The sequence below is a fragment of the Streptosporangium sandarakinum genome (assembly GCF_013409935.1).
Lineage (GTDB): Bacteria > Actinomycetota > Actinomycetes > Streptosporangiales > Streptosporangiaceae > Streptosporangium > Streptosporangium nondiastaticum.
On the sequence record NZ_JACCCO010000001.1, the window covers coordinates 1,592,185 to 1,649,855 of the forward strand.

The 57,671-nt window shown below is 73.8% G+C and carries 48 protein-coding genes and 1 pseudogene (2 of these 49 only partly in view); 26 read left to right on the forward strand and 23 right to left on the reverse strand.

What is annotated here, in order from left to right; genetic code table 11:
* Positions 1-92: the beginning of a ribosome maturation factor RimP gene (rimP, locus tag HDA43_RS07035; protein ID WP_179818899.1), read on the reverse strand. Its footprint begins 409 nt before the window's first position; 92 of the gene's 501 nt are visible here — the first part of the coding sequence; the start codon lies at positions 90-92; its stop codon lies off the left edge, out of view.
* A 189-nt stretch (positions 93-281) separates the two neighbouring features.
* On the opposite strand from rimP, the gene HDA43_RS07040 reads away from it, so the two are divergent.
* The 4 genes from HDA43_RS07040 to HDA43_RS07055 all read left to right on the forward strand — a co-directional run bounded on the left by HDA43_RS07040 (position 282) and on the right by HDA43_RS07055 (position 2,053).
* Positions 282-809, forward strand: coding sequence for a hypothetical protein (locus HDA43_RS07040; RefSeq protein ID WP_179818902.1), 528 nt, complete (start codon positions 282-284; stop codon positions 807-809).
* Positions 806-1,339: a ferritin-like domain-containing protein gene (locus HDA43_RS07045; RefSeq protein ID WP_179818903.1), complete on the forward strand. Its 534-nt coding sequence runs from the start codon at positions 806-808 to the stop codon at positions 1,337-1,339. Before HDA43_RS07040 ends, HDA43_RS07045 begins: the two co-directional genes overlap by 4 nt.
* A gap of 169 nt (positions 1,340-1,508) precedes the next feature.
* On the forward strand, positions 1,509-1,697 hold the full coding sequence (locus HDA43_RS07050; protein WP_179818904.1) for a DUF4236 domain-containing protein: 189 nt from the start codon (positions 1,509-1,511) through the stop codon (positions 1,695-1,697).
* Between the two features lie 158 nt (positions 1,698-1,855).
* Positions 1,856-2,053: a CDGSH iron-sulfur domain-containing protein gene (locus tag HDA43_RS07055; protein WP_312873067.1), complete on the forward strand. Its 198-nt coding sequence runs from the start codon at positions 1,856-1,858 to the stop codon at positions 2,051-2,053.
* Between the two features lie 1,148 nt (positions 2,054-3,201).
* On the opposite strand, the gene HDA43_RS07065 is transcribed toward HDA43_RS07055, so the two are convergent.
* The 4 genes from HDA43_RS07065 to HDA43_RS07080 form a co-directional block, all read right to left on the reverse strand.
* The gene (locus tag HDA43_RS07065; RefSeq protein ID WP_179818905.1) at positions 3,202-4,323 is read right to left on the reverse strand and encodes an iron-containing redox enzyme family protein; all 1,122 of its coding nucleotides are present in this window, start codon (positions 4,321-4,323) and stop codon (positions 3,202-3,204) included.
* A gap of 104 nt (positions 4,324-4,427) precedes the next feature.
* Positions 4,428-5,159, reverse strand: a complete 732-nt coding sequence (locus tag HDA43_RS07070) for a class I SAM-dependent DNA methyltransferase (RefSeq protein WP_179818907.1) — start codon at positions 5,157-5,159, stop codon at positions 4,428-4,430.
* Positions 5,160-5,366: 207 nt separating this feature from the next.
* Entirely contained in the window at positions 5,367-7,109 is a 1,743-nt protein-coding gene (locus HDA43_RS07075; RefSeq protein ID WP_179818908.1) for a proline--tRNA ligase, read from the reverse strand.
* Positions 7,110-7,352: 243 nt separating this feature from the next.
* Entirely contained in the window at positions 7,353-7,982 is a 630-nt protein-coding gene (locus HDA43_RS07080; protein ID WP_179818909.1) for a hypothetical protein, read from the reverse strand.
* A 319-nt stretch (positions 7,983-8,301) separates the two neighbouring features.
* Here HDA43_RS07080 and HDA43_RS07085 point away from each other — a divergent pair, with 319 nt between their 5' ends.
* A complete protein-coding gene (locus HDA43_RS07085) occupies positions 8,302-9,606 on the forward strand; it encodes an FAD-dependent oxidoreductase (protein ID WP_179818910.1) in 1,305 nt (434 codons plus the stop codon).
* Between the two features lie 104 nt (positions 9,607-9,710).
* Positions 9,711-10,892, forward strand: coding sequence for a DUF6986 family protein (locus tag HDA43_RS07090; protein ID WP_179818911.1), 1,182 nt, complete (start codon positions 9,711-9,713; stop codon positions 10,890-10,892).
* 92 nt (positions 10,893-10,984) lie between these two features.
* On the opposite strand, the gene HDA43_RS07095 is transcribed toward HDA43_RS07090, so the two are convergent.
* From HDA43_RS07095 to HDA43_RS07105, 3 genes are all read right to left on the reverse strand, one after another.
* Positions 10,985-11,659, reverse strand: a complete 675-nt coding sequence (locus HDA43_RS07095; RefSeq protein ID WP_179818912.1) for a copper homeostasis protein CutC — start codon at positions 11,657-11,659, stop codon at positions 10,985-10,987.
* A gap of 79 nt (positions 11,660-11,738) precedes the next feature.
* Entirely contained in the window at positions 11,739-12,443 is a 705-nt protein-coding gene (locus tag HDA43_RS07100; RefSeq protein ID WP_246423920.1) for a GNAT family N-acetyltransferase, read from the reverse strand.
* Positions 12,444-12,776: 333 nt separating this feature from the next.
* Positions 12,777-13,523 carry a GntR family transcriptional regulator gene (locus HDA43_RS07105; RefSeq protein ID WP_179818913.1) on the reverse strand — a complete coding sequence of 249 codons (747 nt, stop codon included), beginning with the start codon at positions 13,521-13,523 and terminating at the stop codon, positions 12,777-12,779.
* 92 nt (positions 13,524-13,615) lie between these two features.
* Between HDA43_RS07105 and HDA43_RS07110 the strand changes: the two genes are divergently transcribed.
* From HDA43_RS07110 to HDA43_RS07130, 5 genes are all read left to right on the forward strand, one after another.
* The gene (locus HDA43_RS07110; protein ID WP_179818915.1) at positions 13,616-14,011 is read left to right on the forward strand and encodes a hypothetical protein; all 396 of its coding nucleotides are present in this window, start codon (positions 13,616-13,618) and stop codon (positions 14,009-14,011) included.
* Positions 14,012-14,468: 457 nt separating this feature from the next.
* The gene (locus tag HDA43_RS07115) at positions 14,469-15,086 is read left to right on the forward strand and encodes a flavin reductase family protein (protein ID WP_246423921.1); all 618 of its coding nucleotides are present in this window, start codon (positions 14,469-14,471) and stop codon (positions 15,084-15,086) included.
* Positions 15,087-15,150: 64 nt separating this feature from the next.
* Complete coding sequence (locus HDA43_RS36330) at positions 15,151-18,429, forward strand: AfsR/SARP family transcriptional regulator (protein WP_179818917.1); 3,279 nt, start codon at positions 15,151-15,153, stop codon at positions 18,427-18,429.
* 99 nt (positions 18,430-18,528) lie between these two features.
* Positions 18,529-19,743 (forward strand): FAD-dependent monooxygenase, encoded by a 1,215-nt coding sequence (locus HDA43_RS07125; RefSeq protein WP_179818919.1) that lies wholly within the window; start codon positions 18,529-18,531, stop codon positions 19,741-19,743.
* A 97-nt stretch (positions 19,744-19,840) separates the two neighbouring features.
* Positions 19,841-20,680 carry a DMT family transporter gene (locus HDA43_RS07130; protein WP_179818921.1) on the forward strand — a complete coding sequence of 280 codons (840 nt, stop codon included), beginning with the start codon at positions 19,841-19,843 and terminating at the stop codon, positions 20,678-20,680.
* Here HDA43_RS07130 and HDA43_RS07135 read toward each other — a convergent pair.
* A complete protein-coding gene (locus HDA43_RS07135) occupies positions 20,667-21,980 on the reverse strand; it encodes an MGDG synthase family glycosyltransferase (protein WP_246423922.1) in 1,314 nt (437 codons plus the stop codon). The two genes, HDA43_RS07130 and HDA43_RS07135, sit on opposite strands and share 14 nt — an antisense overlap.
* Before the next feature lie 29 nt (positions 21,981-22,009).
* On the opposite strand from HDA43_RS07135, the gene HDA43_RS07140 reads away from it, so the two are divergent.
* The 7 genes from HDA43_RS07140 to hpnH all read left to right on the forward strand — a co-directional run bounded on the left by HDA43_RS07140 (position 22,010) and on the right by hpnH (position 30,316).
* The gene (locus HDA43_RS07140) at positions 22,010-23,011 is read left to right on the forward strand and encodes a polysaccharide deacetylase family protein (RefSeq protein WP_312873068.1); all 1,002 of its coding nucleotides are present in this window, start codon (positions 22,010-22,012) and stop codon (positions 23,009-23,011) included.
* Positions 23,012-23,116: 105 nt separating this feature from the next.
* Positions 23,117-23,986: a squalene synthase HpnC gene (gene hpnC, locus HDA43_RS07145; RefSeq protein WP_179818922.1), complete on the forward strand. Its 870-nt coding sequence runs from the start codon at positions 23,117-23,119 to the stop codon at positions 23,984-23,986.
* Entirely contained in the window at positions 23,973-25,031 is a 1,059-nt protein-coding gene (locus HDA43_RS07150) for a phytoene/squalene synthase family protein (protein ID WP_179818924.1), read from the forward strand. The genes hpnC and HDA43_RS07150 overlap by 14 nt, the downstream gene beginning before the upstream one ends.
* The gene (gene hpnE / locus HDA43_RS07155; protein WP_179818926.1) at positions 25,028-26,482 is read left to right on the forward strand and encodes a hydroxysqualene dehydroxylase HpnE; all 1,455 of its coding nucleotides are present in this window, start codon (positions 25,028-25,030) and stop codon (positions 26,480-26,482) included. Before HDA43_RS07150 ends, hpnE begins: the two co-directional genes overlap by 4 nt.
* Positions 26,479-28,530 carry a squalene--hopene cyclase gene (shc, locus tag HDA43_RS07160; RefSeq protein ID WP_179818927.1) on the forward strand — a complete coding sequence of 684 codons (2,052 nt, stop codon included), beginning with the start codon at positions 26,479-26,481 and terminating at the stop codon, positions 28,528-28,530. The genes hpnE and shc overlap by 4 nt, the downstream gene beginning before the upstream one ends.
* Positions 28,527-29,306: a phosphorylase family protein gene (locus HDA43_RS07165; protein WP_179818929.1), complete on the forward strand. Its 780-nt coding sequence runs from the start codon at positions 28,527-28,529 to the stop codon at positions 29,304-29,306. Before shc ends, HDA43_RS07165 begins: the two co-directional genes overlap by 4 nt.
* 5 nt (positions 29,307-29,311) lie before the next feature.
* Positions 29,312-30,316, forward strand: coding sequence for an adenosyl-hopene transferase HpnH (gene hpnH, locus HDA43_RS07170; protein WP_179818931.1), 1,005 nt, complete (start codon positions 29,312-29,314; stop codon positions 30,314-30,316).
* Positions 30,317-30,380: 64 nt separating this feature from the next.
* On the opposite strand, the gene HDA43_RS07175 is transcribed toward hpnH, so the two are convergent.
* On the reverse strand, positions 30,381-31,115 hold the full coding sequence (locus HDA43_RS07175) for an SDR family NAD(P)-dependent oxidoreductase (protein ID WP_179818933.1): 735 nt from the start codon (positions 31,113-31,115) through the stop codon (positions 30,381-30,383).
* A gap of 227 nt (positions 31,116-31,342) precedes the next feature.
* On the opposite strand from HDA43_RS07175, the gene HDA43_RS07180 reads away from it, so the two are divergent.
* Positions 31,343-31,987: a class I SAM-dependent methyltransferase gene (locus HDA43_RS07180; RefSeq protein ID WP_312873070.1), complete on the forward strand. Its 645-nt coding sequence runs from the start codon at positions 31,343-31,345 to the stop codon at positions 31,985-31,987.
* Positions 31,988-32,155: 168 nt separating this feature from the next.
* A complete protein-coding gene (locus HDA43_RS07185; RefSeq protein WP_179818936.1) occupies positions 32,156-33,454 on the forward strand; it encodes a DUF2252 domain-containing protein in 1,299 nt (432 codons plus the stop codon).
* 98 nt (positions 33,455-33,552) lie between these two features.
* Here HDA43_RS07185 and HDA43_RS07190 read toward each other — a convergent pair whose 3' ends face one another.
* The 6 genes and pseudogenes from HDA43_RS07190 to HDA43_RS07215 all read right to left on the reverse strand — a co-directional run bounded on the left by HDA43_RS07190 (position 33,553) and on the right by HDA43_RS07215 (position 39,943).
* Entirely contained in the window at positions 33,553-33,738 is a 186-nt protein-coding gene (locus tag HDA43_RS07190) for a hypothetical protein (RefSeq protein WP_179818937.1), read from the reverse strand.
* An 81-nt stretch (positions 33,739-33,819) separates the two neighbouring features.
* Entirely contained in the window at positions 33,820-34,833 is a 1,014-nt protein-coding gene (locus tag HDA43_RS07195; RefSeq protein ID WP_312873071.1) for an ABC transporter ATP-binding protein, read from the reverse strand.
* Positions 34,834-35,099: 266 nt separating this feature from the next.
* Positions 35,100-36,056: pseudogene (locus HDA43_RS07200) on the reverse strand (ABC transporter ATP-binding protein); the annotation flags it as partial.
* On the reverse strand, positions 36,053-37,030 hold the full coding sequence (locus tag HDA43_RS07205) for an ABC transporter permease (RefSeq protein ID WP_179818940.1): 978 nt from the start codon (positions 37,028-37,030) through the stop codon (positions 36,053-36,055). The pseudogene HDA43_RS07200 and the gene HDA43_RS07205, both read right to left, overlap by 4 nt.
* On the reverse strand, positions 37,027-38,082 hold the full coding sequence (locus HDA43_RS07210) for an ABC transporter permease (RefSeq protein ID WP_179818942.1): 1,056 nt from the start codon (positions 38,080-38,082) through the stop codon (positions 37,027-37,029). Before HDA43_RS07210 ends, HDA43_RS07205 begins: the two co-directional genes overlap by 4 nt.
* Before the next feature lie 7 nt (positions 38,083-38,089).
* Complete coding sequence (locus HDA43_RS07215) at positions 38,090-39,943, reverse strand: ABC transporter substrate-binding protein (RefSeq protein WP_179818944.1); 1,854 nt, start codon at positions 39,941-39,943, stop codon at positions 38,090-38,092.
* A gap of 323 nt (positions 39,944-40,266) precedes the next feature.
* On the opposite strand from HDA43_RS07215, the gene HDA43_RS07220 reads away from it, so the two are divergent.
* Positions 40,267-41,028 (forward strand): SDR family oxidoreductase, encoded by a 762-nt coding sequence (locus HDA43_RS07220; RefSeq protein ID WP_179818946.1) that lies wholly within the window; start codon positions 40,267-40,269, stop codon positions 41,026-41,028.
* A 156-nt stretch (positions 41,029-41,184) separates the two neighbouring features.
* On the opposite strand, the gene HDA43_RS07225 is transcribed toward HDA43_RS07220, so the two are convergent.
* Both HDA43_RS07225 and bla read right to left on the reverse strand, forming a co-directional pair.
* A complete protein-coding gene (locus HDA43_RS07225) occupies positions 41,185-42,015 on the reverse strand; it encodes an ATP-grasp domain-containing protein (protein WP_179818948.1) in 831 nt (276 codons plus the stop codon).
* A gap of 160 nt (positions 42,016-42,175) precedes the next feature.
* The gene (bla, locus tag HDA43_RS07230) at positions 42,176-43,180 is read right to left on the reverse strand and encodes a class A beta-lactamase (protein WP_179818950.1); all 1,005 of its coding nucleotides are present in this window, start codon (positions 43,178-43,180) and stop codon (positions 42,176-42,178) included.
* A 374-nt stretch (positions 43,181-43,554) separates the two neighbouring features.
* Here bla and HDA43_RS07235 point away from each other — a divergent pair, with 374 nt between their 5' ends.
* Together HDA43_RS07235 and HDA43_RS07240 are read left to right on the forward strand one after the other, a co-directional pair.
* A complete protein-coding gene (locus HDA43_RS07235; protein WP_179818952.1) occupies positions 43,555-43,830 on the forward strand; it encodes a heavy-metal-associated domain-containing protein in 276 nt (91 codons plus the stop codon).
* A 300-nt stretch (positions 43,831-44,130) separates the two neighbouring features.
* Entirely contained in the window at positions 44,131-44,412 is a 282-nt protein-coding gene (locus HDA43_RS07240) for a metal-sensitive transcriptional regulator (RefSeq protein WP_179818953.1), read from the forward strand.
* Positions 44,413-44,704: 292 nt separating this feature from the next.
* Here HDA43_RS07240 and HDA43_RS07245 read toward each other — a convergent pair whose 3' ends face one another.
* Positions 44,705-47,242: an MMPL family transporter gene (locus tag HDA43_RS07245; protein WP_179818955.1), complete on the reverse strand. Its 2,538-nt coding sequence runs from the start codon at positions 47,240-47,242 to the stop codon at positions 44,705-44,707.
* 76 nt (positions 47,243-47,318) lie between these two features.
* On the opposite strand from HDA43_RS07245, the gene HDA43_RS07250 reads away from it, so the two are divergent.
* Both HDA43_RS07250 and HDA43_RS07255 read left to right on the forward strand, forming a co-directional pair.
* Positions 47,319-47,894, forward strand: a complete 576-nt coding sequence (locus tag HDA43_RS07250) for a TetR/AcrR family transcriptional regulator (protein ID WP_179818957.1) — start codon at positions 47,319-47,321, stop codon at positions 47,892-47,894.
* Between the two features lie 120 nt (positions 47,895-48,014).
* On the forward strand, positions 48,015-49,619 hold the full coding sequence (locus tag HDA43_RS07255; RefSeq protein ID WP_179818959.1) for a serine/threonine-protein kinase: 1,605 nt from the start codon (positions 48,015-48,017) through the stop codon (positions 49,617-49,619).
* Between the two features lie 147 nt (positions 49,620-49,766).
* On the opposite strand, the gene HDA43_RS07260 is transcribed toward HDA43_RS07255, so the two are convergent.
* Genes HDA43_RS07260 through HDA43_RS07275 form a run of 4 tightly spaced genes read right to left on the reverse strand, consistent with a single transcriptional unit; the run spans position 49,767 to position 54,920 of the window.
* Positions 49,767-51,569, reverse strand: a complete 1,803-nt coding sequence (locus tag HDA43_RS07260; RefSeq protein WP_376770458.1) for an IucA/IucC family protein — start codon at positions 51,567-51,569, stop codon at positions 49,767-49,769.
* The gene (locus tag HDA43_RS07265) at positions 51,566-52,117 is read right to left on the reverse strand and encodes a GNAT family N-acetyltransferase (RefSeq protein WP_179818962.1); all 552 of its coding nucleotides are present in this window, start codon (positions 52,115-52,117) and stop codon (positions 51,566-51,568) included. Before HDA43_RS07265 ends, HDA43_RS07260 begins: the two co-directional genes overlap by 4 nt.
* The gene (locus HDA43_RS07270; RefSeq protein WP_179818964.1) at positions 52,114-53,403 is read right to left on the reverse strand and encodes a lysine N(6)-hydroxylase/L-ornithine N(5)-oxygenase family protein; all 1,290 of its coding nucleotides are present in this window, start codon (positions 53,401-53,403) and stop codon (positions 52,114-52,116) included. The genes HDA43_RS07265 and HDA43_RS07270 overlap by 4 nt, the downstream gene beginning before the upstream one ends.
* A gap of 29 nt (positions 53,404-53,432) precedes the next feature.
* The gene (locus tag HDA43_RS07275) at positions 53,433-54,920 is read right to left on the reverse strand and encodes a pyridoxal phosphate-dependent decarboxylase family protein (RefSeq protein ID WP_179818966.1); all 1,488 of its coding nucleotides are present in this window, start codon (positions 54,918-54,920) and stop codon (positions 53,433-53,435) included.
* Between the two features lie 144 nt (positions 54,921-55,064).
* On the opposite strand from HDA43_RS07275, the gene HDA43_RS07280 reads away from it, so the two are divergent.
* Positions 55,065-57,671, forward strand: the 5' portion of a protein-coding gene (locus HDA43_RS07280) for a GNAT family N-acetyltransferase (protein ID WP_312873075.1). 6 nt of this gene lie beyond the right edge of the window; 2,607 of the gene's 2,613 nt are visible here — the first part of the coding sequence; its start codon is at positions 55,065-55,067; its stop codon lies beyond the right edge, outside the window.

Sequence of the window (57,671 nt, forward strand, 5' to 3'; positions counted from 1 at the left end):
GTGACCGTGACGTCCTCCAGGTCGAGCCCGGAGGCGAGGGCGACGGGTTCCAGGAGCTTCATCAGGCGGTCGCGGGATATGGCGCTGCCCATGCCGACCTCCCATTTTCACGATCTACAGCCGGGCGGACCTCGCCCTTGCGGTTCACAAGCCTATCCACATCAGGGCGCGGAAGAAGCGCCACTCGGCGCGGCGAGCCCGTCCGAGAAGCGCGGTGAATGGTTTCCCAGCCCTTACGATGCTAGATGCGTCAGCAGCTCACCCGTAACCGGAGGTCGTCCGTGCGTTTCCTGTCCCGGCGTGACCTGCTGCGGGACACCGCCGTCGGGGCCGCCGCCGCGACGGTCGCCGCGACGGTCGGCGGATGCGCCGCCGAGAAGCCCGAGCACCAGCGCGCCGAGCCACCGGACCCGGATACCGTGCTGCTCAGGCAGCTCATCGCCGACAAGGAGCGGATCATCGGGCTGTACGCCTCCGCCCCCTCGGCCAAGCTTCTGCCCTTCAAACGGCGGCACGAGGCCCACCTCGCCGAGCTGCGCCGGAGGCTTCCTCCCGCCGCCCGGGGCGCCAGGGCCTCCGCGACGCCGGGGCCCTCCGGGGGCGCCGCCGCACCTTCCGCGCCGTCCGCCTCCGGGACGCCCGCGCCGGAGCCCCGCGCCTCCCTGCGGAGCCTGCGGGCCGCCGAGCGGAAGGCCGCCGACTCGCGCCCCCGGCAGGTCGAGGGCGCCTCACCCGCGCTGGCCCAGCTGGTCGCCTCCATCGGCGCCTGCGAGGCCGCCCACGCCGTGGCCCTGGCGAGGCCGCTGTGAGGGCCCCGGACACCGCGCGGAACGCGAGGCCGGCGGGGGCCGCGGGAGCGGTCGCGCCGGCCACCCCCGCCCCCGGAGCCGGCGGGGGGCTCGACACGGCGCTGGCAGCCGAGCACGCGGCCGTCTACGCCTACGGGGTCCTCGCCGCGCGGGCCGAGGGAGCACTGCGCTCCACCATGGCCGCCGCCTTCACCGCCCACCGCGCCCGCCGCGACCGGCTCCGCGCCATGATCATCGAGCGTGGCGGCACCCCGGCCGAGCCCGACGCGAGCTACCGGCTGCCCGCCGTACCCTCCACCCCCGACCAGGTGGTGGAGCTGGCCGTGTCGGTGGAGCGGGGGGTGACCGCCGCCTACCTCGAGGCCGTCGCGTCCGGCGACCCGGCCGTCCGGCGGATGGCCGCGCTGGCCATGCAGGAGTGCGTCGTGCGGGCGTACGGCCTGCGCCCGGAGATCGAGACCTTCCCCGGCATGCCCGCCCCCGCGTCCCCCTCCCCCGCCCCCACCCCGGCGCCGTCCCCGCCGTCCTGAACGCGGGCGCCGCGCGACCCGGGACCGCCGCGGGCCATGGGCCGTTCGGTCGCGGCGCCCCGCGCGGCCCGGAACCGCGCGGGCCGTTCGACGCGGTTCGGGATCACGCGGGCCGTTTGCCTCCGGCCGACCGGGTAGCTGGAGGGGGCAGACGGTCAAGGAGGAAGCAATGGGCTGGGAATACCGGAAGTCACTGAAGTTCGGTCCGCTCCGTCTCAACCTGTCGCGCCGCGGCGTCGGGCACAGCTGGGGCAACCGGGCCTTCCGCGTCACGAAGGCCGCCGACGGCAGGCGGACGCTGAGCGTGAACCTGCCCGGCGGGTTCCACTGGCGCAAGACACTCAGCGGCTCCCGCTGAGCCGCCTCCGTCCGGGGGCGCGGCGTCTCCCGCACCCCCGGACGGGCGCGCGGCGTCTCCCGCCGCGTCCGGAGCGGCACGCGGCGTTTCCCGCCCCGGTCCGGGGGCACAGTCGCCACGTGACGGATAAAACGGACATAGGGGATGACCGTGTCACGGTGACCCCGTGCGAGGACGGGCCGCTGCTACTGCGGGGCCCGTTCGTCCTCACCGCCCAGGACGGCACCGTCATCGACCCCGGTAGGTCCACGGTGGCGCTGTGCCGCTGCGGGCGATCGGCGGCCAAGCCCTTCTGCGACGGCTCGCACCGGCCCGCCCGCTTCCGCGCCCCGAGCGAGCCCGAGCCGCCCGCCTGACGGCGCCCCCGGCCCCGGGGCTCCGGTCCCGCGGCGCGCTCCCGGCCCGAAGCCTCCCGCCGGGTGGCGCCCTCCCGGCCCGGAGGTCTCCGCCGGGTCGCGCTCCCCCGCTCCGGGCGCCTCGGCCCGGACGGCTCCGGCCACGCCGGTCCCGCCGGTCCGGCGGTTCCGGTGCGCCCTGATCCACCGGGTCGAGTGCGCCGCCGTCCGCATCCGGCGGCCCGCGTACGGCACGCCGCCGAGGAACAGCCGCGCCGCCAGCGCCAGCCAGGCGCAGACCGCCCGCTCCAGCAGCCACACCGGCGCGAACAGCGCGGCGGAGAAGGGGAAGACCCGCCGCCCGCCGGCCCGGCGGCGGCCGGCCTCGGCGATCCCGACCGCCAGTCCGGCGCAGACCAGGACCATCCCGTACCTGCGGCGCGACAGCGCGACGGCCAGCGCGGGCAGCACGGACAGGAACGCCGCCAGGCGAACGGGCTGCGCGAGGTCGTCGTAGGCCTGCCGGACGCGCTGGGACCAGAACCGGGCCGGGTCCGGCGGCAGGCGGCGGACGTAAAGGCCGAGCAGGTGGCACTCCCGCCCGCCGTGGGCGCGGACCGTGCGGATGAGCTCCAGGTTCTCGAACAGCACGTCGCCGTCGTAGCCGCCCATCTCGTGGAAGACCGACCGGCGCACGCCGAAGGTGCCCGGGTAGTCGGCGCCGAAGGCGCGGTTGAGGAGGGTCCTGGCGGTGTCCCAGCGGGCGTGCCAGGGCAGCGGGTCGAAGTGGTTCTGCGGCCTGACCAGGTCGGCCCACCCGAGCAGGGCGCCGATCGAGGCCAGTTCCGCCGCGCCGTAACGCACGTCGTCGTCGGCGATGACCACGCGCCCGGCGCGGGCCCGGCGCATCCCGGTGACCACCCCGTTGACCTTGCCGTTGACGAAGGCGAGGTCGTCGTCGGGCCGGAGGTGCTCGGCGATCCCGGCCCAGGCGGCGGCGTGCCGCTCGAAGACCGGGGACGGGGAGCCGTCGACGACGATGACCCGCGTGTGGCGGGCGAGCCGGCGCAGGTAGCCCGTCAGCTCCGCCAGGCCCGCCTCGTCGCCGTCGTCCCAGCGCAGCGGCAGGACGTAGTCGAGGCCGGGGCCTCCCGCCCGGTCATCGTCCGTCATCGGCCGCTCACCGCCAGACCGGTTCCGCACGGGCCGTTCCCGTCCCACCCGGTTCCACGCGACCCGTTCCCGTCCGGCGTGGTCCCGCACGGGCCGTTCCCGTCCGGTGCGGTCCCGCGCGGCCCGGCCTCGCGCAGCGAGGTGACCCCGCGCTCCCAGCTCCCCAGGAGGTGCTCGGCGAAGAGCCGGTCCAGGGTGAGGGCGCACGCCGCGCCGTACAGGACGTCGGCGGCCAGGTCGGGGCGGTCGGCGGCGAACGCGCCGCACATGTCGTGCGCGGCGATCTGCTCGTGGACCGCGTCGGCCTGCACGTGCTCGTCGTAGAAGCGGCAGGCCGCGTCGTCGCCGCCGAGGCGGCGCAGTCCCCGGGCGTACCTGCGGTTGGGGACCGAGGAGGTCATCTCGAAGGCCGCGAGGTGGCCCAGCAGCGCGCCCCGGTGCCGCCGGCGCAGCCCGAACAGCGAGATGACGTTGCCGGTCGCCAGCGTGACCGCCGGGACCCGGTCGAGGTGGGCGCCGTAGGAATCGTCCAGGCCGAGACCGCGCATCGTGGCCCGGAACAGCTCCGAGTGCATGCGTCCGGGCCGGCCGCCGCCGTACTCGTCGGCCTGGATCTCCACGAGGGCGGCCTTGGCCGGGCCGCGCAGCCGTGGGATCGCCCAGGTGTGCGGGTCGGCCTCCTTGAGGTGGTAGACGGAGCGGTGGACGACGAACTCGCGGAACCGCTCCAGGTCGGCCCGCCGTTCCAGGAACGCCGCCAGTGACGGGCCGCCGTCGGCGGCGGCGACCAGCCCGGCGAGCGCCCGGCGCATGCGCGCGGGCGTCCCCGGCGGTGCGGCGGGCGACCGGGGCACGGCCTCCGCGAGGCCCGCCTCGAACCGCCGTTCCAGCGTCCGCCTGACCGCCAGCAGCGACGGCTCCCACTCCCAGTCCTCGTCGACCTCGCCGAACCCCTGGTAGTGCAGCTCGTAGCAGGCGAAGAGGGCGAGCTGGAGGTCCTCGTCCCCGATGGGCGGTCCCCCCGCGGGTTCCGGCGCCGGACCGAGGTCGTGCGGCGGGCGGACCAACCGGTCGAAGAGGAAGTCGGTGAGAGGCCCCCGAGGGGCGGGTAGCTGCATTTCACGGAACTCCAGGACGGTACGGCGGTGCGGGGCTCGGGGACGTTCCGGGAGGCGTCGCGGGGACGCCTCGGGGACGGTTCCGGCGACACGGCGGGTCCGGTTCAGCGCCGGTAGACCGACACGTGCCCCCGGCTGTCGCCGGTGAACGGGGCGGCCCGCCAGTCGGACCAGCGGTGTTCGAGCCGCATGCCCCCCAGGCGTGCCATGAGGTCGAGCTCGGCGGGCCAGGCGTAGCGGTGGTTGGCGGGCAGCAGCCGCACCCCGCCGGAGGCCAGGACGATCTTGGTGGTGTACATCATCTGGTCGGCGGGCGACAGCCGGGCCGCCTCGGCGACCACCTCGTCCTCGCGCAGCGACACCAGCCGCAGCGCCGTGCCGTGGCGGAACGCCCCCACGTCGGGCACCCACGCCTCGACCACGAACCGGCCGCCGGGCACGAGGTGGGCGGCGGCGTTGCGGAAGCAGTCGACCTGGGCGTCCTGCGAGGGCAGCGCGTAGATCGTGTTGTAGGCGAGGACGACGAGGCCGAACTCGCCGTCGACCCGGGTGGTGGAGAAGTCGCCCAGCGTCACCGGGACGCGGTCGCCGCCGGGCTTGGCGCGCAGCACCGCCGTCATCTCGGCCGAGCCGTCGATGCCCGCGACGGTGAGCCCCCTGGCGGCCAGCGGGAGGGCCAGCCGGCCGGTGCCGACGCCGAACTCCAGGACGGCCCGGCCCTCGGCCAGCTCTTGGAGCCGGTCCACCGCGGGTTCGGTGGGCAGGTGCGTCACGACCTCGTCGTAGACGTCGGCGGCGGCGCGACCGTAGGCGGAAGGGTCGAACTCCTGCGCCATGCGTCCCCCACCCCCCGAAAAGCACAAAAAGTACTTTCCCTTCCATAAGCCCACAAAAACCCCCGCGCTCGGTCCGGGGGACGGACCGGGCGCGGGGGCTTCGGGTGCGCGGTGCCTCGGCGCGGAGACCCCAGGTGCGCGGGCCCCGGGCACGGAGACCTCAGGCGCGCGGGGTTCCGGGCACCGGGGCCGCGGGTGCGCGGGACCTCAGGCGCGGCAGGCGGCCTCGACGCGGTCGGCGGCCTCGGCGACGGGGATCTCCTCCTTCGCGCCGGTGGCGCGGTCGCGCAGCTCGACGACGCCCTGGGCCAGGCCGCGTCCGACGATCAGGATCGTCGGCATGCCGAGCAGCTCGGCGTCCTTGAACTTCACGCCCGGGGAGACGCCCGCGCGGTCGTCCAGCAGGACGCGCAGGCCGCGCGCCTCCAGCTCCCCGGCGATCCGGCCGGCGACCTCGATCTGGTCGTCCTTGCCGGTGCCGACGATGTGGACGTCGGCCGGGGCGACCTCGCGGGGCCAGCGCAGACCCAGCTCGTCGTGCCGCTGCTCGGTCAGCACGGCCACGGCGCGGGAGACGCCGACGCCGTAGGAGCCCATGGTGATGCGGATCGGCTTGCCGTCGGGGCCGAGGGCGTCGAGCTTGGCCGCGTCGGCGTACTTGCGGCCGAGCTGGAAGATATGGCCGATCTCGATGCCGCGGTCGATGGACAGGCCGGAGCCGCAGACCGGGCAGGCGTCACCCGCCCTGACCTCGGCTGCCTCGATCGTGCCGTCGGCGACGAAGTCGCGCCCGGCGACGACGTTCACCGCGTGCCGGCCCGGCTCGTTGGCGCCGGTCACCCACGCGCTGCCGTCCACCACGCGGGGGTCGACGAGGTAGCGGATGCCGAGGTCCCTGAGCACCTGGGGGCCGATGTAGCCGCGGACCAGGCCGGGGTGCTTGACGAAGTCCTCGGCCTCGAAGATGGCGGGCTCGCCGGGGGCGAGCGCCGCCTCCAGGCGCTTGAAGTCGACCTCTCGGTCGCCGGGCACGCCGATCACCAGGGTCTCGATCTTGTCGGAGCCGGGCGTCGTGACCTTGACCACGACGTTCTTGAGCGTCCGGTCCGCGGTGAGGTCCAGGCCGTGGTGGGTGTTGAGGTGCGTGACCAGCGTCTCGATGGTCGGCGTGCCGGGGGTGTCGAGGACCTCCATGGCGGGCTGCTCGCCGGTGACCGCGGCCGGGGCCGGGGTGGTGACCGCCTCGGCGTTGGCCGCGTAGCCGCAGTTGTGGCAGGCCACGAAGGTGTCCTCGCCGGTCTCGGCGGGGGCGAGGAACTCCTCGGAGGCCGAGCCGCCCATCGCGCCGGAGGTGGCGAAGCAGATGCGGTAGTCGATGCCGAGCCGGTCGAAGATGCGGATGTAGGTCTCGCGGTGCCGCTCGTAGGAGCGCTTGAGGCCGTCGTCGTCGAGGTCGAAGGAGTAGGAGTCCTTCATGACGAACTCGCGGCCGCGCAGGATCCCGGCCCGGGGGCGGGCCTCGTCGCGGTACTTCGTCTGGATCTGGTACAGCGTCACCGGGTAGTCCTTGTAGGAGGAGTACTCCCCCTTGACCATGTCGGTGAACATCTCCTCGTGGGTGGGTCCGAGGAGGTAGTCGGCGCCCTTGCGGTCCTTGAGACGGAAGAGCGTGTCGCCGTACTCGGTCCAGCGGCCGGTGTTCTCGTAGTACTCGCGCGGCAGCAGGGCGGGGAAGAGCACCTCCTGGCCGCCCATGCGGTCCATCTCCTCGCGCACGACGCGCGCGACGTTCTCCAGGACCATCTTGCCGAGCGGCAGCCAGGAGTAGATGCCGGGCGCGACGCGGCGGACGTATCCGGCGCGGACGAGCAGCTTGTGGCTCGGGACCTCCGCGTCTGCCGGGTCGTCCCTCAGAGTTCGAAGAAACAGCGACGACATGCGCAGCAGCACGGCTACTCCTACCTAGCAGGGATTGAATGGCTACAGGCTATCGAGTCGCGCAACCGGGTTGCCGGTCATCCGGCGTTCCCCGCCGTCCCGCCGCCCTGACACCCCGGCGGGCCGCGGCCCACGCGGCCGTCCCACGGCTCGGAGGAACGCCGCCCGGAGGAACGCCGCCCGGTGGAACACCGCTCGGGAGAACGCCGCTCAGAGGAACGCCGCCCGGTGGAACACCGCTCGGTGGAACACCGCTCAGAGGAACGCGGCGCAGGCGGCCACGATGGCGAGCGCCACCGCCGCCGAGCGGACGCGGCCCCACCCGGGGCGCGTCGTGACGAGCAGGCCCAGCACCAGCGCCCCGACGACCAGGGTCTTCCACGGCCAGAAGCCCGGGACGTACTCCGGCCCGCCGGGCAGCGCCTTGTCCAGGCCGTCGACCGCGACGAGCCCGGCCAGCACGCCGCCCGCCAGGTCGCCCCACAGTGTGCCGCGCCGGGCGAGGTGGGCCAGGACGCCGATCACGACCAGGGTCGCCACCGTGACGTTCATGGCGGCGGCGCTGCCCGCGCCCAGGACCATGGTCCCGGGGTCGAAGAGCGTGGCGGCCAGCAGTGACAGCAGCGGGCCGAAGGTGGCCAGCGCGCAGCTCAGCGCCGCCCAGCCGAGACCGGCGGCGGTGTATCCCGCCACGACGACGAGCAGCACGTAGGCGTAGGGCTCGTAGAGCGATCCCAGCGGGTTGTGCGCGTGCGACAGCACCGCGCCCAGGCTGCCGAGCAGCATCCCCACGACGAGCGACAGCACCATGTGCAGCACGATGCCGCGCTGCCGGCGGTCCAGTTCCGCGCAGTCGTAATCGAAGCTTCGTTCAAGCCGTGCCACAGATCCCCCGATCATCACCTGCTCGTGGCCTCGGAAAGCATACGTGACCTGCAAGAATGCACAAAATTCCACCAAGCGTCGTTAAATCGGGACAGCTCCCAGGGGTGCCGCTCCGCACGGACTCCGCCGGGACGCTTTCCGCCTCCCCGGCGGGCCGCTCTGGCGGCGACGGCTCCGGTGGTACAGAGTCGGGGGTGAGAGCCGTCGATAGGTCGTCGCCGTCGCGGGGCCGCCGCCCCGGACGCCCCGGACCGCCCCGGGCCTTCCGGTCCGCCGGGGCGGGACCCGCGCCCGCGACGTCCGACGCCGAGGAGGCCGTGTGTCACTGCGAGTGGCGATTGTCGGGTCGGGCCCCGCCGGGATCTACACCGCCGAGGCGCTGACGAAACAGGCGGGCGCCGGGGTCGAGGTGGACGTCCTGGAACGGCTGCCCACGCCGTACGGGCTGGTCCGGTACGGCGTGGCCCCCGACCACACCTCCATCAAGTCGATCGCCGGGTACCTGCGCCGGGTGCTGGAGCTGCCCAACGTCCGTTTCCTGGGCGGCGTGGAGTTCGGCCGGGACGTGGACGCCGCCGACCTGCTCGGCTGCTACGACGCCGTGGTCTACTGCACCGGCGCGATGGTGGACCGGCGGATGGGGATCCCCGGCGAGGACCTGCCGGGCAGCGTGGCGGCCACCGACTTCGTGAACTGGTACTGCGGCCACCCCGACATGCCGGCCGACCGGTTCGTCCTCGACTGCCCCGAGGTCGCGGTGGTCGGCGTGGGCAACGTGGCGGTGGACGTGGTGCGGATCCTGGCCAAGACCGCCGAGGAGCTGCGCGCCACCGACGTTCCGGAGGAGGTGCTGGCCCGCCTGGCCGGCAGCCGGGTCAGGACCGTCCACATGATCGGCCGCCGCGGGCCGGAGCACGCCAAGTTCACCCTCAAGGAGCTGCGGGAGCTGGGCGAGCTGGCCAACGCCGACGTGTGCGTGCGGCGGGAGGAGGCGGTGGCCGACGTCACGGGCCTGCCGCGGCAGGTGCGGGGCAACGTCGAGGTGCTGCGGGGCTGGGCCGCCCGCGACCCGGCGGGCCGCCCCCGGCGGCTGGAGGTGCGGTTCTGGATGCGCCCGGTGGAGATCCTCGGGGAGGACCGGGTGACGGGCCTGCGACTGGAGCGCACCCGCCTTTCGGGGGGCCGGGTCGTGGGCACCGGCGAGTTCGAGACCCTCCCGGTGGGCATGGTGCTGCGCTCGGTCGGCTACCGCAGTGTCCCGCTGCCCGGCGTGCCGTTCTCCGAGGAGACCATGACCGTGCCGAACGAGGCCGGGCGGGTCCGCGACCGCGAGTACGTCGCGGGATGGCTCAAGCGCGGTCCCACCGGGGTGATCGGCACCAACAAGTCCGACGCCGCCGAGACGGTCCGCACCCTCCTCGCCGACCTCGCCGGCCTCGCCCGCGACCCGGTACGGCGCGGCGACATCGACGCCCTGCTGGCCTCCCGGGGCGTCTCCCCGATCACCTACCGGGAGTGGCTGGCCATCGAGGCGGCCGAGGCCGAGCTGGCGCGGAGCCTGGGACGCGGCGAGCGCGTCAAGCTCCTGGGCCTGGCCGCCATGCACGCCGCCTCGGGCCGCTGAGCCGTACGGCGGGCGTGTCCACCCGGAGGGCGTCCGGCGCGTCCACTTCAGGAACGGCCGAAAGCCCTCCGAACGCCCATCACGCACCACAAGGAGCAACCCCCATGCGCGTCACGCTCGGCGACCCGCTGGCTCTGATACCCGGCTTCGAGCAGGCCCACCGCGAGCAGACGGCGACCTACCCCCCGGTCTCCCCGGAGGAGATGGGGTGGCAGCCGGTGCACACCGTCTACGTGCCCGCCGACCGCTTCGACGCGGGCACGGTCGCGGCCTGGGGCGAGGCCGCGCTGGACCTGATGCGCCGGCACCTGTCCAGGAAGGACACGGCCCGGTTCTTCGAGATGCACGAGCAGACGGCCAGGGCCGTGCACGAGAGGGTGACGGCGAAGCTCGCCGCCGAACCGGTCGAGGACCTGCGGATCGACTTCGAGGACGGTTACGGCGGGAGCCCCGCCGAGGAGGACGGCCACGCCGTCCGGGCCGCCGAGGCGGTCGCCGCCATGCACGCCGGTGGAACGCTCCCCCGCCGGTGGGGGTTGCGGGTGAAGTCGTTCGCCGACGGCGACCCGGCCAGGAGCGTCCGGACGCTGGACGCCTTCCTCACCGGGGTGGTCGAGCGGGCGGGTCACCTGCCCCCGGGGTTCGTGGTCACCTTCCCCAAGGTGCTGATGCGGGACTACCTGGAGCAGTTCGCCGCCTGCCTCGCCGCCCTGGAGAAGGGACTGGGGCTGGGTGAGGGCGAGCTGCGGTTCGAGATGCAGGTCGAGGCCGTCCAGACGCTGCGGTTCCTCGACGCCGGGCTGGCCGCCGCACTCGGCGGCAGGCTGGCCGCCGCGCACTTCGGCGTCTTCGACTACACGGCGAGCTGCTCGCTGCCCCCGCACGAGCAGCGGCTGGACCACCCCGCGTGCGACCACGCCCGCCAGGTCATGCGGGCGGCGTTCGCCGGGACCGGGGTGGAGCTGTCGGACGGCTCGCTGGCCGCCGCGCCCGCCTCCGACGACCGGTACGCCGTGCGCAACCTGTGGTGGCGGCACGTGAGCCTGATCCGGCACTCCCTGGCGGACGGCTTCTACCAGGGCTGGGACATGCACCCGGCGCACCTGGTCAGCCGCTACGTCGCGGTCTACCACTTCCACCTGTCCCGCTACGACGAGTACCTCGGCAGGGTGCGGGCCTGGGAGGAGCGGCGCGCGGCCGAGGGCGGGACGCTGGAGGAGCCCGCCACGATCAGGACCGTGGCCGCCGCCCTGCGCCGCGCCGACCTGGCCCTCGGGAACGCCTGACCCCGGGTCCGGCCCGGCCGGGCGCGGCGGGCCGCCCGTCCGGCGGGGCCGTAGGGCGGGGACCGTGCGGCGGGCGGGCCGCGCGGCGGACGTCAGTCGATCAGCTGCCGCCACTGGCGGACGCGGTGCGGGTCCACCGGGTGGGACCACGACGCCCGTACGGCGCTGCCGACGTGGAAGGCCCGCACGCCGTACTCCTGCAGAACCGGGACGTGGGACGGCCGCAGCCCGCCGCCCGCCATGATCAGCGGCCCGTCTCCGGCGGAGCAGCGGGCCCGGAGGACGTCCAGGCCGTCCCGCACGCCGCCGGGGGCGCCCGAGGTGAGCACGGTGGCGAGGTTGGGCAGCAACCGCACGGCCCGCCAGCTCGCCCTGACGTCGGCCGCGTGGTCGACGGCGCGGTGGAAGGTCCACGGCAGCGGCGTGACGGCGTGGATGAGCGCCTCGGTGGCGGCCAGGTCGACCGCCCCCGCGGCGTCGAGGAAACCGAACACGAACCCGGCCGCGCCCGCGTCGGCGAGGGCCCGGGCGTCGCGCCGCAGGCCCTCCAGCGACTCGGGCGTGGCCAGGAACGAGGCCTCACCGCGCAGCATGACCATCTGTGGCAGCGCGCATTCCTTGGAGATCGCGGCGACCGTCTCCACCGCCGGGGTGAGCCCGTCGGCCGCCATGTCCGCCACGATCTCCAGGCGGTCGGCGCCGCCCTCCTCCGCCGCGACGGCGTCGCGCACGTCGAGGGCGATCACCTCAAGCAAGGATCTGGTCATGGAGGTGAGGCTATCCGATGACTTTGTCCTGGGATCTCCTTGGTTCAGCGGCGCCGTTCCAGGGACGGTCCACGGCCTCTCATCGACGAACCCCGACGGTCCGCGGCGAGCCGCCGTCCTCCGCGCCCGCCCCGCCGGCCACGGCCGGCTCACCCGGGACGGCCGGCTGGCCGGTCAGCGGGCCCGTCAGCGGGCCGCGGAGGTCGGCGAACGGCAGCGCACCGGCGAGGACGTCGCCGCGCAGGCCGCCCGCCCTCTGGAACAGCGCCCCGGAGGCGCGGTGCGGCAGGTCCACCGTGCGCAGGTGGGTGAAGCGCTGGCCGCGGTAGTACCGCTGGAGCCCGGGGTTGTCCTTGGAGCAGTCGAGGCGCAGCCACCTGCGGCCCGCCGCCAGCGCCCGCAGGCCCGCCCAGTCGAGCAGGGCCTGCCCCAGGCCGAGCCCCGCGCAGGCACGGGAGACGGACAGCTTGTGGACGTAGAGCGCCGTCCCGGGAGCGTCCTCGGCGGTCCAGAACTCGGGGTCGGCGTGACCGTCCAGGGCGAGGGTGGCCGCGGGGCCGTCCTCGCCGTCGAGCACGTACATGGTTCCCTCCTCGATCAGCGGGCTGATGCGCTCGGCCGGGAAGCCCCCCGCGGGCCACTGCCGCACGCCGCGGCGGTTGAGCCAGTCGGCGGTCTCGGCCAGGAGCGCGAGCACGCCCGCGAGGTCGCTCCCGTCCGCCCGGCGCAGGGTGAGACGGGCGGTGGTGGTGGGGTGGGTGGGGCGAGCGGTACCGGAGTGCATGGTGCATCCCTTCGTTGCGATGGGTGGAGAAGAGGACACGGAGAGTGCCGGTCCGATGGCATACGGCGACCGTGTCCGGCCAGGCGGAACGCCTAGGGGTCGAAGACGCGTAAGGGGAACGCGGAGGGGGGCCGGGAGCAGGCTCCGGCGGAGACCGCCCGGCTACGGCGCCCAGGGAGCCGATGGTCCTCGGAGACGGACCGACGGTGGTGCCCGGGGCCGGACGCGAGTGGGGAGGGAACGCCGTGCCCGCCGGGACCGCGGGCGCGGCCCGGTCCTCGCCCGCGGGGCGGGCGGGACTGGGGCCGCCCCGTCAGGGCGGTCACGGAGGCGTCAACGGCTTTCCAGCTCGTACCTGATCAGATGCTTGTCGGCGGGCAGCACGGACACCGCGACGCGCACCGGGGCGTCGGAGGAGTCGTAGCCGACCCGGACGTAGACCATGACCGGCGTGCCCTGCTGGAGCTGGAGCCGGTCCGCCTCCGAACTGGTGGGCATGCGCGCCCAGATGTCGTCGACGACCCGGACCTGGGGGTGGCCGAGCTCCGCCAGCACCCGGTTGGCCCCCCGGGTGATGTCGCCGGGGCGGGCGATCTCGGAGTCGGAGACCAGCTCCAGCGGGAAGTAGGAGTCGTTGGTGTTGTACGGCTGGCCGTCCACGAACCGCAGCCGGCGGCGGACCACGGCGTGCTCGTCGTCGGCCAGCTCCAGTCTGCTGGCGATCTCCTCGGCCGGCCGTACGATCGAGACCTCGATGTGCTGGCCGGGCGAGCGTCCCTCCTGGGAGACGGCCCAGGCGAACGCCTCGCGGGTCTCCCCCGACTGGGGCCGCAGCTCGCGCTGGGGATGCATGAGCAGCGGGCGGCGCTCCCTGACCACGGTCCCCCGGCGGGGGGTGCGGGTGACCAGGCCCTCGTTGACCAGCTCGCCCAGGGCGAGCCGCACGGTGTTCCGGCTCACCTGATGGGCCAGCATGAGCTCCGCCTCGGTCGGCAGCTGATCCCCCGGTCCGAGCGCACCGGAGTAGATGGTCCTCCTGAGTTCGGAGGCCACCTGCTGATACAGCGTTGACCGTGGCATTAAGTCCCCTTTGTGCCAACAAACTAGACGATCTGGTTCTAGCGGGAAACCGGCCCTTGACCCAACCTCCCGCAACCCGCATCATCCAATCGTTGGTACAAATCCATCGAAAGGTCGGCGAGGGGGTGAAGGTCCGGGTGTTGCCGGTCCCCGCGGACGCGCCATATGTGCCCTGGCGCGAACCCCGCGAGGCAACGCGTTTACTGCGCTACGCGCTGCACCGCCAGGGGTTCACCCACACCTACCAGAGCAACGGGAACGGGATGTCGGTCCTCTCGGTCCAGACAGACCTGACCGTCTGGTGCAGAAGCGGGCTCTTCGTCTGGGACGAGGAAGGCCGCGAGACCTGCCACCCCGCCGACGACCCCGCGGGGGCGGCCCGCGTCATCTCCCTGCACTACCGGAGACCCGCGTTCGCCGCCCCCATCCGGGAGAGGACGGGCTTTCGCGCCCCCGCCTCTCCCGTCACCTACTCCGTGCGCGACTGAACGGCCCGAGGACCCCACCCCTCGCCGGGGTCCTCGGGCCGGCGCGCCGGGGCGGAGCGCGTCCTGGCGGGTCCCCCACGCCCGCCAGGACGCGTATCCCGCGTCCCCCGCGCCCTCAGCCCCGCCCCCTTCCGGCGCGGCCCCTCCCGTGCCGCGTCACTCCGCCCCGGGGTCCCCTGCCGCGGGCGTCCCCGCCACGGCGCCTCCCGTCCCGGATGTCCCAGCGGGCACACCCGGGGAAGGCGCGCCCGCCGCGGGCGGTTCCGGTCCGGCCGTGCCGCCGTCCGCCCCGCCCTCCATGACGGAGATCCGGAGGGCCCGGCGAGCCCGGGGGGCCCGGCGAGCGTCCCGGGCCGCGGATGCGAACATGGGCTCCTACGCGACCCGGGCACCGGAGCCGGGCCGCCGCCCAAGCGCCGCCCCCGAGGGGCGCGGGGCCGGCCTCGACGGAGTCAGCATGCACAGCGGCCTTCCCCAGGACCCGCCAGGCGATCGGGACACGCCCCACGGCGCGCCCGGCGGGGCGCCCGGCGGGGCGCCCGGCCGGTGGGGCGCGCCCGGCGGCCCGCGAACGACCGGAGGGCCGGACCGCCCGCGAGGCGTCGACGAGCGGCGGTTCCGCTCGGTGCTCGGTCACTTCGCCACCGGCGTCGTCGCCGTCACCGCGCTCGCCCCCGGCGGCCGCCCGCACGGCCTGGCCGTCGGCTCCTTCACCTCCGTCTCCCTCGACCCCCCGCTGGTGGCCTTCTGCGTGGGCAGGACCAGCACGAGCTGGCCGCACCTCCGGCCCGCCGACGTCCTGACGGTCAACGTGCTCGCCGAACACCAGAGGCCGGTCTGCGACGCCCTGGCCGCCAGCGGCGGGGACAAGTTCGCCGGCCTGGACTGGACCCCCTCCCCCGCGGGCAACCCGGTGTTCGACGGGGCGCTGGCCTGGATCGACTGCTCGGTCGAGGCCGAGTATCCCGCCGGGGACCACATGATCGTGGTCTGCCGGGTGCGTGACCTGGACGTTCACGCGAGCGGCGGACCGCTGGTGTTCTTCCGGGGCCGCTACGGCGCCCTCCACCTCTGACGCCTCCCCGCCCCGGCATCCCCCACCGCTCCCGGCACCGGCGGAAGGCGGGGACAATTGCCGGGTGCGATTCGGGATTCTTGGGACCACACAGGCGTGGCGGGACGACGAGGGTGAGGTGAACCTCGGGGGGCCGGCCCGGCGGGCGCTGCTGACCCTGCTGCTGGCCCGGCCCGGAGAAGCGGTGGCGGCCGATCGCCTCATCGACGACCTGTACGGCGAGCGGCCGCCGGACGGCGCCGGGCACGCCCTGCAGTCGCAGATCTCCCGGCTGCGCCGGGCCCTGGGCCCCGGCGCGACGATCGAGGCGGCTCCGCCGGGCTACCGGCTCGCGGCCGGCCCCGGCGACGTGGACGCCCACCGCTTCGAACGGCTGGCCGACGAGGGACGGCGGGCGCTCACGACCGGGGACGCCGCGCGGGCCGCCGCCCTGCTGCGCGAGGCCCTGGACCTGTGGCGGGGGCCGGCACTGGCCGACGCCGCCGCGGCCGGGTCCGTCCAGGCCCTGGTCACGCGGCTGGAGGAGCGCAGGCTGGGCGCGCTGGAGGACCGGATCGAGGCGGATCTGCGCCTGGGCGGGCACCGCTCCGCCGTACCGGAGCTGCGGGAGCTGGCGGACCGGCATCCGCTGCGGGAGCGGCTGCGCGGCCTGCTCATGCGGGCCCTCGCGGCCGACGGCAGGCAGGCCGAGGCACTGGTGGCCTTCGAGGAGACCCGGCGGCTGCTGGCCGACGAGCTCGGCGCCGACCCCTCCGCCGGGCTGGCCGCGATCCACCGGTCCATCCTCCGGGGAGAGGCGCCCGCCGTCCCCGGCCAGAGCGCGCCGCCCGCACCTCCCATGACGGCCGGGGCGACCGGGTCGTTCGCGTCTCCCGTGACGGCCGGGGCGCCCGGAGGGACCGGTGTGCCGGGACCGTCCGCCTCGGGCGCGCCGCCCGCGCTCGCCGCGCCGCCCGCGCAGCTGACGAGCTTCGTCGGCCGTGCCGGGGACCTCACCGAGATCGCCCGCCTCCTGGACTCCGCGCGCCTGGTCACCCTGCTCGGCCCCGGCGGCGCGGGCAAGACCCGGCTGGCGGTCGAGGCGGTGAGCGGCCGGTCCGGCGTCTGCTTCGTCGAGCTGGCGCCGCTGCGTGACGGCACGGAGCTGCCGCGGGCCCTGCTCGGCGCGCTCGGCCTGCGCGAGGGCGGGCTGCTCGCCGTACCGGCCGGGACCACTCCCCTGTCCCGGCTGGTCGCGGCGCTGGCCGACCGGCCTCCGCTGCTGGTCCTCGACAACTGCGAGCACGTCGTCGCGGCCGTCGCCGAGCTGGCCGGGCACCTGCTGGCCGCCTGCCCCGGGTTGCGCGTCCTGGCCACCAGCCGCGAACCGCTCGGCATCACCGGCGAGCACCTGTGGCCGGTCCGCCCGCTGGCGCCGGACCAGGCTGCGCGCCTGTTCGCCGACCGGGCCTCGGCCGTACGGCCCGGCTTCGCCCGGACCGGAACCGGGACCGAGGCCGGGACCGAGGCCGTGCGGCGCGTCTGCGCGGCGCTCGACGGCCTGCCGCTGGCGATCGAACTGGCCGCGGCGAGGACCCGCACCCACGACGTGACGGAGATCGCCGCCCGCCTGGACGACCGGTTCCGCCTGCTGTCGCGCGGCAGCCGCGCGGCCGACGCCAGGCACCGGACGCTGCGCGCGGTCGTGGCGTGGAGCTGGGACCTGCTGAGCGAGGAGGAGCGGGTCGCGGCCAGGCGGCTGACGGTCTTCTCCGGCGGCGCGACCGCCGGAGCCGCGGAGCGCGTCTGCGGGATCGAGGACGCCGAGGACGTGCTCGACTCACTGGCCGACAAGTCCTTCGTGGAGTTCGGCGGCGGGCGCTACCGCATGCTGGAGACGATCCGCGCCTACTGCGCCGAGCGGCTGGAGGAGGCCGGGGAGGCCGGCGCCGTACGGCGGGCGCACGCCGGCCACTTCCTTGATCTGGTCAGGGACGCCGCGCCCGGCCTGCTGCGCACCGGGCAGCTCCGCCGGCTGGAGGTCCTCACCGCCGAGCACGAGAACCTCCACGCGGCGCTGCGCTGGGCCGTCGAGACCGGGGAGACCGCGACCGGCCTGGGCCTGCTGGGAGCCATGTCGGGCTATCTGTGGATGCGCGGCATGCGTTCTTCGGTGACGGCGCAGGCCGTCGCGCTGCTGGAGGCGATCGGCCCCGACCCCGACCCGGCGTTCGGGGACGACTACGTCATGTGCGCGCTCACCGCCGCGGCCGGCGAGGCCGGCAGGCGGGCGTGGGAGCGTCACCGGGGGGCCGCGGAGGCGATCGTCCTGCGCCCGGACCGGCCGCGGCGCAACCCGCTCACCGCGTTCCTGTGGCCGATGCTCAACAGCGGCGGGTCCGGCGAGGACGTGGGGGTCGCCCTCGCGGTGATCACACGCGGGCGGACCTCCCCCGACCCGTGGGAGCGGGCGGCCGCCTGCCTGGTCTGGGGCTACCCGCAGCTGGCGAGCGGTGACTTCGCCCAGGCCGAGCGGGAGTTCACCGCCGCCGCCGACGCCTTCCGGGCTCTCGGCGACCGCTGGGGGACGGCGCTGGCCCTGGACGCGCTGGCCGGGCTGGCCGGATGGTGCGACGACCCGGCGCGGGCGATCGCGCTGACCGACGAGGCGCTGACCCTCACCGAGGAGCTGGGGGCGGACGAGGACAGTTCGGACCTGCTGTGCAACCGGGGCGACCACCGGGTCCGCCTGGCTCACCTCGCCGGGGCGCGCGCCGACTACGCGCGGGCCGCCGAGCTGGCGCGCCGCGCGGGCAGCCCCACCTGCCTGGCCGCCGCGCTGCGCGGCCTCGGCGACATCGCCCGGCTGGAGGGAGACCTGACCGGGGCGCGGAGGCTGTACGAGGAGGCACTGGAGCGTTTCGACCCGCACTGGGTCAGGAGCGTGGGCAACCGCGTGGGCGCGCTCGTCGGGCTCGGCCGGGTCGAGGAGCGCCGGGGCCGGATCGCCGAGGCGCGGGCGCGGTACCGGCAGGCCGTCGAGCTGGCGGTGAGATCGGGGCCGCTTCCCGACGGCGCCAGGGCGGTGGAGTGCCTCGCCGGGACCGCGCTGGCCGAGGGCGACGCCGCCTCGGCGGCCCGGCTGCTCGGCGCGGCCACCGCGCTGCGCGGCGTCATGGCCGCCGATGACCCGGACGCGGCCCGGACGGCGTCCGCCGCGCGGGACGCGCTGGGCGAGCGGGCGTACGAGGCGGCCCGCCGCGAGGGGCTGCGGCTGACCCCGGAGGAGGCGTTGCGCCTGGCCGGGGTGTCCGAGCACGTCATCCGTTCCTCGCCGGCCCTCGGCTTCGCCGCCGAGGGCTGAGGCGGCCGGTGAGCCTCCGGTGAGCGGCCGGTGAGGCGCGCGGGAGGCGGTGCGGCGGAGGTGAGGGCGCGGTGAGCGCCCCCGGACAGGCTTGCCGTCATGAACACCACTTCGCAGCTCAAGAACAAGCCCAGGAACAAGAACGTCCTGATCTCCGGCGCGAGCGTCGCCGGTCCCGCGCTCGCCTACTGGCTGCGCCGTCACGGCTTCAACCCCACCGTGGTGGAGCGGGCGCCCGCGCTGCGTGACGGCGGTTACGCGGTCGACTTCCGCGGCCGGGCCCACCTGACCGTCCTGGAGCGGATGGGCATCCTGGACGACGTCCGGCGCGCCCGGACGGGCATGGGCGCGATGTGGTACGTCAACGAGTCCGGGAAGAAGCTGGCCGCGATGCCCGCCGACCTCTTCAGCGGTGACATCGAGATCCTCCGCGGCGACCTGGCCCGCATCCTGTACGAGGCGACCCGGGACGACGTCGAGTACGTCTTCGGCGACTCCATAGCCGCCATGACGGAGGACGAGCACGGCGTCGAGGTCACCTTCGAGCGGGGCGCGCCCCGCAGGTTCGACCTCGTGGTGGGCGCCGACGGCCTGCACTCGACGGTGCGCTCGCTGGCCTTCGGCCCGGAGTCCCGGTACGTGAAGGACCTGGGGCTGCACTGCGCGGTCTTCACCACCGACAACTTCCTCGGACTCGACCACACCGGGCATCTGTACAACACCCCCGGCAGGCTCGTCGGCCTCTACAGCTCCCGGAACAACACCGAGGCCAAGGCCACGTTCTACTTCGGCTCGCCGAAGCAGTCCTACGACCGCCACGACACCGGGCAGCAGAAGAAGATCCTCGCCGAGGCGTTCGCCGGGGTCGGCTGGGAGACCCCGCGGCTGCTGGAGGCGATGTGGGACGCGCCCGACTTCTACTTCGACTCCGTCAGCCAGGTCCGCATGGACGGCTGGTCGCGGGGCCGGGCCGTCCTGCTCGGCGACGCCGCCGCCTGCCCCTCGCCGCTGTCGGGCATGGGCACCGGCATGGCCATGGTGGGGGCGTACGTCCTGGCCGGGGAACTGGCGGCGGCCGGCGGCGACCACCGTACGGCGTTCGCCCGCTACGAGGAGGAGATGCGCGACTACGCCGGCGGCTGCCAGAAGGGGGCCGAGGGGACCGCGAAGGTGATGGTCCCGGAGAACCGCTTCGTCGCCTGGTTCATGAGCCAGAACTACCGGCTGCTGCCGTACGTGCCGTGGAAGGGCATGATCGCCAAGGGGGCCCGCAGGACGGCCGAGGCGATCACCTTGAAAAACTACGGCCTCTGACCCGGTGTCGCCCTGGGTACCACAGCACCATGGAGCGAACGGCACGATCCGGTGGTCCCGGTCACCGCGCGGCCGGGGGCCGGAACGTGGAAAGCCGATGATCGCCGTCATCCTGGCCCTGTGCGCCGCCGCGTGCAACGCCACCGCCTCGGTGCTGCAGCGCAAGGCGGCACGCGCCCTCCCGGAGAGCGGGGTGTCCGGCTTCACGCTGGCCTGGCGGCTGGTGCGGAACCCGGTGTGGCTGGGCGGCATCGGCGCGCTCATCGGAGGCTTCCTCTTCCAGGCCGCGGCGCTGGCCACCGGCGGCCTCACGCTCGTGCAGCCCCTCCTCATCACCGAGCTGCCCTTCACGATCGCCCTCGCCGCGAAGATCTTCGACATCCGGCCGAACCCGGAGACATGGCTGGCCATCGGCTCCCTGACCGGAGGACTCGCCCTCCTGCTGGTGGCCGCCTCCCCCTCACCCGGGCGGAGCTATCCCGACCCGGACGAATGGCTGATCACCGTCACGGTGACGGTCTGCGTGATGGGAGGTCTCATCGCGGCGGCGAGGGCCTCCCGCGGACACCTCCGCGCGGCCCTGCTCGGCACCGCCTCCGCCCTGGGGTTCGCCTTCACCGCCACGCTGATGAAGGAGGCCACCCATGTCCTCTCCGCGGAGGGGACCGGGGTGCTGACCACCTGGTCGCCGTACGCCATGGTCGCGGCCGGCCTGGTGAGCGTCGTGCTCCTGCAGGAGGCGCTGCGAAGCGGAAGCCTGGTGGTCGTGCAGCCGGCGCTCAGCGTCGTCGATCCGGTGATCAGCATCGTGTACGGCGTCGCGCTGTTCGACGAGACGATCCGGCTGGGTCCGTGGATCGTTGCGGAGCTGGCCGGCCTTGGACTGATCCTCTACGGCACCGTACGGCTGGCCCGCTCGCGTTTCATCCAGGGATGAACCGGGCGAGGGGGTCCGCGAGGCCGAAGAACGACTCGACGGGCGGCGCGGCGAACAGCGCCGCCGCCCGGGCCGCCCGCCGGTCGCGTTCCCCGTCGCGCCCCAGCCGGTCCAGCGCGGCGGGCAGCTCCCCGGGGCCGGGGACGTACACGCTCAGCCCGGCTCGCGCCATGGCCAGGACGCCGTCCCTGCCGTGCCCGGGGATCGGCCGGCAGGAGAGGACCGGCACCCCGGCCGCCATCGCCTCCCGGCACGTCAGGCCCGCCGCGTTGTCCACCAGCGCGTAGGCGGCGGCCATCAGCCCCGGCATGTCGTCGCACCAGCCGAGGGCGATCGCGGTGCCTGCCAGGCGGCGGCGCAGCTCCCGGTTGCGCCCGCACAGCACGACGGGCACGTACCGTCCCGAACCCGCCAGGACGCCGGCCGTCTCCTCCACCTCCCCCACACCCCACGAACCCGCCGAGACCAGGACCAGCCGCTCCCCCGCCCGCACGCCGGGCGGGAGCCACGCCGTACCGGGACCGGTGTCAGGGACCGAGCCGGGACTGGGGCCGTTGTCCGGTCCCGAGCCGGAAGTGGAGCCGGGGTCAGGTCCCGAACCGGGAGTGGAGCCGGGGTCGGCGCCGGGGCCGGGGCGGCGGAACTCCGGCCGCACGACGGGGGCGTGGCAGGAGGCCGGACGGCCGGTGGCGGCCCGCACTGCGCGCGCGGTCGCCTGGTCCGGGCACAGGTAGCGGTCGTTGCCCGGGTGCAGCCAGAGGCGGTGCGCCGCGAAGTCGGTCAGCAGGACCGTGCTGGGCGCCCGCAGGAGGCCGCGCCGCCGCAGGTGCCCGGCCGCCTGCGCGGCCAGGTGGAAGGTCGAGACGACCTCGGACGGCGGCCTGCGGCGTACCAGCCGGCGCAGCCCGGCCGCGGCCAGGAGCGTCAGCGGCGACACCGGGGGCGTCCGGCCCGGCGCGGGCACCGCACCCGGTCCGCCGCCCCCGCCCTCCGCCCGCGCGGGTTCCCCGTCCACGCCGACCCTCCCGTCCACATCGGGCGTCCCGTTCCCTACGGGCGTCCCGCCGGGTGTGAAGAAGACGCGGTAGATCAGCGCGTACATCCAGGGGGCCGAGCGCATCATCCAGCCGTACCACCGGCGCAGTCCCGCCCCGAGCCGGAGCGGCAGCAGCTCCAGCACGTCGGCCACCTCGGAGTCGACGCCCCCGGCCGACAGCCGCCTGGCCAGCTCCGCCGCGACCGCGTCATGCCCGGCGCCCATGCTCGCGCTGAGGATCAGCACCGTGCGCCGCGTTGGCATCGCGTCCCCTCTCGCGCAGACTCTGAGGGGTGAGACGTTCCGCGCCGGTCCCGGCCGGCTCCGGTGAACCGGGTCGCGGGAGGACGGGCCCCGGAAAGGCGGGCCGTGCCGCGCCGGCCGCGCACACGCCCGGAGCGCCGGGTCGTGCCGCACTGGCGGTCGCCGGCCTGGCACTGCTCCACGTGGGACCGGCGGCGACCTGGCTGCCCGCCGTACGGCGCCTGCTGCCCGGACTGGCCGGGGCGGGGGCGGCCGACCACGTCGCCCTGACCTTCGACGACGGGCCCGACCCGCGCTCCACCCCGCGTTTCCTCGATGAGCTGGCGCGGCTCGGCTGCCGGGCCACGTTCTTCGTGCTCGGCGAGATGCTCGAACGCCATCCCGCGCTGGGCCGGCGCGTCGTCGCCGACGGCCACGAGATCGCGGTGCACGGCTGGCACCACGGCAACGCCCTCGCCGCCGCGCCGGGCCGGACGGCGGCCGAGATCGGCGCGGCGGCCCGGCTGGTGATGGCCGTCACCGGCGTCCGCCCCGCCTGGTACCGGCCGCCCTACGGCGTGCTCAGCGCCGAGGCCCTGGTCGCCGCGCGGGTCCTGGGCCTGCGCCCGGTGCTGTGGACCGCCTGGGGCCGCGACTGGACCCGGTCGGCGACGCCGTCCTCCGTGCTGGCCGCCCTGGCCCCCGGCCTGCGCGGCGGGGCCACGCTCCTGCTGCACGACTCCGACCACACCTCCGCTTCCGGATCCTGGCGCTCGGGGCTCGGCGCCCTGCCGGAGCTGGTGGCGCGCTGCCGCTCCGCGGGCCTGCGGGTCGGGCCGCTGCGGGACCACGGCGTCAGCGGCGTCAGCGGCTCCAGGGGCTCCAGCGGCTCCCGCGGCGCCGTCCGCCGGCATCCGGTCCTCCACCACACCCCCGGGACCGCCGCGCCGGGGAACACGGGCGACGCGGAAAACACCCCGGGCCCCTGGAACGGCTTTCATGACAATCCACTACCTACCACCCGGAAGGAAAAGCCCGGCGCTTTCCAATGACTAGGTAAGGGCAAAACATCAAACGCTCTCCCACCTCATTTCCGGTAAACATCAATGGGCCGCAAGCCCATGTTTGCCCTGCACGACGAGGGACATCCTCTGTTCATGCATTCGGGGGAGGACGATGCGGCGGGCATCACGCCCAAAGCACACGGGGAGAATTTCCCGGTGGCCGCACTGGTACTGCCGCGCGATATCCGCCGTCACCTCCTTTCGGTGTACGGCTTCGCGCGGTTCGTCGACGACGTCGGTGACGAGGGCCGCGTCCGCGACCCGCTGCGGATGCTCGACGACGTCGACGCCGACCTCGATCTCCTGTACACCGGGCGGCTCCCCCGCCTGCCGGCCGTCCGCGCCCTGACACCGGTCGTCGAGACCCGCGCCGTCCCCGCCGAGCCGTTCCACCGGCTGGTCGAGGCCAACCGGCGCGACCAGACCGTCGGCCGGTACGGCACCTTCAAGGACCTGCTGGCCTACTGCGAGCTGTCGGCGAACCCCGTCGGCCACATCGTGCTGCACGTCTTCGGCCTGGCGACCGCCGGGCGAATGGCCCTGTCCGACCGCGTCTGCACGGCGCTGCAGATCGTCGAGCACTGCCAGGACGTGGGTGAGGACCACGCGCGGGGCCGCGTCTACCTCCCCGAGGAGGACCTGCGCCGGTTCGGCTGCGGCGAGCGCGACCTCGCCGGGGAGACCACCCCGGCGAGGTTGCGCGACGTCGTCGCCCTCCAGACGACGCGGGCCGAACGGCTGCTCGACGAGGGGGAGCCGCTCGTCTCCTCGATGGGAGGCGTCGCCCGCGTCGCCGTGGCGGGTTACGTGGCGGGCGGCAGGGCCACCGTCGCGGCGCTGAGACGGGCCGGTCACGACGTCGTCGGGCGGGCCGTGCGCCCGCACCGTGTCCGGCTTCTCTCGACGTGGCTGGGCGTCCTGGCACGAGGCACACGAGGGGGGAACGGCCGTGGACGTCTCTGACGCCTACCGGCACTGCGAGCAGGTCGTCAGCCGGGAGGCGCGCAACTTCTTCTACGGCATGCGGCTGCTGCCGCCGTCCAAGCGCCGCGCGCTCAGCGCCGTCTACGCGTTCGCCCGCCGGATCGACGACATCGCCGACGGGGACGAGCCCGCCGAGCGGCGTCTCGCGCGGCTGCGCGAGACGCGGGCGGCACTGGACACGGTGTGCTCCGGGATACCGGAGCCCTACGGGGTGCGCGAGCCCACCGGAGCACCTGAACCCGCCGGCGCACCTGAGCGCACCGGAGTGCCTGAGCCCGCCGGCGCACGGGAACCCTGCGCACGGGAACCCTCCGGGATCCTGGACGGCTCCGGGGTGCCGGAGCCGTCCGGCGTCCGCGCCGCGCCCGGCTGGCCGCCGCCCGGCCCCGAGGATCCGGTGCTGGTCGCGCTGCGTCACGCCGCCCTGCGCTACCCCATCCCCCTGCGGGCGTTCGGGGAGCTGATCGACGGGTGCGCCGCGGACGTGCGGGGGACGCGCTACGCGCGGTTCGAGGAGCTGCTGGCGTACTGCCGGTGCGTCGCCGGGTCGATCGGGCGGCTGTCGCTCGGCGTCTTCGGCGTCCAGGGCGACCGGGACGTCCGCGAGGCCGAGCCGCTGGCCGACGCGCTGGGGGTGGCGCTGCAGATCACGAACATCCTCAGGGACGTGCGGGAGGACCGGCTGGCCGGGCGGATCTACCTTCCCTCCGAGGACCTCGACCGGTTCGGGTGCACCCTGGACGTCGACTCCTCGGGCGGGCTCACCGACCCGCCGGACAGGCTCGCCGCCCTGGTGCGGTTCGAGGCCGACCGGGCGCGCGCCTGGTTCACCGAGGGCATGCGCCTGCTGCCCGTACTGGACGGGCGCAGCGCGGCGTGCACGGCGGCGATGGCCGGCATCTACCGGTGCCTGCTCGGCGGGATCTCGGCGGACCCCGCCGGGGCGCTGGCCACGCGGCTGTCGCTGCCCCCGTGGCGGAAGGCGATGGTGGCGGTGGGCGCGCTCGCGGGGACGGTCCGATGAGGGGCGGCGGTACGGTGCCGGGCGGTCCCGGGGCAGGCGCCCCGGACGGCCCGGCGTGGGACCCTCCGGCGGGGAGCGTCCCGGCGCGGGACGGCGCTCCGGTCGTGGTCGTCGGCGGCGGCCTGGCGGGCATCGCCGCCGCCGTCGCGCTCGGGGAGGCCGGTCACCGCGTGACCCTGTTCGAGGCCCGGCCGAGGCTGGGCGGCGCGACCCACTCCTTCAACCGCGGCGGCCTGACGGTCGACAACGGCCAGCACGTGTTCCTGCGCTGCTGCACGGCCTACCGGGGCCTGCTCGACCGGCTCGGCCGCACCGGACTGGTGCACCTGCAGGACCGGTTCGACGTGCCGGTGCTCACCCCCTGGGGGCGGTCCGGGCGGCTGCGGCGCACGGCCCTGCCGGGGCCGTTCCACCTGCTGCCGGCGCTGGCGCGGTACCCGCTGCTGGGACCGGCCGACCGGCTGCGCGCGATGCGGGCCTCGCTGGCCCTGCGCCGGCTCGACCCGGCGGACCCCGCGCTGGACCGGATCGACCTCGGGAGCTGGCTGGCCGCCCACGGGCAGAGCGAAGCCGCGCGGCGGGCGCTGTGGGAGCTGTTCGCGATGGCGGCGCTGAACGCCGCCGTCGAGGACGTGGCCCTGGGTCCGGCCGCGATGGTCTTCAAAACGGCGCTGTTCGGCCGGGCGGACGCGGCCGACATCGGGCTGCCCGCCGTACCCCTGGGCGAGCTGCACGGCGCCGCGGCGCGGGCCGCCATCGAGCGGCTCGGCGGCGCGGTGCACCTGTCGTCGAAGGCCACCGCCGTCGGGCCGGGCCCGGTGGTCACCGTGGGCGGCGGCCGAATCGAGGCGTCCGCCGTCATCGTGGCCGCGCCGCACGAGCAGGCCGCGGCGCTGCTCCCCGAGGACGCCGTGCCCGGCGTCCGGCGCTGGAGCGGCCTGGACGCCAGCCCGATCGTCAACGTGCACATCGTCTACGACCGGCGGGTCACCGAGACGCCGTTCGCGGCGGTCGTGGGCTCTCCCGTGCAGTGGGTCTTCGACCGGTCGCGGGTGGCGGGGCTGGAACGCGGACAGTACCTCGCCGTGTCGGTCTCGGCGGCGGACCGCTGGATCGACACGCCCACCGCGCTGCTGCGGGCCGTGTTCGAGCCCGCGCTGGAACGGATCTTCCCCGCCGCCCGGCGGGCCGAGATCGTCGACTTCTTCGTCACCAGGGAGCGTCGCGCCACCTTCCGCCAGCGTCCCGGCAGCGGCGCGCTGCGCCCCGGAGCCGTCACCCGGTGGCCCGGGGTCTTCCTCGCCGGCGCGTGGACCGACACGGGCTGGCCCGACACCATGGAGGCCGCCGTGCGCAGCGGGCTCTGCGCGGCCCGCCTGGCCGGACGCCACCTCGGCGGGCCGGCGGCCCGATCTCCCCGGACGTCCCACCACCGGGAGGCACTGACATGACCACCGAGACCGCCGGGGACACCGGAGGGGCCACCGCGACCACCGGAACCACCGGGGTCGCCGAAGTCGCCGGGGTCACCGGGATCACCGCGATCACCCCGGCCGCCGGAACCGCCGTGCCCCTCGCCGCCCCGGTGATCGCCGCGTCCGCCGTGACCGTCGCGCCGGCCGGGACGACCGGCCTGGCCGGACGCGCCGCGCTCGCCCTGGACGCGGCGTGCGAGCACCTGCTCGGCCTGCAGTCCCCCGAGGGGTGGTGGAAGGGCGAGCTGCAGACCAACGTGACCATGGACGCCGAGGACCTCCTGCTGCGGGAGTTCCTCGGCATCCGCACCGAGGAGGACACCGCCGCGGCGGCCCGGTGGATCCGCTCCGAGCAGCGCGGCGACGGGACGTGGGCCACCTTCCACGACGGGCCCGGCGACCTGTCCACCACGGTGGAGGCGTACACGGCGCTGCGGCTCGCCGGCGAACCGCCCGACGCCGCCCACATGCGGGCCGCGGCCGGTTTCGTCCGGGACATGGGAGGCGTCGAGGAGGCCCGGGTGTTCACCCGGATCTGGCTGGCGCTGTTCGGGCGATGGCCGTGGGAGCGGCTTCCGGCGCTCCCCCCGGAGATGATCTTCCTGCCGCCGTGGTTCCCGCTCAACGTCTACGACTGGGCCTGCTGGGCCCGGCAGACGGTCGTGCCGCTCACCGTCGTGGCCGCCCACCGGCCGGTGCGGCCGCTCCCGTTCGACCTGGACGAGCTGCGCACCGGCCGCCGGCCCGGCGGGTGGCCCCGCCCCGGATGGGAGGCGGCGTTCGCCGCCCTCGACCGGGTCCTGCGCCGGTACGAGCGGCGGCCCGTCCCGGGCCTGCGGCGGGCCGCGCTGCGCCGCGCCGCCGAGTGGATCGTCGCGCGGCAGGAGACCGACGGGTCGTGGGGCGGCATCCAGCCGCCCTGGGTGTACTCGCTGATCGCCCTTCACCTCCAGGGCTACCACCTCGACCACCCGGTGATGCGGAAGGGCGTGGAGGGGATCGACCGCTTCACGATCAGGGAAGCCGGGACGCGCCGGCTGGAGGCGTGCCAGTCGCCGGTGTGGGACACCGTGCTCGCGGTCAACGGCCTGCTGGACGCCGGGCTGTCCGGCGACCACCCGGCCCTGCTGCGGGCCGCGGACTGGGTGCTAGCCGAGGAGATCCGCGGACCCGGTGACTGGTCGGTGCGACGGCCGGACCTGCCGCCCGGCGGGTGGGCGTTCGAGTTCGACAACGACGGCTACCCCGACATCGACGACACCGCCGAGGCGGTCCTCGCCCTGCGCCGGGTGCGCCACCCAGGGGTACGGCCGGCGGTCGACCGGGCGGTGCGCTGGATGACCGGCATGGCCTCCCGCGACGGCGGCTACGGCGCCTTCGACGCCGACAACACCCAGGTGCTGTGCACGAAGCTGCCGTTCTGCGACTTCGGCGCGGTCATCGACCCGCCGTCCGCCGACGTCACCGCCCACGTCGCCGAGGCGCTCGCCCACGAGGCCCCCGGCTCCCCCGCCCTGCGGCGGGCCGTGGTGTGGCTGCTGCGGGCGCAGGAGGCCGACGGGTCGTGGTTCGGCCGCTGGGGCGTCAACCACGTCTACGGCACCGGGGCTGTGGTGCCCGCGCTCGTCGCGGCCGGCGTGCGGCCGGACGGCCCCAGGATCCGGCGGGCCGTCGCCTGGCTGGAGCGCCACCAGAACGCCGACGGCGGCTGGGGCGAGGACCTTCGTTCCTACACCGACCCGGCGTGGATCGGGCGCGGCGCGTCCACGCCCTCGCAGACGGCGTGGGCGCTGCTGGCGCTGCTCGCCGCCGGGGAACGCTCACCGGCGGTGGACCGGGGCGTGGCGTGGCTGGCCGACAACCAGCGGCCGGACGGCACGTGGGACGAGCAGTACTTCACCGGGACCGGCTTCCCCGGCGACTTCTCCATCAACTACCACCTCTACCGGCTCGTCTTCCCGGTCAGCGCGCTCGGCCGCTACCTGCGCCGGGAGCGGCGGACCGGCGGGGAGGCCCCGCCGTGACCGCCCTGCTGGTCTGCACCGCCCTGGGGATCGAGGCGCGGGCCGTACGGCACGGTCTGCCGTCCGGGGACGCCCTGGTGCTCCGCACCGGGATGGGGCCGGAGCGGGCCGCGCGGGCGGCGGCGCGGCTGCCGTCCGCGGACGCGCTGGCCGTGGCCGGATTCGGCGGCGCCGTACGGGAGGACCTGCGCGCGGGCGACGTGCTGGTGGCGACCGAGGTCCGCTTCGGGGAGCGGGCGCTGCCCTGCCCCTGGACGCCGTTCCTCGCCGCCGAGCTGGCCCGGCACGGCCTGCCGGTGCGGACCGGACCGCTGGTGACCTGCGACCACGTGGTGACCGGCGCCGAGCGGGGGCTGCTCGCCGAGCGGGGGGCGCTGGCCGTCGACATGGAGACCTGGCCGCTCGCGGAGGCGGCGGACGGCCTGCCGTTCGCCGCGCTGCGCGTCATCGCCGACACCGCCGACGTCCGGTCGCCGTGGGCGGTCCCGGCGTACGGCGTCGTGGCGTACCGGGTGCTGCGGCGGATCGGCCCGGCGCTGGCCCGCTGGGCGGCACACGCCTCCGGCGCCGACCACCCGACGGACGACGATCACACGATGGACGACGACCACGCGACGGGCGCCGACCACTCGATGGACACCGGCCGCGCGACGGGCACCGACCACTCGATGGACACCGGCCGCGCGACGGGCGCCGGCCGCAGAACAGGCCCGGAGGCGGACGACGGCTCCGTGTCCCGGGAAGAACGTCCGTTTCCGTCATCCAGGGAGGGGTGATCCGGATGGCGATGCCAGTACGCCAGTGCCTGCGCATCGGCGGTTACATCCTCGGCCAGCGACTTCGCGGGCGGAAGAGGTTCCCGCTCCTGCTGGAGCTGGAGCCCCTGTTCGCGTGCAACCTGGCCTGTTCGGGCTGCGGGAAGATCCAGCATCCCGCGGGGGTGCTGAAGCAGCGCATGGACGTCGCGCGGGCCGTGGCCGCCGCCGAGGAGTGCGGCGCCCCCATGGTGTCGATCGCGGGCGGGGAGCCTCTGATGCACCCGCGGATCGGGGAGCTCGTCCGGGAGCTGGTCTCCCGGAAGAAGTACGTGTTCCTGTGCACCAACGCGCTGCTGATCCCACGCAAGATCGACGAGTTCGAGCCCTCGCCGTACTTCGCCTGGACGGTCCACCTGGACGGCCTGCGCGAGCGTCACGACGAGTCGGTGTGCAAGGAGGGGGTGTTCGACGCGGCCGTCGCCGCGGTCCGGGAGTGCCGGCGGCGCGGCTTCCGGGTCACCACGAACACCACCTTCTTCAACACCGACAGCCCGCAGACCGTCATCGAGGTGCTCGACTACCTCAACGACGAGCTGAAGGTAGACCAGATGATGATCTCCCCCGGATACGCGTACGAGAAGGCGCCCGACCAGGACCGCTTCCTCGGCGTGCGGGAGACGCGGGAGCTGTTCCGCAAGGCGTTCTCCGGCGGGAACCGGCGGCGGTGGAGGTTCAACCACACACCCCTGTTCCTGGACTTCCTGGAGGGGAGGGCCGACTTCCCGTGCACGGCGTGGGCCATCCCGTCCTACTCGGTGTTCGGCTGGCAGCGGCCCTGCTACCTCATGGCCGACGGCTACGCGGCGACCTACCGGGAACTGCTGGAGGAGACCGACTGGGACTCCTACGGACGGGGCCGCGACCCGCGGTGCGCCAACTGCATGGCCCACTGCGGGTACGAGCCGACGGCCGTCTTCGCCACGCTGTCCTCCCTGCGGGAGTCGCTGCGTGCGCTGCGCGAGGCCTGAACCGGCTCCCGGGGCGCCACCGTCCCGTGGGCGGCGGAGGTCACCGCCGGGTGCGCGGCGGCGGTCACCGTTCCGCGGACAGCCCGGCGAGCGCCCGGAAGGGGCCGGGGGCCGCACCCCTCAGCCGGGCCGGGAAGCGCAGCCAGCCGGGGACGTACGACTCGGTACGGCCGCGCTCGACGGCCGCGACGATCGCCCGGGCGACCCGCTCGGCGGGGATCGGCGCCGGCCATCGGCGGGTGTACGGCGTGCCGCGCCGTTCGAAGAACGGGGTGTCCACCACGCCGGGCAGCACGACCGACACGCCGACCCCGCGCAGCTCGTACCGGAGGCTCTCGGCGAAGCAGAGGAGGCCGGCCTTGGTCGCCGCGTACACCGCCTCCCCCGGCACGCCGACCGCCCCGGCGATCGACGCGACGAAGACGACGTGTCCCCGCCCGCGTTCCACCATGGCGGGCAGCAGGAGGCGGGTCAGCCGGATGGGGGCGGTCAGGTTGCCCGCGACCAGGCGTTCGATGGCGTCGTCCGGCATCGTCTCCAACGGTCCGGCCCACCCGGCACCGGCGTTGGCGACCAGGACGTCCACCGGCCCGGCGCGCCGGGCCAGGTCCGCGGCGTCGGTCACGAGGTCGCCGGCCAGCGCCCGCCCGCCGGTCCCGGCGGCGACGGCGTCCAGCCTGCCTGTGTCGCGGCCGGCCAGCACCAGGCGGGCCCCGGCCGCCGCCATGGCCCGCGCGGTCGCGGCCCCGATGCCGGACGACGCGCCGGTGATCAGCACGCGGGCGCCCGCGATTCTCATGGCCACACCACCCCCGTCACCGGGGGGAGAACCGGAACATCGTCAACGCCGTCTCCGGCGTCCTTCCCCGCGGCGGCCCGCCGTACCCGTCGCCGCGCCGGTGGGGCGACGGAGACGTGGGGAGCGGAGCAGGACGCGTCCGGGACATCCGGGGTATGGGGAGCGGAGGGGCCGAGCCGCGGCGGGCGAGGACCGGAGAAGCAGGACAGCGGGACGGAGGTGGGGCGGTGAGCGGGACGGCGGTGCGGCACCCCGTCTTCGCGCGCTGCTACACCGGCGTCAGCGAGGTGCTGGAGCGGCTCGGCCTGGCCGAACGCCGCCGGGAGCTGCTGGCCGGGCTGTCCGGCCGGGTGATCGAGGTCGGGGCGGGGAACGGCCTGAACTTCGCCCACTACCCGCCGGCCGTGACCGGCGTGCTCGCCGTCGAGCCGGAGCCGGAGCTGCGCCGCCGGGCCGCGCGGGCCGCGCGCCGGGCTCCGGTCCCGGTCGAGGTGGTCGCCGGGCTGGCCGACCGGCTTCCCGCCCGGGACCGGAGCTTCGACGCCGCGGTGGCGTCGCTGGTGCTGTGCTCGCTGCCCGACCCGGTGGCCGGACTGCGGGAGGTGCGCCGGGTGCTCGTCCCCGACGGGCGGCTGCGCTTCCTGGAGCACGTGCGCGCCGACTCCCCCGGCCTGGCCCGCGTCCAGCGCGTGCTGGACGCGACGGTCTGGCCCCGGCTGGCGGGCGGCTGCCACACCGGCCGGGACAGCGCCGCGGCCGTCCGGGCGGCCGGGTTCACCATCACCGCGCTGGACCGGTTCGTCTTCGCCGGGATCCCCACCCCGATCTCCGTCCTCGTTCTCGGTACGGCCTCGGCCCCGCCCGCCGGCTGACCTCCGTCCGGACCGGCGCCGGATCGGACCCGTCCCGCCGCGTCCGGCTCGCATCCCTCGTCGCATCCGGCCCGTTCCGGCGTCCCGTACCCGCCCGTGACCTCGCGGTTCCAGGATGCCGGCACCCCGGGTTGGCGGGGCTTTCCCGTTCCCCCTATCGTGCGCGCCATGACCGACGATGGGCGCTCGGCCCACATCCTCGACGTGCTGGTCACCGAGTTCGGTGACGCCATGAAGCGCGACCCCGCCGCTTTCCGGCGCAAGTTCCGGAAGATGGCCGCCTCCCCCTTCGCCTTCTACCGCGGCAGCGCGGCCCTGTTCTACGCGGACATGACGGGGGCGTTCGCCGACGACGCGTTCCTCGACGAGCGGACGAGGCGGGTGTGGATCCACGGTGACCTGCACGCCGAGAACTTCGGGACCTACATGAACGCCTCGGGCGTCCTGGTCTTCAACGTCAACGACTTCGACGAGGCGTACGTCGGCCCCTACGTCTGGGATCTCAAGCGGTTCGCGGCCAGCGTCGCGCTCATCGGGTACGCCAAGGCCCTGTCGGACGAGGCGATCACCGGCCTGGTGACCGGCTTCGCCCACGCCTACCTGGCCGAGCTGACCGCCATCTCCGAGGGCGGGGACGACGCGATCGGCTCGCTGACCCTGGAGACCACCACCGGGGTGCTCCACCGGGTGCTGCAGCTCGCCCGGCTGAACACGCGGGTGTCGCTGCTGGACGCCGAGACCACCGTCGAGGACTTCGACCGCAGGTTCGCCGTGATGGAGGGTCGCCGCCCCATCGACGACGAGACCCGGCAGGCGGTGGAGGCGGCCTTCCGCGACTACCTGACCACGCTGCCCACGGTCTCGCCGGTCGAGCACAGGATCAAGGACTTCGCGCTCCGCACGGGCGTCGGCATCGGCTCGGCGGGACTGCCGTCGTACAACATGCTGCTGGAGGGCCACACCCAGGCCCTGGAGAACGACGTCATCCTCTACATGAAGCAGGCGCAGGTCCCGGCGGTCGCCCGGTACATCACCGACGAGCGGGTGAGCGGCTACTTCAGGCACCAGGGCCACCGTACGGCCGAGTCGCAGCGGGCCCTGCAGGCGTACGCCGACCCCTGGCTCGGCCACACCACGCTGAACGGCGTGGGCCAGCTCGTGGCCGAGGTCTCCCCCTACTCCGCCGACCTCGACTGGGGCGACGTCAACGAGCCCGAGGACCTCGCCTCGGTGATCGGGGACCTGGGCCGGGCGGTGGCCCGCATGCACTCGGTGGCCGACGACGAGTCCAGCCACGACCTGGTCGACTTCTCCACCGAGGACGCGATCGTCGCGGTGATCGGCGGCGACGCCGTCGGCTTCACCGCCATGCTCGTCGGCTTCGCGCACGCCTACGGCGCGCGGGCCAGGGCCGACCACCAGCTCTTCGTGGATCTCTTCCGCAACGGCCGTCTCCCCGGCCTCTGACCGCGCCGGCGCGGCCCGCCCCGGACGCTCCGGACGTCCGTACGGCGGGCCGCACGGGCAGCCGTGTCAGGCCGGGCCGCGCCGGGCCGAAGGCCGTGTCAGGTCTCGGTCGGCCTCTCGTAGCCCTCGGCCTCCCCGTAGACGTGCTCGTCGGGGTCGGACTCCGGCTGGCCCGCCGGATCGGTCTCCGACGTGGTGAACTCGCCCGCGATGTCGGGCTCGGCGTACGCCTCGGGATCGTCCCGCCGGTCGGCGAGCGACCTGTTCTCCTCTGGCTGTGACATGTGCTCCCCTCCTCCTCGTGCGGGGAGGATGTGCCCGCCGGGAGCCGGTGTATGTCCCGGCGGGCTCGGAGGGCGCGGGCGTCAGGAGCGGGCCGGGGTGGTGGCCTCCGCGTAGTGGCAGGCCACGTGGGCCTCCCCCGACGACGGCGCGGCGGGCAGGATGTCCAGGAGCTGGGACCTGCACCGCCCGTCCACCCCCGCCTCGGCCGCCGCGCCGGAGGCGAGGACCTGGCAGCGCGGGTGGAAGCGGCAGCCGCCGGGGATGCGGGTCGGGTCCGGCGGCTCGCCGCCCAGCACCACGGGCTCGGGCGACTCCGGCAGCACCGACAGCAGCGCCTGGGTGTAGGGGTGCGACGGCGAGGTCAGGATCTGCTCGACGGGCCCGGCCTCGACGATCCGGCCGAGATACATCACCGCGACGCGGTCGGCGATGTTCCAGGCCAGACCGAGGTCGTGCGTGACGACCAGCGCCGACAGGCCCAGTTCGTCGCGCAGCCGCAGCAGCAGGGCGAGGATCTCCCCGCGCACCGAGGCGTCCAGCGAGGCCACCGGCTCGTCGGCGATCAGCACCCCGGGGTCGAGGGCCAGCGCGCCGGCGATGACGACGCGCTGGCGCTGGCCGCCCGACAGCTCGTGCGGGTAGGACTGCAGGAACCGCTCGGGCGGGCGCAGCCCGGCCCGGGACAGCGCCGAGACGACCCGCTCGTGCTCGTCGGCCATGCCGTGGATGCGCGGTCCCTCGGCCACCGCCTCGTAGACGGTGTGCCGGGGGTTGAGCGACCCCATCGGGTCCTGGAGCACCAGCTGTACCTCGCGCCGGTAGGCCTTCAGGGCCCGCGAGGAGTAGTTCAGCGGGGCGCCGTCGTAGCGGACCTCACCGGAGGTGGGGCGCTCCAGCCCGAGCAGGGTGCGCGCCAGGGTCGTCTTGCCGCAGCCGGACTCGCCGACCAGGGCGACGATCTCCCGCCGGCCGACGGCGAGGTTGACCCCGTCCACCGCGCGGGCGCGCCGTCCGCGCGCGTTGAACTCCACGTGCAGGTCACGGGCCTCCAGCAGGGGGGTCTCGGCGTCCGTGCCGCCGCTTCGCCCGTTCACTGGACCTCCTTCGCCGGTCGCATGACCGGAATGTCGTGCTCGACGGCGTCGGCGCCTTGCTCTCCCGCGCCGGTCCCCGTGCCGATCTCCACGCCGCCTCCGCCGGCGCCGGCCGGTACGGCGTGCGCCCCGTTCGGCGGCTCCCCGGGACCGGCCGAAAGGTCCCCGGGGCCGTCCGCGCGTCCTCCGGGACCGTTCGAAAGGTCCTCGGGGCCGTCCGGGACCTCCCCGGAGCCCGCCGGTAGGTCCTCGGGCAGCGCCGGGTCCGGCAGGACGTGCACGCACGCGGCCCGGCGCTCCTCCCCGGCGGGCCACAGCTCGATCGGCCGCGACGCGCAGGAGGGCAGGGCGACGTCGCAGCGCGGGTGGAAGGAGCAGCCGGACGGCAGGTGCATGGGGTCGGGCGGGTCGCCGGCCAGGCCCCGGGGCGCCAGCCGGGAGGCGGGGTCGCCGACCGTGGGGAAGGCCGCCGACAGCGCGCGGCTGTAGGGGTGGCGGGCGCCGGCGAACACCTCCCGCGAGGGCCCGTGCTCCACCACCTGGCCCGCGTACATGACGGCCAGCCGGTCGCACATGGAGGCCAGGACCGACAGGTCGTGCGAGATCATGATCATGCTGATGCCGTGCTCGGCGATGAGCGAGCGGATCAGTGTGAGCACCTGCGCCTGGATCATCACGTCCAGCGCGGTCGTCGGCTCGTCGGCGATGATCAGGCGCGGCGAGCAGGCCAGCGCCATGGCGATCATCACGCGCTGGCGCTGCCCGCCCGACAGCTCGTGCGGGTAGTTGCGGCCCCGCCAGGCGGGCAGGCCGACCTGCTCCAGCAGCTCGGCGACCCTGCGCCGGGCCTGGGCGGCGGTGGCCTTGCCGTGCACCAGCAACGGCTCGGCGATCTGCTCCTCGATGCGGCGCACCGGGTTCAGGGCGTGCTGCGCCCCCTGGAAGACGACCGACGCCGACGCCCAGCGGACCGCGCGCAGCCGTCCCCACTTCATGGTGAGGACGTCCTCGCCGTCGAGCAGGATCTCGCCGGTCACCCGGGCGTCGCGGGGCAGCAGCCGCAGCAGGGCCATGGCCAGCGTCGACTTGCCCGACCCCGACTCCCCGGCGACGCCGAGGGCCTGGCCGGCCGCGAGGTCCAGGGAGACCCCCCGTACGGCCGGCACCTCGCCGGAGGCGACCCGGTAGGTCACCGAGACGTCGCGAAGCTGAAGCAGGCTCATCGGGAAACTCCCCGCAGGCGTGGGTTGAGTACGGCCTCCAGTGTCCGGCCGCACAGCGTGAACGCCATCACGACCGCGACGATGCACAGACCCGGCGCGAGGATGTACCACCAGGCCCCGGCGGTGGCGGCGCCCCAGTCGTAGGAGCCGCGCAGCAGGCCGCCCCACGACACCTGGCCGGAGGAGGCGCCGAGGAAGGCCAGCGTCGACTCGGTGACGATGGCGTGCGCCACCTGGAGGGTGGTGTTGGCCAGCACCAGCGGGGCGACGTTCGGCAGCACGTGGCGGGTCATGACGTGCCAGTGCCCGGCGCCCAGCGCCCGGGACCGCTCGATGTACGGCCTGGCCTCCACCGACAGCGTCTGCGCCCGGATCTGCCTGGCCGTTGACGCCCAGGACGTCACGCCGATCGCCACGATGATCGTGGCGATGCTGCCGCCGAGGATGGCCGCGAGCACCAGGGCCAGCACGAGCGAGGGCAGGACCAGGAACCAGTCGGTGATCCGCATCAGCACGGCGGAGGTCCAGCCCCGGAAGTGGCCGGCCGCGATGCCGACCACCGTGCCGATGACCATGCTGAGCAGCGCCGCCAGGAAGCCGACGAGCAGCGAGACCCGCGAGCCCCACAGCACCATCAGCAGGACCGACCGGCCCGACTCGTCGGTGCCGAACGGGAACTCCAGGCTCGGAGGGGCCATCTTCGCGCCGGTCGCCTGGGTGACGTCGAGTCCGGCGGAGTCGGTGAGCAGCGGGGTCAGGAGGGCCAGGACGACGGCCACGATCAGGATCGCCGCGCCGTACAGTCCGGCGCGCTGGCGGCGGTACTCGCGCCAGAAGCGCGCCAGTGCGAGCCTGCGGCGGGCCCTGGCGAAGCCGGCGGTGCCGGCCGTGTTCCCCGCGCCGGTCGTGCTTCCGCCGCCCGGGTTCCCGGTGCTTCCGGTGTTCCCCGGGTTCGCGGTGTTCGGAGTGCTCACGCCGACCTCACCCTCGGGTCCAGGACGCGGTAGGCCACGTCGGCGAGCGTGTTCATGATGATCACGGCGGTGCACACCACGATGAACGTCCCCTGCATGACGGCGAAATCCGGGCCCTTGATGGCCTCGTAGAACAGCAGGCCCAGGCCCGGCCAGGAGTAGACGGTCTCCACCGACACCGCCCCGCCGACGACGAAGCCGATGTTGATGAACACCAGCGTGATGGTCGGCAGCAGCGCGTTGGGCACCGCGTGCCGGCGGCGCACCTGGTCGTCGCGCAGGCCCTTGGCGCGGGCGGTGGTCACGTAGTCCTGGCCGATCTCGTCCAGCAGCGAGGACCGCATGACCAGCAGGTACTGGGCGTAGACCACGGCGACCAGGGTCAGGCACGGCAGCACCAGGTGCATGGCGACGTGCGGGATGTAGGCCAGGCCGTCGGGCGCGTCCACGCCCTCCATGCCGCGGGTGGGGAAGATCCCCGGGATCGGGCCGATGCCGGCGGCGAAGACCATCAGCAGCAGCAGGCCGAGCCAGAACGTCGGCACCGACCACAGCACGAGCGAGACGCCGGTGGACATCCGGTCGAACCGGCTGCCGTGCTTCCACGCCGCCCGGGTGCCCTGCCACAGGCCCAGGCTGACCGAGATGACCAGGCCGGTGCCGACCAGCACCAGCGTGGGACCCAGCCGCTCGCCGATGAGGTCGAGGACCGGGCGCCGGTACTCGTAGGAGGTGCCGAAGTCCAGGCGCAGGGTCCGCAGCACGAAGTCGAGGAACTGCTGCATCAGGGGCTTGTCCAGGCCCATCTGGCGGCGCAGCAGGTCGAGCTGGTCCGGGCTGAGCGGCACGTCACGCGTGTAGGCGATCGCGGGATCGCCGGGGATCAGCCGGAACAGGAAGAACGTCGCGACGATGACCATGCCGATGCTGAGCAGGGCCCCGCCGAGTTTCGTCAGCGCGTAGCGCAGCACCCCCCGATGGGCGCTGCGTTCCATGGCGGGGCCCGCCGCCGCGGTCGCGGCGGCGGGCTCCGTGTCGAGAGGTGCCGTCATCGAGACGCTACTCGCGGTCGTCGGTGACGGAACGGCGGCGGCGGGCCAGGAAGAAGCCCAGGGCGCCGATGACCACGACGGCCACGACGCCGCCGATGATCGGGCCGGTGCTGGAGCCGCCGTCACCGGCGGAACCCGCGGCCGCCGGGGCCGGGGCGTCCAGCGAGTAGATCGGCCAGTGGCCGCTGGCGCCGTAGAAGAGGCCCTTGTCCTCCGGCATCGGGGTGATGTTGGAGATCCGGTCCTTGCGGTAGCCCTCCAGGTCGTTCTGGTAGTAGAGGGCGATCACCGGGGCGTCGGTGTAGAGCTGCTTCTCCATCTTCTTGATGACCTCGGCGCGCTTGGCGCGGTCGAGCTCGCTGAGCTGCTCCTGGTAGAGCTTCTCGTAGTCGGGGTTGCAGTAGAACGACTCGGTGCCGCCGCCGTCGCCACTGGCCGTGGGCCTGCGGCTGCACAGGTGGGTGGCGAGGATCTCCTCGGGGTCGGGGTTGACCGACCAGCCGCTGATGGCGATGTCGAACAGGCCGGTGAAGCCGGTCTCCTCGGTGAACTTGGTCGAGTCGAGCTTCCTGGTGGTCAGCGTGATGCCGATCTGCTTGAACCAGCCGGTGAGGTACTGGGCGAGCTTCTCCTCGACGGGGACGTCGGTGTGGATGCTGAACCGCATCTCCAGCTTGCGCTTGCCGTCGGGCATGGTCCGGACGCCGTCCGAACCCTTCTTGTAGCCGGCGTCGTCGAGGATCTGGTTGGCCTTGGCGACGTCGAAGGTGACCTTCTCGTCACCCTCGGCCTGCCAGAAGAAGTCCTTGTACATCGGCGGGATGATCGACCCGTCGGCGGGCACGGCCAGGCCGTTCTGCACCTGGTCGACCAGGGCCTGCTTGTCGATCGCGTAGTGGATGGCCTGGCGGACCTTCGGGTCCTTCAGCGCCGGGTGGCCGTCGCCGACCGGCTTGTCGTCGATCGTGGTGGCGCCGTGGTTGATCTGGAGGTAGGCGGCCCGGCGGCCGTTGCCGTTCCACTGCACGATGTTCGGGTCGCCCTTGAGCGCCTCGTACTGCGGGGCGTCCAGGCGGCCGATCAGGTCGATGTCGCCCTTCTTCAGGCCGGTGATGGCGGCCTCGGGGTTCTCGTAGAAGACGACGTCCAGCTCGTCGATCTTGGGCTTGCCCCGCCAGTAGTTGGGGTTGGCCTCAAGCCTGACGTAGGCGTCCTTCTTGTGCTCGACCGCGATGAAGGGGCCGGAGCCGACGATCGGGTACTGGTCGTTCTGGAACTGGCCGGGGTCGCCGGCCTTCTCCCAGACGTGCTTGGGCACGATCGGGATGGGGTTGTCCAGCATCGACGCCTGCGGCTTCTTGGTCTTGATGACCAGGGTCCGGTCGTCGGTGGCGGTGACGCTCTCGAAGTTCTCCACGGCCGGGCCGTTGCCCTGCTTGGCCGCGTCGTTCGTCATGATCGTGTTGAACGTCCACGCGACGTCCTGCGCGGTGACCGGCTGGCCGTCGGACCACTTGGTGTCGCGGATCTTGAAGGTCCACGTCAGCTTGTCGTCGGAGGTCTCCCACGACTCGGCCAGCTCGGGGCTCGGCTCCAGCGTCTTGGGGTCGGGGACCGTGAGGTAGCTGTAGATCCACCGGTGGACCGACGAGGAGACCAGCCGGACCGCCAGGAACGGGCTCATCGAGTCGACGGCCTGCGTCGCGCCGATGCGGACGATCTTCTTTCCGGCCGCGGGAGCCTTCTGCTGTACGGTCTGCGCCCGAGTGGCCTGTGTCTGCGCCTGCCCTTGCGCAGCGGGGAGTGTGGCCATCACCAGCGCCACGCCCAGCGCCGCGAGGCGCCCGCCCAATCTGGTCATCGTTTCTGTCCCACCTTCGAACCGGTGAATCGTTGTAGAAGAAGGCACACCATAGGGACGGCGCGTGTCAACGAATGGTGGAAGATTGTTTCACTCTCGTTTCCTGGCGTGATATTTCTTTTCAGTCACGGCCCGAACCCCCGGTGAGACGGGGCTTGACGGCGCACGGGTGACTGTGGGAAGCGACGACGGACGGCCCGGAAAGGGCGTTCGACACGGCCCGGAAGGGGCGTCCCGCGCGACCCTCGCACCCTCCCGGCGGCACGGGAGGCGGGGCGGGGCCGCGTGGACGGTGAAGCCGCCGGTACGGCATGCTGCAGAACATGACTCTGTTCTCCGTGGAAGGCAAGACGGTCGTCGTCACCGGCGGCTCCCGGGGCATCGGCCGCATGATCGCGGCGGGTTTCGTGCGGGCCGGGGCCACCGTCTACATCTCCTCGCGCAAGGCCGCCGAGGCGGAGAAGACCGCCGCCGAGCTGGGCTGCGTCGCCGTACCGGCCGACCTGTCCACCGAGGACGGCGCCGCCGCGCTGGCAGAGGCGGTCTCGGCGCGCGAGTCGCGGCTGGACGTGCTGGTCAACAACGCCGGCGCCACCTGGGGCGCGCCCCTTGAGGAGTATCCCGAGGCGGCCTTCGACAAGCTCTGGGGGATCAACGTCAAGGGCGTGTTCGGCCTGACCCGGCGGTTCCTGCCGCTGCTGCGCGCCGCCGCGAGCCCCGGCGACCCGGCCAGGGTGATCAACGTCGGTTCCGTGGACGGCATCCGCGTCCCGGCCATGGAGACCTACGCCTACTCGGCGACCAAGGCGGCCGTCCACATGCTGACCCGGCACCTGTCCCAGCGGCTCGCCGCGGACTCGATCACGGTCAACGCCATCGCGCCCGGGCCGTTCGAGTCGAAGATGATGGCGTTCGCGCTGAACGACCCGGCGACCCGCTCGGCGATCGAGTCGCACGTGCCGCTCGGCCGCATCGGCACCCCCGAGGACATGGCCGGTACCGCGATCTTCCTCGCCTCGCGGGCGGGGGCCTACCTGACCGGGACGGTCATCCCGGTGGACGGCGGGATCACCGCGCACGGCTGACCCGCTCCCGCCGCCGGCGGCGACGACGCCGAGATGAGCCCCGTACGGCGTGCGCCCCACTGCGCCGGGGCGCACGCCGTATCGGTTCCCTCCCCGGACCGCTCGCGCGCCGCGTCGAGCCTTCCCGCCAGGACCGCGCGGGGCGCGGCGGGCGGGTCAGATCGCGTCGGCGAGGGCGCGGGCGAGGCGCTCGGCGGCGCCGGGCGCGTAGCGCAGGAACAGGTAGGGCTCGGTCAGCTCCAGCTCGATGAGGACCGGGGTCCCGTCGGCCAGGCGGACCATGTCGACGCGGGCGTAGAGCAGGTCCGGCAGCTCACCGAGCACCCGTTCGGCCAGCGCGACCTGGTCGGCCGCGGGGTCGCGCAGCTCGGCCCGGCTGTTCTGCCGATCGGTGGCGGACCCGGCGGCCAGCGCCGCGCTGCGCCGTACGGCGTGGCTGAACCGGCCGCCGAAGTACAGCAGCGAGGTCTCCCCCTCGGCCTCGACCATGTCCAGGTACGGCTGGACCATCGCGGTCCGGCCCTCGGCGGCGATCCGGGCGGCGTGGGCCTCGGCCTTGCCGCGGTCGCGGGTCCTGATCGTGTCGCGCGCCCCGGCCGAGACGGCGGGCTTGACCACGTACTCGTCCAGGACCGGCAGGTCGGGTGTCTCACCCGGCCCGATCCAGTGAGTCGGGATGAAGGGCGCGTCCAGGTCCCGCATGTAGGTCTTGTCGGTGTTGCGCTCCAGCACGGCGACCGGGTTCAGCAGCCGGGTGACCCGCTCGACGCGACGGGCCCAGCCGAGGAACTCCTCGCGGCGGTCGATGTAGTCCCAGGGGGAACGGACCACGACGGCGTCGAAGCCGGCCCAGTCCGCCTCGGGATCGTCCCAGCGCACGACGCGCCCGGTGATCCCGGCCTCGGCCCAGGCCGCGAGAGCGGTCTCCTTCTCGTCGTCCATCCCGTCCGGATCGGCGAATGTCACATAGGCCGCAGAAACGCTCACTTGATGTCCCATACGTAAGTGATCAAAGAACCGTATGAACATTACATAAAACCGAGCATTTCTACAGAATTGGTGACGCCTGGTCCGGAAGGCGGCAGAGGCGACAGAGGCGGCCGACGGGTGCGGCCTGGGCCGGAAGGCGACGTTCGCCGAGCCCGGATCAGCTCTTGGGGAGCTTGCCGAGGGCCTCGGCGACGATGGTCGCGGTGCCGGCGACGGCCTGGTCGTCGTTGGGCGCCTTGGCGGCCCGGTGGGTGGTGTAGATCGCCATCACCAGCGGGGCCTTGGCGTTCTCCGGCCAGACGACGGCGATGTCGTTCGTCGAGCCGTGGTACGAGCTCGCGCCGGTCTTGTCGCCGATGGTCCAGGTCTTGGGCAGCCCGGCGCGGATGCGCTTGTCACCGGTCTTGTTCGCGCGCAGCCACCCGTTCAGCCGCGCCCGGTCCTTGGCGTTCAGCGCGTCACCGAGCGTCAGCTCGCGCAGGTCGGCCGCGATGGCCGCGGGGGTGGTGGTGTCCCGCTTCTCCTTTGGACTCCAGATGTTCAGCTCGGTCTCCCAGCGGTCCAGGCGGGAGATCGGGTCCTTGAGGGTGCGGAAGTACCGGGTGAGTCCGGCCGGGCCGCCGATCTGCTTCAGCAGCATGTTGCCGGCCGTGTTGTCGCTCTGGGTGATGGCCGCCTCGCACAGCTCGGCGACGGTCAGCCCGTCCTCCACGTGGTCCTCGGTGACCGGCGAGTTCTCCTTCACCTCGTCCTGCGTCCAGTGGACGACCTTGTCCATCAGTCCGGGCTCGGCCGTGCGGGCCTTGTTCAGCACCGCGGCGGCGGCCACCGCCTTGAAAGTGGACAGCAGCGGGAAACGCTCCCCGGCCCGGTAGGTGATCTTCTTCCCGGTGGCCGTGTCGACGGCGTAGACGCCGATGCGGCCGTCGAACGACGCCTCCAGCGCGCGCAGCCGGCGACCGGCCTCGGCCTGGCCGGACGGCGCGGCGGCCTGCCGGTCGTACCGGACCTGCGCCGTCGGTGCGTGGACGGCCGCGGCGGAGGTCTGCACGGCCGCCGTGGCCGTGCCCGGGCCGTAGATCGTGCCACCCGCCAGAACGGAGACGGTCAGCGCGGCGGTCTTCAGCGCCGCGGGGAAACGCCGGGTGTGCAGGGGTCGCATTCCGCGTCCTTAGCTCTCGACAACAACGGAGCTGCGAGCACACCAGAGGGGGCCGGTGGATGTCCAATATTCGTATGACCGCGACATCGATACCGAGACCGATATAAGACCAGGCCAGGCCTACCAAGAAGACGATCATGGACGGCCGGGGTGACGCGGCTCCCGCGGCGCGTCCTCGACCCGCCCGGCTCCGGCAGGCGACGCGTCCGCCGCGGCCCCGGCCCGAGAGGCGCGGCGACGGCGGGGCGGGACCGGCCGGACGACCCCCGCCCGGCTCCCCCGCGGAAGTGAACCGGGAAAGACAAACCCCCTATGGGTATGTTACAGTCTCGCCCGAAGATACCCCCTGGGGGTAAAAGAGAAGGAGGACGGACATGTGCACTGCATGCGCGTGCGGCACGGAGACCGCTCGGACCGAGGTGCCCGTCGAGGTGGGCACGGCGGACGGCAAGACCTATTCGGTGAGCGGGATGACCTGCGGGCACTGCGTCTCGTCGGTCTCCGGTGAGATCGGCAAGGTCGGCGGTGTCACCGGCGTGGCCGTCGATCTCCCCACCGGCTCGGTCACCGTCAACGGCTCGGGATTCACCGACGAGGAGATCCGGGCCGCGGTGGAGCAGGCGGGCTACGCGCTGGCGAGCCGGTCCTAGAGGAGCGGGCCCCGGAAGAAGGCGGTGGGCGTGCACCGGCATGCACGCCCACCCGCGGGACCGGCCCGATTCGACATCGCACCCGTCCCCTGGGTTTTCGACGCCTACGCCTTCGCCGGCGCGGCCGTCGTGGCGGTGGCGGGCGCCGCACCGACCTCGCCGCCGATGCGGGAGACCCGTATCGGCGTGGATGGGAGTGACGGCGAGCGGGCCCGCCGTCGGCGGTGGCAGGCCCGCGAAATACCCCGGGTGGGTAAGGTGTTCGGTAGGGACGACGGACCTCAGAGCGGGGGCGGGGAGATGGCCGGATACACGGGAACCAGGGAAGACCACCTCAGGCGGCTGCGCCGGATCGAGGGACAGGTCCGCGGACTGCAGCGGATGGTCGATGAGGACAAGTACTGCATCGACATCCTCACCCAGGTCTCGGCCGCCAACAGAGCGCTCCAGGCGTTCGCCCTGGAACTGCTCGAAGAGCACATGGCGCACTGCGTCGCCGAAGCGATCACCAAGGGCGGCGGCGAGGCCGACGCCAAGATCAAGGAAGCCTCCGACGCCGTCGCCCGTCTCGTCCGCTCCTGACGCGCCCGATCACCCCGGCCGCGCTCTCCGTGGCGCGGTGATCCGGGCGTGTCGGAACCGGACGGCCTCACAGCGCCTTCGGGGTGATGCGGCCTGACTCCATGGCATGAGAAGAACCGTCAGCCGTTGTTCGCGGAATGCCGTTTCGACGTTCCACGACTTCGAGCTCGGCCGAGCGGGACTTCATGGAAATGAGAAGACACCCTGGTCTCCATGATCTGGAGACCAGGGTGTCCGCGTATCAGGGGGAAGTGCCCGGCCGCCCCGGGTGCGATACCGGGCGGGACACGCCTCAGTGGTGGAGGGGGTGCCGCCGTTCGAGCGCCGCGCCCTCGACGTCCACGTTCGGCATGATCCGGTCGAGCCACTTCGGGATCCACCAGGCCGACTTTCCGAGCAGATGCATGAGCGCCGGCATCAGCAGCAGCCGCACGATGAACGCATCCAGGAGCACCCCGAAGGCCAGGCCGAACCCGACCGAGCGGATGATGATCGACTCGCTGAACACGAACCCGCCGAACACCGCCACCATGATGATGCCCGCCGCTATGACCACCGAGCGGCCGGCGCGCAGGCCCTGCATGACCGCGAGACGCGCCGGTGACCCGTGCACGTACGCCTCGCGCATGCCGGAGGCGAGGAACAACTGGTAGTCCATCGCGAGGCCGAACAGGATGCCGACCAGGATCACCGGCAGGAAGCTCAGGATCGGGCCGACCCCGTCGATGCCGAGCGGGCCGGCGAACCAGCCCCACTGGAACACGGCGACGACCGCGCCGAAGGTCGCCAGCAGCGACAGGATGAACCCGCCGGTCGCGACCAGCGGCACCAGGAACGAGCGGAAGACCACGATCATGATGAGAAGCGACAGGCCGACCACGATCGTGAGGTACAGCGGCAGGACGTCCGCGAGGCTTTCGGAGATGTCGATGTTGATCGCCGCCTGGCCCGCCACCCCGAGCGATGCGTCGCCGTTCACGGCTTCCACGAAGATGGGCTTCATCGTGCGCAGGTCACGGACGAGCTGCTCGGTCGATTCGCTGTTCGGCCCTTCGGAGGGCGCGACCTGGAACGCCATGACCGTCTTGCCGTCGGACACGCCGGCGGGGGCGACCGCGGCTATGTCGTCGAGATCCGCGAGGGCGTCCGCGATGGTCACCTCGGCCGCGGTGAGGTCGTCGTCCGGCACCGCGGCCGGGAGGGTGGCGACCACGATGAGCGGCCCGTTCGCACCCGCGCCGAACTCGCGCTCGGTGACGGTGAAGGCCGTGTTCGTGGTCGACCCGTTCGGTTCGGACGAACCGTCGGGAAGGCCGAGCCGCATGGACAGGACCGGGATCGCGACGACGAGCAGGGCGGCCACCGAGACGAAGGCCGTCACGATCGCACGCCACGTCGGCATGGGCTTGACGGGCTTGCCCGCCGGCACGGCGGACGGCGCGGCATCCGCAGCGGCCGGAGCCGCCGGCACGCGTTCACGGTTCCCGCGGGAGAGCACGCGCATGCCCGTGAGTCCGAGCAGGGCGGGCGTGAGCGTGATCGCGACGAGTACGGCGATCAGCACGCACGCGGCGCCGACCGTGCCCATCAAGCCGAGGAACGGGACGCCGGTGATGTTGAGCGCGAGCAGGGCGACGATCACGGTCGACCCGGCGAACACGACGGCGTTGCCGGCGGTGCCGTTGGCGAGACCGATGGACTCGTGGACGCCGACGCCCTGCAGCAGCTGCTTGCGGTGGCGGTTGACGATGAACAGCGAGTAGTCGATCCCGACGGCCAGGCCCAGCATGACGCCGAGGACCGGGGTCACCGAGGCCATCTGCACCATGCCCGAGAAGGCGAGGGCCGCCAGGACACCGGTGGCCACGCCGACGAGCGCCGTGACGATCGGGAACGACGCGGCCACGACGCTGCCGAGCATGACGAGCAGGACGACCGCGGCGATCACGACGCCGACCGCTTCGCCGACGCCGATGATCTGCGGGACGCCCTGCGCGATGTCGGTGGAGAAGTCGGCCCCGACACCGTCGATCGGCTTCGACGTGAAGTGGTCGATGACCCCGTCCTTCGTCTCGGGGGCCAGCTCCATGCGGGGCTCGGTGAACGCGATCGTCACCCGGGCGGCGGAGCCGTCCTCCGAGACCATGCGGATCTTCGACGCGTGGGTGAGCAGTCGCTCGCCGAGCGCGAGCTCCTCGTCGTTCCCCTTGAGCTCGGCACGCGAATCGTCGATCTTCTTCTGTTGCTTCGCGAGCGTCGCCTTCTGCTTGTCCAGCAGCTTCTGCTGCGCGTCGAGCGCCGCGAGCCGCTGCGCCGGCGCGCCCGCCGCCTTCATCTGCTTGCGCGCCGCGTCGAGCCGGGCCTGGGCGTCCGCGAGCTGCTTCGCACCGGCGTCCAGCTGCGACTGGCCGTCGTCCAGCCGGGCGCGGCCGTCCTTGATCTGCCTCTTGCCGTCGGCGAGTTTCCGCTCCTGGTCCGCCCGCTGCCGCTCGGTCTCGAACGGGTCGACGACCTGCGCGACGCCCTTGAGGCCGTCGGCTTCCGCGACCAGTGCGCTGATCCGCCCCTGTTGCTCCCGGGTGAACGCCGAGCCGTCGGCGGTGTGGAACACGACGGTGCCGGACGCCCCGGCGAAGTCGGGGAGCGTGTCGCTGAGCTCGTCGATGACCTTCGACGAGGCCGTGTTGGGGATGTCGAAGTTCGAGGTCAGCGTTCCGGAACCGGCCGCGAAGCTCACGCCGGCCAGGATCAGCAGCGCCACCCACGCGCCGATCGTGATCCACGCGCGCCGTGCGGCGGCCCTGCCCAGCCGGTAGAGGAGTTCGGCCATGTATTCGTCCCTTCAAAGTTCCCGGGAATAGTAATACGCAACGCACCGTATTGGTGAATTTGTTAGCATGAGGGCCATGCCGAACCAACGTCGCGGGGCGCCCCGCAGCGAAAGCGCGCGACTGGCGATCCTTCAGGCGACCGCGAGCCTGTTCGCCCAGCGGGGCTATGAGCACCTGTCGATCGAAGGGATCGCCGCCGAGGCGGGAGTGAGCAAGCAGACGATCTACCGCTGGTGGCCGGCCAAGAGCGACCTCGTGGCGGACTGCCTCCTGGACGGGATGCTGCTGCCGTCCCGGCTGACGATCCCCGACACCGGAGATCTGCGCGCCGATCTCATCGCGTGGCTGGAGCAGCTCTTCCAGCTTCTTCAGGAGCCGGACGGGCGCGGGCTGATGATCTCGCTGATCGCCGCCGCGACGGCGAACGAGCAGATCGGCGGCCGGCTGCGGGACAGCCTCGGCGGAGACTCCTCGCTCGCCGCGCGCCTCGCCACGGGGGTCGAGGCCGGCCAGCTGCGCGGCGACGCGCCCGTCACGGAACTGGGCGAGGCCCTGGTGGGCGCCATGATCGTCAAGGCCCTCAGCGGGCGCCCCGGGGAGAGCGCGGACGCCGTACGGCTCGTCGACGCCCTTCTGGTGCCGCCGGACTGACCGCGCGGCCCAGGTCATGACGCGTGCGGGCGTCACCCGCGTCCCCGAGCCGTCCCCGCGACGACCGGGGCACCCGTAAGGTTGGCCCGAGTTGCCGGGACGGAGTCAGTAGGGGCGGGTATGCCGGATGTGACGCCGGATCTGATCGTGGGGCGGTATCGGCTCGTGGAGCGGATCGGCCGGGGCGCCGTGGCCGAGGTGTGGCGGGGATACGACCACCGGCTCGACGTGGCGGTCGCCGTCAAGATCCTCGACCCGTCGACCGGCGGTGTCGCCGCGGCCGAGCGGTTCGCCCGCGAGATACGGGCGGCGGCGCAGATCGTGCACCCCAACACGGTCACCCTGCTGGACGTCGGCCAGGAGGCGAACCGCCGTTTCATGGTCATGGAGCTGCTGACCGGCCGCGACCTCGCCGCCGAACTGGCGGCCCGCGGCCCGCTGCCGGTGGCCGAGACCTGCCTCCTGCTCGCCCAGGCCGCGGCGGGGCTGGCGGCGGCGCACCGCGCCGGGGTGGTGCACCGCGACGTCAAGCCCGCCAGCCTCCACCTGAGCGGTGACGGCACGCTGAAGGTCGTCGGCTTCGGTCTCGCGCGCATCGCCGGCGAGGCCGCCCGGCCGACCACGACCGGCACCATCGTGGGCACCGCCGCCTACCTCGCGCCCGAGCAGATCGGCGAGTCCGGCGGGGAGGCGGCCTCCGACCTGTACGGGCTCGGCTGCGTCGCCTACGAGCTGCTGTGCGGGCACCCGCCGTTCACCGGCTCGGTGCCCGAGCTGGTCCACCAGCACGTCCACCGCTCCCCCGACCCGCTCGGCGTCCACCGGCCGGACGTCCCCGCCGAGCTGGAACGGCTCGTCATGGCCATGCTCGCCAAGAACCCGGGCGAGCGGCCCGCCGGGGCCGAGCAGGTGCGCCAGGTCCTGGACGGCATCGCCCGCTCGGTCCGCCCCCCGGCCCGCCCCCCGGCCCGCCCCGCCGCCCCGGCCGCCCGCCCGGCCGGTCCCCCCGTACGGCCCGCCTTCCCGGCACCGCCCGCCCCGTCCGGCGCCCACCCGGCCGATCCCCCGGTGGCGGCCCGCGCGGGCGACACCACCGTGTTCGCGGCCCCGCCGGTCCCGCCCGTCGCTCCGCCCGCCGTACGGCCCGGCCGGTCCGCCGGGCCGAGAGGGGACCGGCGGCTCCTCCTTCAGGTCGGCGCGGCCCTCGTGGCCATCGTGATCGCCACCGTGGGGGCGGCGACCCTGTTCTCGGGCTCGTCCGACTCCGACGGGACCGCCACCGCCACCGTGTCCGCCGCCGCCCCCGTGGAACCGGTCCGCGAGCGGGAGCCCTCCGCCACCCCGGCCCCGGCCACCCCGCCCACGGTACGGCCGGCCCCCACGCCGACGCCCATGCCGACCCGTACGGCGGCCCCGGCCCGGCCCGCCGTACGGGATCCGCGTGCCTGGCTGGCGGCCTTCGACCGGGCCGTGACCGCCCAGCAGGAGCGCGGCGGCATCGACCCGCGCCTGGCGCGCAGGACGCACCACAGGATCCGGGAGGCGTCCCGCAAGCTCGCCGAGGGCAAGGCCCGGGAGGCGGGCAGGAAGATCCAGGAGGCGGGGCGGGACCTGCTGAAGGCCCGTAGCAAGGGCAGGCTCGCCGACGGCCCCCTGACCGCGTTCCTCGGCGGCGCCGGCCTCGACGCGCCCAGGGACCGCTCCTCTGACGAGGACGACGACTAGCGCGCCCGGAGCCCGGGGCAGGTCGGCGGTCCGGCCTGACCGCCGTGCGCACCGGTCAGGCGGCGTCGCGACGCGAGAGGCGGATCGGCACCGCCGTGACGCGTCCCCCGCACCGGCACCGCTGCCGCGCCGGTGCGGGGGACACGGTCACGACGCGGCCGGGACCGTGTCCGTCCGCCGGGGTGCGAAGGCGGCGATCGGGTTGCGCAGCGTGCCGACCAGTTGCAGCGCGGCCGACGGGTCGGCGAGGTCCACCATCTGCTGGTTGTCGCGCAACTGGAGCCGGTTGAGGCAGGACAGCGCGAACTCCGCTGCGAACAGGTCGTAGCGGGCGAATCGATCGGCCAGGTGGGTGGCGCGTCCCTGGTACGCGAGAGCGCATTCGGCCACCGTGCCCCAGAACTCCTCCTGCGTGAGCAGCTCCCGTTCGGCGAGAATGACGTTGAGGTGGCGCAGGAAACCGTCGAACACGTCGGTGAAGATGGACAGCAGCCGCATGTCCTCCGGCACGTCGGCGCGGATGCGCTCCACGGCCTCGGGCAGCGGCGCGTCGGCGTCCATGACGACGATCTCCTCGGCGATGTCCTTGAAGATCACTCGGTTCACCGCGTCGTCGGCGAGCACCAGGATGACGTTCTCGCCGTGCGGCATGAACGCCAGGTCGTACGCGTAGAACGCGTGCAGCAGCGGGGTGAGGTAGGCGTCCAGGTAGCGGCGCAGCCATACCCGTGGCGGCAGCCCGGAGCGTTCGATGAGCGCCGCGGCCAGGGAATGGCCCTGCTGGTCGACATGCAGCAGCGAGGCCATGGTGGCGAGCCGCTCGCCGGGCCGCAGCGCCGGCACCGGGCTCTCGCGCCACAGCGCGGCGAGCATCTTGCGGTAGGGCGAGTAGCGGTCGGTGGCCGCCTCGAACCGCCGGTGCCGGTAACCGATCGCGGCGCGTTCGCGCAGGATGGTGAGCCCGCTCGCCCGGAACACCTCGTCGCCCGCGACCAGCTCCGCCAGCCAGTCGTTGATGGCGGGGGTGGCCTGCATGTACGCCGCGGACAGTCCGCGCATGAAGCCCATGTTCAGCACCGACACGGAGGTCTTGACGTAGTGCCGCGCCGGATCGGAGACATTGAAGAAGGTGCGGATCGACTGCTGGGCCACGTACTCGTCGGGTCCGCGGCCGAGGAAGACCAGCCGGCGGGTGGCGAGCTCGCCGGCGAAGGTCACCGACAGCTTGTTCCACCACTGCCACGGGTGCGCCGGCAGGAGCAGGTAGTCGGCCGGGTCGAGGCCGAGGTCGGCCAGGGTGGCGGCGAACGCGGCGACGGTGTCCGCGCCGAGCTCGTCGCGGACATGGCGGTCGTAGTCGGTGTCCGCGCTGCAGGTGAACGTGGCGTGGTCGCGGTGTGCGGCCAGCCAGACCAGCCGGACCGGCGCCGCCACCTCCGGCGCGTACCGGTGGTAGTCGTCGACGCCGAAGCCGATCCGGCCGTTGTTGGCGACGAAGCCGGGGTGTCCCTCGGTCATCCCGGACTCGATGGCCTGGAAGTCGGCGGTGGCCAGTTCCCGGGCGCACCGGGTGCGGTGGCCGAGCTTCCAGGCGCTGCTCGCCAGGGTGGCGGTGATCTCCTCCAGGTACACCGGCAGGATCTCGTCGCGCAGTCCGAGTGCGCCGCGCATGTCGAGGAAGAGGTCCAGCGCGTCCAGCGGCAGTTCGGCGCCGGCCCGGTGCCGGGTGATGCCGTCCGCGTCGATCTCCCAGTGGTCGAGGGCGTACATGCGGGCGGTGAACCGGTACTCCACCGCGCCGTCGTCGCCGCGGACCGAGAAGCCGTCGCCGTCGGGGACCGGGGTCAGCAGCCGCTCGTGGGCGAACTCGGCGAGCGCCTTGCGCACGAGCAGCCGGTTGGCGCGCTCCCAGTGCGCGGGGACGAGGTGGGCGATGGCGGCGTTGATCACGTGGGTACTCCGGTGGCGGCGAGGAACTGCGCGCGGGTGCATACGCTGAGCAGTGCGGTCTTCTCGGGCTTGGTGATCGGGCCGACGGCGGTGAAGCCGACGGCGGCGTTGAGGGCGTGTACGGCGGTGTTGCGGATGTCGGGTTCGACGACCACCCGGCGCACGGCGGGGTCGGCGAAGAGCCAGGCCATCACGGTGGTGATCACCGCGCGGGTGAAGCCGTGCACCGGCGTCCCGGCCGGCGCGGTGAGGAAGTGCATGCCGATGTCGCCGTCCTCGGGCTCGTACAGTCCGACCAGCTCGACGTGCCGGGGGTCGTAGCGTTCGGCCAGGAACGCCGGCTCACCGCGGTACAGGCCCAGGTACGCCTCGTGGTGCGGGTGCGCGGCGATGCGCCGGTACTCGGCGGCGACGTCGGCCACGTCGGCGTCCTGCATCATCCAGTACACCGCCTTGGGGTGCGTCACCCAGCGGTGCAGGAGCCCGATGTCGGCCTCGACGTCGAGCGGGCGCAGCGAGTACTCGCCGTGAACGAAGGCGGCGGTCATGCCGGCACCCCCGCCGGCGCGCCGAACTCCTGGAAGGCGATGCTCTTCTCGATCGGGTAGTGCTCGCGGCCGAGCAGCTCACGCACGATCGACGAGTTGCGGTAGGCGCCCATGCCGAGGTCCGGCGAGGTGACGCTGTGCGTGTGCGTGCCGGCGTTCTGCACGAAGATGCCGCGGCCGGTGACGTCGATGCTGTAGTTGCGGGCCACGTCGTAGCGGCCGGCCGCGTCCCACCGGATCCGGTCTCTGATCGGCTCCAGGAACGCCGGTGCGGTGTGCCGGTATCCGGTGGCCAGCACCAGGGCCTCGGTGGTCAGCGTGAATTCGCGCCCCTGCTCCTCGTGGCGCAGATCCAGGGTGTACGTGCCGGTGGCCCTGTCGTGGGCGGCGCCGGTCAGCGCGGTGTTGGTCAGCAGCCGGGTGGGCACCGGCCGGTCGACGCTCTTGGCGTACAGCAGGTCGTAGATGGCGTTGACCAGTTCGGCGCTGATCCCCTTGAACAGTCCCTTCTGCTCGCTCTCCAGGCGGTACCGGGTCGGCTCGGGCAGCGCGTGGAAGTAGTCGATGTAGTCCGGTGACGTCATCTCCAGCGTCAGCTTCGTGTACTCCAGCGGGAAGAACCGCGGCGACCGGGTGATCCAGTTGAGCTGGTATCCGTCGGTGTCGATGGTGCCGAGCAGGTCGTGGTAGACCTCGGCGGCGCTCTGCCCGCTGCCGACGACGGTGATGCTGCGCTTGCGGCGCAGGGCGTCGCGGTGCGTCAGGTACGCCGAGTTGTGCACCACGTCGCCGCCGAGGTGCCGGCAGGCCTCCGGGATGTGCGGCTGCGTCCCGGTCCCGAGGACGAGACGCCGGGCGCGGTACGTGTGCCGCTCGCCGGCCCGGACGACGTAGAGCCCGTCCCGGTCGTCGTAGCGCACCTCGGTCACGGCCTGGCCGAAACGCACGTTGCTCAGCCGGTCCGCGACCCAGCGGCAGTAGTTGTTGTACTCGCTGCGCAGCGGATAGAAGTCCTCCCGGATGTAGAAGGGGTAGAGGCGCCCGGACTGCTTGAGGTAGTTGAGGAACGAGTACGGCGACGTCGGGTCGGCGAGGGTCACCAGGTCGCAGAGGAAGGGTGTCTGCAGGTGCGTGCCGTCCATCACCATCCCGGTGTGCCAGCCGAAGTCCGCCCGCGGGCGGGCCTCCAGGAACAGCCCGTCCAGTTCGGCGATCGGCTCGGTCAGGCAGGCCAGCCCCAGGTTGAACGGGCCGAGCCCGATCGCGATGAAGTCGTGGGTCGGCATGGCGGGTCTCCCGGTGGTCGAGTGGCGGGTCACGAGGCGGTGCAGGCGGGAATCGGGCCGATCGCACGTTCGACGTACCGGTCGGCGTGCTCGGCGACGAGTTCCACGACGGCGGCGATGTCGTCGATCGTCGTCTCGGGGTTGAGCAGGGTGAACTTGAGGAAGTGCCGGCCGTCGACCGTGGTGCCCGCGACCACCGCGTCACCGGAGGCGGCCAGCGCCGCCCGGGCGTGCAGGTTGGCCTCGTCGGCGTACGCGCGCCCCGGCCCGGTCGGCAGGTAGCGGAACACAACGGTGCTCAGCTGCGAGCGGGTGACGACCTCGAAGCGGGGATCCTCGCTGAGCAGACTCCAGGCGGCCGCGGCACGGTCCACCACGTCGTCGAAGAGTTCACCGATCGCGTCGGCGCCCATGACGCGCAGGGTCATCCACAGCTTGAGCGCGTCGAAGCGGCGGGTGGTCTGCAGGCTCTTGTTCACCTGGTTGGGAATGCGCTCGGCCACCGTCCGCTCGGGGTTGAGGTAGTCGGCGTGGTAGGTGGCGTGCCGCAGGGCGCGGCCGTCGCGCACCAGCAGCGCGCTGGAGCTGACCGGCTGGAAGAACGACTTGTGGTAGTCCACGGTGACCGAGTCGGCCCGCTCGATGCCGTCGAGCAGGTGGCGGCGGGTGCGTGAGACCAGCAACCCGCATCCGTACGCGGCGTCGACGTGCAGCCAGGCGCCGGCCGCCGCACAGCGCCGGGCGATTTCCGGCAGCGGGTCGATCGAGCCGAAGTCGGTCGTGCCGGCGGTGGCGACCACGGCCATGACGGTGAGGCCGTCACGGCGGCAGCGCTCGAACGCTCGGTCGAGCGCGGCCGGGCGCATCCGCCGGTCCGCGTCGACCTCGACGGTGACGACCGCGTCGGGGGCCAGGCCGAGCAGCTTCGCCGACTTCTGCACGCTGAAGTGGCCGGCGGCGGAGGCGAGGACGCGCAGCCGGGGCAGTGTCTCCGCGCGCGGTGGTCCGGACGCGGCGAGTGCCTCCTCCCGGGCCAGCAGCAGGGCCTGCAGGTTGGACTGGCTGCCGCCGCTGGTGAAGACCCCGTCGGCGAGCGGGCCGAGGCCGGCCCGTCGGGCGGTCCAGTCGATCAGACGCTGCTCGATCAGCGTGCCGCCCGCGCTCTGGTCCCAGGTGTCCAGCGAGGAGTTGACCGCGGCCAGCACCGTCTCGCCCAGCAACGCCGGGATCACCACCGGGCAGTTGAGGTGGGCCAGGTAGCGGGGGTGGTGGAAGTACACCGCGTCGCGCAGGTACACGTCGTTCAGCTCGTCCAGGGCGGCGGCCGCGTCGCCCAGGGGCCGGTCGAGGTCGACCGTGGCGACCTCCAGGGCGAGGTGCTCCGGGGCGATCCCGGTGAACGGCCGATCGGCCCCGGCGATCCGGGCGGCGACACGGGCCGCGCCGTCGGTGACCGTGCGCAGGTACCGATCGGCCGTGGCGTTGGTGAGCAGATGCTCGCGGGCGGCGGGGGGCATCAGGTCTTCCTCCGTGGGTTACGAGGGATCAGGTGGCGGCGGCCGGATCGGCTGGACGGTGGCGGGCGTACGAGTGGATCAACCTTCACGCTTTCTCCAGTAAGGTAATCCTTAGTTAGGAGAGGGTAACCTAAGGAGGATCATGTGAGGAGGGGGGCCGCCCGACGGAATCAGTGGGGCATTCCACACATGTGGGGCGACACTGTCGAGGACCTGGCCTACGTGCAGGGCTTCACGGCCGTCACCGATCGCGCCTGGCAGGTGCAGACCGAGAAATGGCGCTCCGAGGGCCGGCTGGCCGAACGACTGGGCCCCGCACACGTGCCCTGGGACCGTTTCGCCCGGCGGGCCCGGCTGGACGACACCGCCCGCCGCTGCTTCCAGCGACTGCTCCCGGAGACCAGGCGCTGGATCGAGGCCTACGTGGACGGCGTCAACGACGCCCTGCCGCACGCCGACGCTCCGGAATTCGGCGCGGCCGGCTGCGCTCCCGACCCGTGGCGACCCTGGTCGCCGCTCGGCGTCTTCCTCGTTCAGCACATCCTCTTCTCGACCTTCCCGAACAAGCTGTGGCGCGCCCACGTCAGCGCCACCCTGGGTCCCGGGGCCGGCGACCTCTTCGCCATGGAGGGGCCGGCGGGCGCGGGCAGCAACGCCTGGGCGGTGGCGGGGGACCCGGGCGCCGGGCGGCCCACCGTGATCGCCGGCGACCCGCACCGCGTACTCGAACTGCCGGGGATCTACCAGCAGGTCCGCCTCTCCTGCCCCGAATTCGACGTGGCCGGGCTGGCCTTCCCCGGCGTTCCGGGCGTGCCGCACTTCGGCCACGCCGGCCCGGTCGCCTGGGCCGTCACCAACGCCATGGCCGACTACCAGGACCTCTACCGCGAACGGCTGCGCCGCCGCGACGGGCGGATCGAGGTCCGGGAGGCGGACGGCTGGACCGCCGTGCCACACCACGTCGAACGGATCGCGGTACGCGGCGGCGACCCGGTCGAGGTTGAGATCATCGAAACGGCACGCGGCCCGGTCATCGACGTCGACCGGACCACCGGCGAGGCGATCAGCCTGCGTACGCCCACCCGTGTCGACGGCGATCTGGGCTTCGACGCGCTGCTGCCGCTGCTGCGCGCCCGCCGCGCCGGCGATGTCGCCGAGGCCCTGCGCGACTGGGTGGAGCCGGTCAACAGCGTCCTCGTCGCCGACGACACCGGCACGGTGCTGCGCCTGGTCGCCGGCCGGGTGCCGATCCGCGACGACCGCTGCCGCGACGAGCCGGTCCCGGGCTGGGACCCCCGCTACCGCTGGCACGCCGGGTACGCCCCGATGCCGTCCGCCGTCGTGCCGGACGTCGAGGTGCACGCCAACGACCGTCGCGCGGGGGACAACGCGGAGCTCGGCCGCGACTTCGCTCCGCCGCACCGCGCCCGCCGCATCCGGGCGCTACTGGCCGACGGCGCGCCCGCCGGCACCGTGCACACCGACACGCTCGCCGACCACGCCGCCCTGCTGAGCCTGCTCCGGCGGCTGCCCGCGCGGCGGCTGAGCCCGGCCGGGGCGATCCTGCGCGACCGGCTCCTCGCCTGGTCCGGCCGCATGGACGCCGACAGCGCCGACGCCGGCGCGTTCGCCGCCTGGCGGGCCGCCCTCGCCCGGCGGCTGGCGGAGGAGCCCGCCCTGCGGCCGCTGCGGGCACCGAGCGCCTTCGACGAGCTCTTCGCCCCGTGGACCGACCCGGCCACGCGCGTGGGCCTGGCTCTCGACGGCCTCGTCACCGGACTGCCGAGGCTGGGCGGTGACCCGCTGCCGCCGGCCGCGGCGGCGCTCGACGAGGTGGCGGCCGGTCCGGAGCCGGACGCCTGGGGCGAGCGTCACCTGCTGCACCCGGTGCACCTCGGCGCCGATCCGGCGGTGGGCGCCGCCGTCGCGGCTCTGCGCGCCCGCGTCCGGCTCGCCGGCGACAACGACGCGGTGCTGGCCACCGACAGCGTGCCCGGGGTCTCCGACGTCTGCCGGCGCGGGCCCGTCGCCCGCTACGTCTGGCAGGTGGGCGACCGGGCCGCCAGCCGATGGATCGTCCCGTTCGGATCCTCCGGCCGCGCCGGCGACCCGCATTTCCTCGACCAGTCGGCGCACTGGGCCGCCGGCGACCTCATCCCCCTGGAAGGAGACCCGACGATGGCCGTGGTCGTGTACGAAGAGGACCTACCGGGCATGGGCCGGTTGAGCCTGACCGTGCTGAACCCGCAGACGGACGCCGAACTGGTGCACGGCTGGGTCACCCAGCCCCGCGCCACGTTCTGGGGCATGCTCGACCACTCCGTCGAGCAGGTCCGGGAGATCTACGAGCTGGTCGACGGCCTGCCCACCCACCACGCGTTCCTGATCCGGCTCGACGACCGGCCGATCGGGCTGTTCCAGAGCTACGAGCCGGACGCCGACCCGGTCGGCGAGCGCTACGACGTGCGATCCGGTGACGTCGGCATGCACCTGTTGCTCGCACCCGGGCAGCAGCCGCCCCACGGCCTGACCGGGGCGGTGGTCCCGGCCCTGCTCCGGTTCCTGTTCCGCGACCCCGAGGCGCGCCGCCTGGTCGTCGAGCCCGACGCCCGCAACGAGCGGGCCCTGAACCGGCTGAAGATCACCGGCTTCACCTTCGAGGGCGAGATCGATATGCCGACCAAGCGGGCGCAGCTGGCGTTCCTCACGCGCGAGCGGTTCACCGCGCTGTTCGGCGACCACCCGGACGCC

Coding starts and splice junctions, on each gene's coding strand:
- HDA43_RS07250 (WP_179818957.1), top strand. CDS start 47,319: ATGCCGAACCAACGTCGCGGGGCGCCCCGCAGCGAAAGCGCGCGACTG.
- HDA43_RS07125 (WP_179818919.1), top strand. CDS start 18,529: ATGAACACCACTTCGCAGCTCAAGAACAAGCCCAGGAACAAGAACGTC.
- HDA43_RS07215 (WP_179818944.1), bottom strand. CDS start 39,943: ATGACCAGATTGGGCGGGCGCCTCGCGGCGCTGGGCGTGGCGCTGGTG.
- HDA43_RS07210 (WP_179818942.1), bottom strand. CDS start 38,082: ATGACGGCACCTCTCGACACGGAGCCCGCCGCCGCGACCGCGGCGGCG.
- HDA43_RS07135 (WP_246423922.1), bottom strand. CDS start 21,980: ATGCCAACGCGGCGCACGGTGCTGATCCTCAGCGCGAGCATGGGCGCC.
- HDA43_RS07105 (WP_179818913.1), bottom strand. CDS start 13,523: ATGCCACGGTCAACGCTGTATCAGCAGGTGGCCTCCGAACTCAGGAGG.
- bla (WP_179818950.1), bottom strand. CDS start 43,180: ATGCGACCCCTGCACACCCGGCGTTTCCCCGCGGCGCTGAAGACCGCC.
- HDA43_RS07185 (WP_179818936.1), top strand. CDS start 32,156: ATGACCGACGATGGGCGCTCGGCCCACATCCTCGACGTGCTGGTCACC.
- shc (WP_179818927.1), top strand. CDS start 26,479: ATGACCACCGAGACCGCCGGGGACACCGGAGGGGCCACCGCGACCACC.
- hpnH (WP_179818931.1), top strand. CDS start 29,312: ATGGCGATGCCAGTACGCCAGTGCCTGCGCATCGGCGGTTACATCCTC.
- HDA43_RS07240 (WP_179818953.1), top strand. CDS start 44,131: ATGGCCGGATACACGGGAACCAGGGAAGACCACCTCAGGCGGCTGCGC.
- HDA43_RS07235 (WP_179818952.1), top strand. CDS start 43,555: ATGTGCACTGCATGCGCGTGCGGCACGGAGACCGCTCGGACCGAGGTG.
- HDA43_RS07175 (WP_179818933.1), bottom strand. CDS start 31,115: ATGAGAATCGCGGGCGCCCGCGTGCTGATCACCGGCGCGTCGTCCGGC.
- HDA43_RS07190 (WP_179818937.1), bottom strand. CDS start 33,738: ATGTCACAGCCAGAGGAGAACAGGTCGCTCGCCGACCGGCGGGACGAT.
- HDA43_RS07270 (WP_179818964.1), bottom strand. CDS start 53,403: ATGCCGACCCACGACTTCATCGCGATCGGGCTCGGCCCGTTCAACCTG.
- HDA43_RS07070 (WP_179818907.1), bottom strand. CDS start 5,159: ATGGCGCAGGAGTTCGACCCTTCCGCCTACGGTCGCGCCGCCGCCGAC.
- HDA43_RS07115 (WP_246423921.1), top strand. CDS start 14,469: ATGCACAGCGGCCTTCCCCAGGACCCGCCAGGCGATCGGGACACGCCC.
- HDA43_RS07090 (WP_179818911.1), top strand. CDS start 9,711: ATGCGCGTCACGCTCGGCGACCCGCTGGCTCTGATACCCGGCTTCGAG.
- HDA43_RS07065 (WP_179818905.1), bottom strand. CDS start 4,323: ATGCAGCTACCCGCCCCTCGGGGGCCTCTCACCGACTTCCTCTTCGAC.
- HDA43_RS07220 (WP_179818946.1), top strand. CDS start 40,267: ATGACTCTGTTCTCCGTGGAAGGCAAGACGGTCGTCGTCACCGGCGGC.
- hpnE (WP_179818926.1), top strand. CDS start 25,028: ATGAGGGGCGGCGGTACGGTGCCGGGCGGTCCCGGGGCAGGCGCCCCG.
- HDA43_RS07275 (WP_179818966.1), bottom strand. CDS start 54,920: ATGCCCCCCGCCGCCCGCGAGCATCTGCTCACCAACGCCACGGCCGAT.
- HDA43_RS07050 (WP_179818904.1), top strand. CDS start 1,509: ATGGGCTGGGAATACCGGAAGTCACTGAAGTTCGGTCCGCTCCGTCTC.
- HDA43_RS07100 (WP_246423920.1), bottom strand. CDS start 12,443: ATGCACTCCGGTACCGCTCGCCCCACCCACCCCACCACCACCGCCCGT.
- hpnC (WP_179818922.1), top strand. CDS start 23,117: ATGCATTCGGGGGAGGACGATGCGGCGGGCATCACGCCCAAAGCACAC.
- HDA43_RS07095 (WP_179818912.1), bottom strand. CDS start 11,659: ATGACCAGATCCTTGCTTGAGGTGATCGCCCTCGACGTGCGCGACGCC.
- HDA43_RS07255 (WP_179818959.1), top strand. CDS start 48,015: ATGCCGGATGTGACGCCGGATCTGATCGTGGGGCGGTATCGGCTCGTG.
- HDA43_RS07130 (WP_179818921.1), top strand. CDS start 19,841: ATGATCGCCGTCATCCTGGCCCTGTGCGCCGCCGCGTGCAACGCCACC.
- HDA43_RS07265 (WP_179818962.1), bottom strand. CDS start 52,117: ATGACCGCCGCCTTCGTTCACGGCGAGTACTCGCTGCGCCCGCTCGAC.
- HDA43_RS07245 (WP_179818955.1), bottom strand. CDS start 47,242: ATGGCCGAACTCCTCTACCGGCTGGGCAGGGCCGCCGCACGGCGCGCG.